The sequence below is a fragment of the Bryocella elongata genome, assembly GCF_900108185.1.
Classification (GTDB): Bacteria; Acidobacteriota; Terriglobia; order Terriglobales; family Acidobacteriaceae; genus Granulicella; species Granulicella elongata.
Genome location: NZ_FNVA01000001.1, coordinates 1,325,259 through 1,382,929, shown reverse-complemented (window position 1 = coordinate 1,382,929; position 57,671 = coordinate 1,325,259). Strand labels below are relative to the sequence as shown.

Here is a 57,671-nt window from a genome sequence, read left to right as displayed (position 1 = left end):
TGCATCTTCCCCGTTCAGCCGGAGACTCTCACAGGCCCACAGGCCGGTGAAGGCGCCCAACAAGACAACTGTCTTGGAAAGGTCGATCAGCTTCTCCACGAACAGCTTGATCTGCTCCGGCGAGAGTATGGTAGGGATTCGGGAACGCTTTGCGCTCTCGCGGACATAGCGCATCGGTTTGGAGCTTACCCACTCCCGACGCTGTCCGTGGCTGTATCTGATCTAATCGCTTCTGTCGTTGATCTGCGTGCGGATAGGTGGGCGCGATTTCCCCTCGGATCAGGAGCACTATATGGGACGATCGCAGCACCTGTGGTTCACGACCTTTCTGGTTGGCTTTTTCTTGTGTCTTGGACCCGCGAATGTGGCTTCGGCGCAGCAGGTAGTACTTACCCGCGCGAATGCGACAGTTGTGCTCGAGGGTTTCGCTCCAAATATCGTCCGTGTGACGATGGGCCTTGATCGCAACTTCGCCCTTCGTAGTCCGGGGGGCGTTACTGCGCTGCCCAACGCTGCAGGTTGGACTCACTCCCGAAGTGACAACGGAGACGATCTCTATCGCTCGAGCAGCATGGCGCTTCGCGTGTCGCCCGAGTCTCACTGGACCCCCAGCGGAACGCAGGCCGACATCGCACGATACTTCAACGGTTCGACAGCCGGGGTAGGCATCGCGGTGGACACGCCGGACGGAAGGCAGATCTTCCACTTGAATGGTTGGGAGATGTCCGTGCCGGATCGGAAAGATGGCGACGCGGATGTGCTGCGGGATCGACGCGACGGGTACGATCCCTTCTTTCGTGTGGGCGCGACCTTTGCGGCTCCCGACGACGAGCATTACTACGGCCTGGGCCAGAATCAGCAGGGGTTTCTCGATCTCCGTGGCCATTCCCTCGAATGCGAGCACGACTACATTGCGGCTGCGGGGCCAAGCGTTTGCGTGCCCTTCGTGGTGACAAACAAGGGCTACGCCATCGTTTGGGACAATCCTTCGAAGACCCGTGTGGACTTTGCATTTGATGGACAGACACGCTGGACCTCGCAGGTAGGCCAGCGTGTCTCCTTTTTCGTGATTGTGGGCAAGACGTACGACGAGCTGTACGAGGACATCGTCTGCTGACCGGTGACGTTCCCATGCTGCCGAAGGCTGCGTACGGCTACATCCAATCGAAGCAGCGCTATGCTTCGCAGCAGGAGATCCTCGACGTGGCGCGGGGCTATCGCGCGCGTCACTTGCCCGCGGACGTGATGGTGGTGAACTGGTTTTACTTCACGAAGATGGGGCAGATGGATATGGACCCATTGCGTTGGCCGGACCCGAAGGCGATGAACGCGGAGCTGCACAAGATGGGCTTCGAGAGCATGATCAGCGTCTGGCCACGCTTCGTCCCGGAAGACCGCTATTACCAGACGTTGCTCGAGCGCGGATGGTTCGAACATCTGGCAGATGGGACGCCCACCATGGGACTGCCCTATGACCGTGCGGGCTCGGAGATCGACACCACCAATCCCAACGCAGCGCGCTGGTACTGGGATCGCATCCGTGAGAACTTCATCGCGAAGGGATTTGACTCCATTTGGGCCGACGAGACCGAGCCTGATCTTCCTCCTAATGGAAGCTATCTCACTGTCGGACCAGGCACGGAGTACTTCAACGTCTATCCATACTTCCATACCAAAGCCATCTACGATGGCTTCCGCCTCCGCGCCGACTCGACCTTGGCGGGCTTTGCGGATTCTAAGGCTTCTTGGGGTGTCTTGCTCTATTGCTCACCTTCTTCGTTCCAGGCGGTGGGTGACTGTGTCCGATCCCTACCAGGGCATCGAAGATGTTTTCGAATACCTGCTTAGCAATCGCCGAAGAGATCAACATAGGACTGAATTGCTTTTCGAGGATCAGGGCGCTCGGAATGCCTCGTAGAACAGCCAGGGCCACGAGGTCTCGCTCCCGCGTCTCGTCTGTAGAGAAGCCCTTTCCAGCGAGCATAGCCCGGCTGGTGTCCTCATAAGCAAGTTGATAAAGATCCCGCATCCGTTGCAGGGAGTCTTTGTTGCGTAGCGCGAGGAGCTTGAACTCCAGCATAAGAATGGGCCAGCTTTCATCTTGTAGCGCGCCAAGAAAGAGCTGCTTGACTGCGGCCCGCCGCGGGTCGATGTTCATCCCTTCTGAAGCACGAAGAAATTCATCCCGCCTGCCCTTGACCTTCTTCTCAATCAGAGCAAAGAAGATATCTTCTTTGCTCCGAAAATGTGCATACACGGCGCCTTTTGTGCGGCCAGCTTCCGCTGCGATGGTCTCTATCTGGGCGCGCTCATAGCCGTCACGAACGAAGACTCTCTCGGCTGCCTCCAACAGGCCGCGCAGTGTGGCCGCAGTTCTTGCCTGATGCTTGTTGATTTCAGCTGCAGGGATTGCGGTCTTCATCATTACCTCGGTCAGCGATCTGTTTGGCTGCGAGAGCGACAAACCAGGCAATCTCTCGTGTGGACAGAAGCGGCAGTGACGAGGCGAGTTGCAAGTGAGTGCCGCTATAAATCCGCTGTTTTCGACTCTCGCGAGAAAATTGCATCCGTACGCGTATCCATCTATTCTAATCGACAGTCGGGTTCAGGGAGGACGTCTGATGGCGTGTTTTTCGAAGTCTCTCGTAGTAGCCGTTCCTTCCGCATGCTCGGTTTCGATCGCCCCGCAGGGCCTTCAGGAGACTCGATGCGAGGCGAAGTTTTCTGGTCGACGCGGACGATGTCACGTTTCGAACGAGCGGAGGCGCGCCATCACAAATCCACAAGGAACTGCTGAAGCACGAACCGAAACGGGCTGCATGAGCTGAGCAGCGTGGAGTCACGGGAAGGGAGCGATCCGCCCGAAGATTGATGAAGAGGACAAGCCTTGGAACAGAACGAAAACACCACCAGTACTCCCGAGCTATCGACGACGCCTTCAGCGGGAGGCCATCCGCTGCCGCAGGACGCTCAGGGGCCGGCAACTTCGAAGCGACGCATTTGGCCGTGGATCCTTGCGTTGTTGGTTGGGGCGGTTGTCATCGTCGCTGTCATCAGCGGCGTAAGGAAAGGGAGGGCTGACGCTGCCAATAATGTCGAACCACCGCGCATTGCGACGATCAAGACCGCAACGGCCCGCGTCGGATCGATCGGATACTACGTTCAGGCAATCGGCACCGTAACTCCTCTCGCGACGGTCAACCTGTACAGCCAGGTCAGCGGTCGCGTGATGGCCGTGCACTATGTCGAAGGGCAGATGGTGCATCGGGGTGAACCACTCATCGACGTCGATCCACGTCCGTATGAAGCTCAGCTGAAAGAGGCGCAAGGTACGCTCCAGCGCGACCGCGGCGTGCTGGCACAGGCAGAGATGGACCTCACGCGCTACAAGGATGCGTCTGCACAACAGGCCATATCCCGACAGACCTACGAAGACCAGGTCCAAACCGTCGAGCAGGACCGGGGAACTGTCCAGAACGATATTGGGCAGGTCGAGTATGCGCAGGTTCAACTCAGCTACTGTCACCTGTCGTCTCCCATCGATGGCCGTGTCGGACTTCGCCTTGTCGACCCGGGTAACGTCATCTTCTCCGGAGGCTCGAATCCGCTGGTTGTCGTTACGCAACTGGAGCCGATCACCGTCGTCTTCAACGTGGCGGAGGATGATCTGAATCAGGTGCGAAACGAGATTCTGCATCGGGGTTCGCTGGTCGTTGATGCGTTCGATCGGTCTCAACAGGTGAAGCTGGCGACGGGCAAGTTACTTACCCTCGATAACCAGATAGACACGACCACCGGCACCGTTCGATTCCGAGGGCAGTTTGCCAACACTGACCTGCGGCTTTATCCCAATCAATTCGTAAACGCCAGGCTACTGGTGAAGACGCTGCAAAACGCGATACTCCTGCCAACCGCAGCGGTGCAACACAACGGCACGCAAGCCTTTGTCTACATTGTGTCTGGAAACACGGTCAAGTTGCGCAACGTCGATGAGTTGACCAACGAAGACCAGGTCGCGGCCGTGACAGGTGTGAACCCGGGAGAGGTCGTTCCGATCACTGGCTTCGATAAGTTGCAGGATGGTGCCAAGGTCATCGTCGAGGGAGCTGCTCCCGTCCAGCCAACAGGAGGAAATGCCGACGGCGGTCCGTCCGGGGGGAGCCGGTGAAACCTTCCCGGATCTTCATTCTGCGGCCGATCGCCACCATCCTCTTGATGGCGGCCATTCTCATCATCGGCGTGGTGGCATACACAACGCTTCCGATTTCAGCGCTTCCGGAGGCTGACTACCCGACGATCCAGGTCCTGACGTTTTATCCCGGCGCAAGTCCGCAGGTGATGAGCTCTGCCGTCACCGCGCCGCTCGAACGCCAGTTCGGCCAGGTCGCCGGTCTTACGCAGATGACTTCGACCAGCTCCGACAGCAGCTCGGTCATTGTGCTGCAGTTCTCGCTCGACCTCAACATCGATGTGGCGGAGCAGGAGGTGCAAGCTGCGATTAACTCCGCACAGGGATATCTGCCCACTGATCTTCCTGTGCCACCGGTGTATAGCAAGTCGAATCCAGCCGATGCACCTATCCTTACGCTTGCGCTTACCTCGAACACCCTTCCACTCTCGAAGGTCGAAGATCTGGTCGATTCGCGCCTCGCGCCCAAGATTTCCCAACTGAATGGTGTTGGGCTAGTCACGATCAGCGGCGGCCAGAAACCGGCCGTTCGCATCCAGACGAACCCGGTCGCATTGGCGTCCTACGGCGTCAATCTCGAGGATCTGCGGACCGCGCTTGCAAGTACATCCGTCAACACCGCCAAGGGCAGCTTCGATGGCCCGACGCAGAACTTTCAGATCAATGCGAATGACCAGCTGATTACAAGTGCTGGCTACAAAGATGTAGTAGTGGCGTATAAGAACGGCGCGCCTGTGATGTTGACTGACGTGGCCAAGATCCAGGACGGCATCGAGAACTCGAAGCTTGCGGCCTGGATGAACCAGACGCCAGCCGTTATCCTCAACATCCAGCGCCAGCCAGGTGCCAACACCATCGCTGTCGTCGAAGCTGTGGAGAAGCTCCTTCCGAAACTTCAGGAAGGGCTGCCGGCCTCGATCAAGCTGCAGGTGCTGACCGACCGTAGCAACACGATTCGCGCGTCGGTCTCGGACGTGGAGTTCGAGCTGATCCTGACCATCGGGTTGGTCATCCTGGTGATCTTCGTCTTTTTGCGCAGTGTGAAGGCGACGCTTATCCCGGCCGTGGCCGTGCCGCTCTCGCTGATCGGAAGCTTCTCCGTGATGCATCTGCTCGGCTACAGCCTGAACAACCTGACCCTGATGGCGTTTACCATCTCGACCGGCTTCGTCGTCGACGACGCGATCGTCATGATCGAAAATATCTCGCGCTATCTCGAAGAAGGGATGGGGCCAATTGAAGCGGCACTCCAGGGGGCGGATCAGATTGGTTTCACCATCATCTCGCTCACCGTTTCGTTGATCGCTGTGCTGATCCCGCTCCTCTTCATGGGGGACGTTGTAGGGCGGTTGTTCCGCGAGTTTGCTGTCACGCTCAGTGTGACGATCCTGATATCGGCGGCTGTCTCGCTGACGCTCACCCCGATGATGAGTTCGCGTCTGCTGCGGCATACTCCGGAAGACCAGCAGGGGCGCTTTTATCGCTGGACCGAAGACCTCTTCAAGCGCATCATCGCAGCCTACGGGCGCAGCCTCAAATGGGTGCTGCAGTATGAGGCCGCTACGTTACTCGTTGCTGCCGCGTTGCTCGCGTTGACCATCTTCCAGTATGTCGAAATCCCGAAGGGGTTCTTTCCCACCCAGGATACCGGCATCATTCAGGGCATCACGCAGGCGCCTGAGTCCATTTCGTTTCCGGCCATGTCGCACAAGCAGCAGCAGCTCGCCGAGGTCATCCTCAAGGACCCCGCCGTCGCAAGCCTCTCCTCGTTCATCGGGGCTGATGGTGTGAATACCACGCTGAACAGCGGGCGCATTCAGATCAATCTCAAGCCTGTCGCCGAACGTCATCTCACGGCTACCGAGGTCATTGACCGGCTGCAAAAGCGCGCCGACCAAATCCCAGGAGTCCACCTTTATCTACAGCCTATCCAGGATCTCACTGTGGACGATCGCGTGAGCCGGACGCAGTACCAGTACACCCTGGAGGACGCAGACGCGACCGAGCTCGACGCATGGACCGCGAAGATGCTGACCGAACTACGGAAGCTTCCGCAGATTACCGAGGTCGCCACAGACCAGCAGAACAACGGCGTCAGCATTCAGCTGAACTATGACCGCCCTACCGCTTCGCGTCTCAAGATCACGCCCGATCAGATCGACTCGACTCTGTATGACGCCTTCGGTCAACGGCAGATCAGCACCCTCTACACGCAGTCCAACCAGTACCACGTGATTCTCGAGACGTTGCCGGAGTTTCAGGGGAGCCCGCAGAAGCTCAAGGACATCTACATCCAGGGTGCAAGCAGCTCTGGTTCCAGCTCGAGCGCTCAGAGCACATCCGGCCGGACCTCCTCTGCCTCCAACGGCACCGTGGCCACACTGACTCCCTCGTCGAGTAGCGGGCTCAGTTCGTCTACACCAGCCAATGCCCTTACCACCACCACAGGCACGACCAGCAGCGTCTCCTCGAACAGCGCGAGCCTGGGCACAGCGAGTTCGAGCTCCAGCTCGCTTTCCTCTTCCACGCCAACTACCTCGCTCGCGTCTTCGAATTCGACTCAGAGCTCGTCGAGCGGACAGAGCAGCAATGGTTCTTCCGGATCAGGATCGTCGGGCTCAACGCCTTCGCTCGCAACCCCCGTTCCGCTCTCCGCGATCAGCAGCTTTACCACCACTCCTTCGCCCCTGACCATCAGCCATCAGGGCCAGTTTCCTGTCGTGACGATCTCGTTCAATGTGGCACCAGGCTACTCCCTTAGCCAGGCAGTGGATGCGGTCGAGAAGACCAAAGACCGGCTGAAGATGCCTGCAAGTGTCGACGGTAGCTTGCAGGGAACTGCTGCAGCCTATAAGACGATCGGCGGCAACGAAGCCTGGTTGATCCTTGCCGCGTTGGTCGCTGTCTATATCGTGTTGGGAGTTCTCTACGAAAGCTTTATTCACCCCATTACGATTCTCTCCACGCTCCCTTCCGCCGGGGTCGGTGCACTGCTCGCGCTTCGGCTCTTCCATCAGGACCTTGACGTGATTGCCATCATCGGAATCATCCTGCTGATCGGAATCGTCAAGAAGAACGGCATCATGATCGTGGACTTCGCTCTCGATGCGGAACGTCATCGTGGCATGAACGCTGAAGATGCCATCTTCGAGGCGTCACTGCTGCGCTTCCGTCCCATCCTGATGACCACGCTTTGCGCGCTTTTTGCAGGCATCCCGTTGGCCTTCGGCTCAGGGATAGGTTCGGAGCTGCGGCGGCCTCTTGGAATTGCGATGGTTGGCGGTCTGCTGGTTAGCCAGATCCTTACGCTCTACACCACACCGGTTATCTATGTCTTCTTCGATGGCCTTGCACGACGTTTCTTCCCCACACCAAAGCACACGTTCACGCAGGTCCGCCCGGTGGAGCTGCCATGAACTTCTCGGCCATCTTCATCAAGCGACCCGTCGCTACCATCCTGATGGTTGTCGCAATATTGATAGCCGGAGCCATCGGCTTCCGGGGCTTGCCGGTTGCATCGCTTCCGCAGGTTGACTTCGCGACCATCACCGTTGCAGCGGCCCTTCCAGGCGCTAGTCCCGAGGTCATGGCCTCCTCGGTCGCGACACCGTTGGAGCGGCAGTTCGGCCACATTGCGGGGGTCACACAGATGACCTCCGCAAGTACCCTCGGCACGACCAGCATCACGCTGCAGTTCGATTACAGCCGGGATGTTGATGGCGCAGCACGCGACGTACAAGCGGCCATCAATGCCGCACGCACATACCTGCCTGCAAACCTGCCCTCCAACCCAACCTACAGGAAAGTAAACTCTGCTGCCTTTCCGGCCGCGGTGCTTTACATGACATCGCCCATCCATACCAAGGGCGAGCTGTTCGATACAGCTGCATCGATCGTCCAGCAGAAGCTTTCGCAGCTTCCGGGCGTAGGTCAGGTACAGGTAGTCGGCGGATCTCTGCCCGCCGTGCGGATCGATCTCAATCCGCAGCAGCTCAACAGCTATGGCATTGGCACCACCGACGTCGCGCAGGTCCTCTCTCAGCAGAACTCGAACCGCCCCAAAGGGCAGATCAGCGACGACTACACCACCGCCGATATCAACGCCAACGATCAGATCCGCCTGGCGAAGGACTACGCTCCTCTGGTGATCGGGACGAACCAGGACACAGGCGCCATCGTCCGCCTGCAGGATGTAGCGGAAGTGTCCGACTCTGTGCAGACGACTCGCTCGGCTGGATACGCGAATGGTCAACCCTGCGTGGTTCTGGTGGTCTACCGCCTTCCGAACGCCAACGTCATCAACGTCGTCAACAGCATCAGGAAGGCGCTTCCTGGAATCAGCGCATCGATACCTGTCGCCGACAAAATAGACGTCGCCATCGACACCACGACCACCATCCGGGCTTCGGTCTTCGATGTCGAGCGCACGATGATTTTGTCGATCCTCCTCGTCGTCGCTGTCGTCTTCATCTTCCTTCGCAGCCCCCAGGCAACGTTGATTCCAGCCGTTGCCGTAACCGCATCTCTGGTCGGCACCTTTGCCGGCATGTACCTGCTCGGATATAGCGTCAACAATCTCTCGCTGATGGCCCTTACGGTCTCGACCGGCTTTGTGGTCGATGACGCCATCGTTGTCATGGAGAACATCACCCGCTTCATCGAAGAAGGTTTGCCACCGTGGGAGGCTTCTCTCAAGGGGGCACAGGAAGTCAGCTTTACGGTGCTCTCGATGAGCCTATCGCTGATCGCTGTCTTCGTTCCACTCCTCTTCATGGGGGGCTTGATCGGCCGTCTCTTCCACGAGTTTGCGATGACGCTCTGCATCTCCATCGCAATCTCGATGGTCGTGTCGCTTAGCGTGACTCCGATGATGTGCGTCTACTTGTTGAAGCCTGCGGGACGCGAAGAGCACGGGCGCTTCTATCGCCTCAGCGAGGGCGCATTTGAAGCGCTTCTCCGTGGATACCGACAGTCGCTCACATGGACGCTCAAACATCCAATTCTCGTGGTGCTGAGCTTCGTCGCGACGCTTGTCCTCAACGTCGTCCTTCTGATCTTTGTCCCGAAGGGTCTGTTCCCCATGCAGGATACGGGCCTCGTCTTCGGTGGCCTTCAGGGGTCGCAGGATGCCTCGTTTCACTCAATGCGAGACTCGCTCCTCGACGTGCAGCGAACCATCAAAGCTGATCCTGCGGTGCAGACGGTGGTGGGCTTCACTGGAGGCGGCGGTGGTGCCAGCAACACTGCGTTTGTCTTTCTCTCCCTCAAGCCGCGCAATCAGCGCGATGTGACTGCAAGCCAGGTCGTAGATCGCGTGCGGCCCAAACTCGCCGCTTTGACCGGAGCGTCGACCTATCTCCAGGCAGCTCAGGATCTCGGGGTAGGAGGACGGCAAAGCAATGCACAGTACCAATACCAGTTGTCGGGGGACACCGTCGACGACCTCGCAACCTGGGGGCCGGCACTCTACAAGCAGATGCTGCAGATGCCGCAGCTGAAGGATGTCACTACCGATCAGCAAAACGGTGGCCTTCAGATGTTGTTGAACTATGACCGGGCCACCGCTGCGCGGTTCGGGGTCACGCCGCAGCTCATCAATCAGTCTCTGTACAACGAGTTCGGTGAGGCCCAGGTATCGACCATCTACACGTCGCTCAATCAGTACTACGTTGTGCTGGAGGCCGCACCGCAGTTCTATCGCGATCCGGCAACGCTGAGCTCCACGTATGTCCATGTGTCGGGCAAGAAGGTCGTGCCCCTGCAGGCCTTTGCGACCGCACATGCGGCGACTTCGCCGCTCGCGGTGAATCACTCCTCGTTCTTTCCTTCGGTAACGATCTCCTTCAATCTTGCCCCCGGCACTTCGCTCGGTCAGGCAACTACGGCGATCAACCAGATGCAGCAGCGTATTGGGACGCCTGCTTCTGTGCGTGGGCAATTCGCTGGAACCGCGCAGGCATTCCTCGCGTCCTTGTCGACGGAGCCGATGCTCATCATCGCCGCTCTCCTCTCGATCTACATCGTCCTGGGCGTGCTGTACGAGAGCTTCGTTCATCCCATCACGATCCTCACAACGCTACCGTCTGCGGGCGTCGGCGCCATCTTTGCTCTGCTGGTCTTTCATAGTGAATTCGATGTGATCTCAGTGATTGGAATCTTCCTGCTGATCGGAATCGTCAAGAAGAACGCAATCCTGATGATCGACTTTGCCCTGCTCGCCGAGCGCGAACAAGGCATGAGCACCGAAGACTCGATCTTTGAGGCCGCCATGCTGCGTTTTCGGCCCATTATCATGACCACGTTCGCAGCTTTTTTCGGTGCGTTGCCACTTGCGGTGGGCACGGGCACTGGCTCCGAACTGCGTCGCCCGCTCGGCATTGCAATCTGCGGTGGGCTTCTCTTCAGCCAGATTCTGACTCTCTACACAACCCCGGTTATCTATCTCTACTTCGATCACTTCAGCCAATGGATCAAGCGTCGGCGTGGCCTTCCCAATGCCACGAAATCCCTCGCAGGGAGCCGTCCCGCCAGTCAGGAAACAGCATGAACGTCTTCCCCATAACATCCCGGCTTGTCACGCGCGTCTTGCTCAGCACTCTCACGGTCTTGGCGTCCTCGCTGCTCCTCGAAGGGTGTGTCGTCGGCCCACGTTACGTTGCACCTGTAACCCAGGCACCCCCTGCCTTCAAAGAGGCTGCCCCGCAACAGTCTTCCGACGGCACCACGTGGATCCCGGCTACACCGCAGGACGCGACTCTGCGGGGCAACTGGTGGGAACTCTACCAGGAGCCCGAACTTAACGCGCTTGAGGAAAAGCTCAACACATCGAACCAGAGCATCGCGCAGTCGTTCCAGAACTTCATGGCGGCGCGGGCACAGGTGAAGCAGGCGCGCGCTGCATACTATCCAACCGTCACGGTCGGGCCTTCGTATACACGAGGCCGTACCTCAGGTAATGAGACCTCGCAAGCGACTGGCGTCAACGCAAACAGCAATGAATTCGATCTGCCCTTCAATGTCTCCTGGGAGCCTGATGTCTGGGGACGCATTCGCAACAGCGTCCGGGAGTACGCGAATGCTGCCCAGGTAAGTGCCGCCGACCTCGCTAACGTCCGTCTCAGTCAACAGGCAAACCTTGCGCAGTATTACTTCGAACTGCGCGGACAGGATGGCCTGATCGGCCTCTACGACAAGACCGTCGTGGCGTATCAGGAGAATCTCAGGCTCACGCAGGTACGCAGCAGGACAGGCGTCGATACGGAGCAATCGGTTGCCCAGGCGCAGCTCAACCTGAAGAATGCCATCGCTGCCCGGACCAACCTCCGTATCGCTCGCGCGCAATATGAGCACGCGATCGCTCTGCTCACGGGGCAGGCTGCCTCCTCGTTTTCCATGCCAGTCCGCCCGCTGACAACGAGCGTTCCGGTCATCCCGATCGGCGTGCCCTCGCAGCTTCTCCAACGCCGGCCTGACATTGCGGCGGCAGAACGAACGATGGCCCAGGCTAACGCCCTCATTGGCGTCCAGACCGCAGCCTACTATCCAACGTTCAACATCGGTGGCGATCTAGGCCTCGAAAGTTCGAGGATCGGGCACCTATTCACTTGGCCGAGCCGCTTTTTCTCACTAGGTCCATCTGCGTCCGAGACGCTCTTCGATGGAGGCCTTCGCAGAGGGCTCGTGGACCAATACAAAGCTCAGTACGAAGCCGATGCTGCTGCTTATCGCCAGACTGTATTGACAGCGTTCCAGCAGACTGAAGATGAGCTAGCGGCAGAACGGCTGCTTGGCCAGCAGCGGCGAGAGCAGCAGGAGGCCATCGACGCCGCTCAGCGCTACTACGACCTTTCCAAGATCCGCTACACGACCGGTGTCGATACCTACCTCAATGTCTTTACCGCGGAGGCGAGCCTGCTAAGCGACCAAGAGACCGGCATCACGCTGTACGTCCAGCAGATGACAAGCAGCGTTCAGCTCATCGAAGCCCTGGGCGGCGGGTGGGACACTTCACAACTTCCCACTGAAAAATCCGTATCAGGGAAGTAGGATCTTTATCATCGCGCTAGGCTAACAATCCGACTGTTATAAGACATCGTCCAGGTCATGCCCGACGCATTCCATAAGCCAGCTGATCTAGCGCACGCGATGAAGATACTTAGTAACACCGCCTGACCACCAGTCCGGCGCGAAGGCGCACCGGAACCCCGCGCGTGGTTCCGAAACCAACGAATCCATTTCCCCCTGACGGCGGATCGTGGATTGAATGGGGCCAATAACTGCTTCAGGGGATCCAAGACGACCTGGACAAGCTTGATGCCTCATCGTTCGTCTGAAGCAGAATGGCTAGGTCCGAATTCGAGAGTCTTCATCCTGAAGCGATTGATCTTTGCGATATCGGTCTTGACTTTCATGACATGTCGAACTTACTTGGACTCCGTCCCTACCAAGGTGAGATCGATTGCAACGTCATTGTCGGCCTTCCAGATGAGGAAGCTCGGATTCTTGAGACCCCACTGGACGTATGGAACATTGAATTGAGCCTTTGCCACGATGGCTGATCCTGCAATATGTATCTGCGTCGGAATCGTGATGTCGTGTTCCATGCCCAGCAAGGTGAACGTACCGCTTACCTGGATTGTGGAGTCACCTGAGGCGGGGATCATGCCGCGATATGTCTTTGGCGCGAAAGACACCGTGGCGAATTGATCAACCTTGAGGATGTCCTTATTCATCTTCTTGTCGCGGCTCGCGTTTCCCGTGTTACCACTGCCAGCTACGACAGTAACCAGTCCCGAAATTTGGGAAGCAGCGCGATCAAAATTGATCGATCCGGATTGGACATGAAACGTTCCGTTCACGACCTCGTGGGTCGTGTTCAATCTCATTTTGACCTCACTCGCATCCGGATTGACGGTGAAGGTCTGATGTTGAGCGAATGCTGCAGGGGAAAGAATGCACACGAGAGGCGCAAGAGCGAAGAACTTCATTTGATTTCTCCTTCGGACGATCGTTGCTCCCGAGCCTGACTTCTGCCGACGCTCGTCTTCTAGTTTGCGAATGCCTGAGGAACAGGAGCTGCCGGCTGCGTTACGCGCGTCAGCCTGGCCGTTACACGCATCGCTCCAGGCCAAACTCTCAAGCAAAATGGCAGGATGGCGCGCGCGAGGGGGTTGTTCAATCCGTTCGCCGCCGCCTCGGCGAGCCGCATTTGCGGAAGCATCGCGGACCGAAGTTTCGCTTGAAAGGCCGGGGCCGATTCCGACGCGATGAAAGATGCGACAGCGCGGCGCGCAGTATGCAGTGCGATGGATATGCCATCCCCGGTGAAAGAGGGAATCACGGCGGCTTGATCTCCAATACAGTAAAGCCCTTCATCGGTTGTGCGGCGCAGGAATCCGTACGGGATGTGGGTGATGGCGATAGGCTTATCGAGCTGGGGTTCTGCTCCGGCTAGCCGCATCGCAAGGTGAGGACAGTCCTGTTGCATCCTTGCGATGAGCCCCTCCCAGCGCAGCCCCGCCCGAGCGAAATAAGGCTGTTTGACGACGCAGCAAAAGTTCGCGAGGCCTTCTTCTACGGGCTGGATACCGCCGTAGCCCCCGGAGTAAAGGGTCAACTCCGAAGCTCCCTTCAGTTCAGCGGTTTGCGCCGGAGACAGCTGGTAATACATCTTAAAGGCTACCCATTGGTGAGGGTCCTTGGGCCGCCCGTGTCCACGCAGGTCGTGTTTGCCGGTCGCGAGGAAGGCCGTTGGAGCTTCGAAGCTCGTCCCGTCTTCAAGCGTCGCCTGCCAAAGACCAGTAGTCTTGCGGTCGAGCGATTTAACACTCTGACCGCGTACAACCCGGACGCCAGCAGTGATAGTCCCGGCGATAAGCGCAGTGTCGAGCGATTTGCGTGTGAGTGAGGCGGCCTTAAACGGTAAGGGAGCCTCAGCGGCTCGTCTTGCTGCCGCTAATCGAACATATTCCAGCGGAACCGCCCCTAGCGTGGACACGTCTATCCCGAGGGCGTGGAGATCCTCTAAGGCTTCTCCGCTCAGGAACTCTCCACACACCTTATGGCGCGGGGTGGTCTCGCGTTCAAACAACGTGACGGCCCGTCCATTGCGGGCGAGTGCGATAGCGGCTGCACACCCTGCTACTCCCCCGCCAACAATCAGCACTTCGTTCTTCAACTCGATCTCTCCTGGCCCTGAGGACACGCTCACCCTTAAGCTATCCCGTTTGTCTTGTAGCCGACTGTATCTAGTAGACGGCTTCAAGATGGTTGGGCATGACATTCTGGCCGAAACGTCATTTTGCTCCAGATCAGCCCGGTTCATGGAAACCGTCTAATGTTCAAGGGGCGGTGTGTTTCGATGAGATGGAGTCGCGCTTCGGTCGTTGTGATGGCGGTGTTCCTGCGGGCCACATCGGCGTTCGCGGAGCCCATCCCTGTCAGACACATTCAACGGCCGCTTCACCGATTTATGGTGGCGCGCTCTGAAGATGGAAAAACGATTGCAAGCGGTGAGTTCACGCAGGTTGTGGAAGGCTCTCAAGTCTCGATGCGTCTGACCTATCGCTTTGTCGATGGCTCGGTTGATGATGAGGAGACAACGTACAACCAGAGCGGCACGTTTCGGTTAGTGCGGAACCATCACATACAGAAGGGCCCCTTCTTTGCGAAGCCTGTCGATTTTACGGTGGAGGTCCCGACGGGCACAGTCACCTTCCGAACTACTGACAAGCATGGCAGAAATCACGACTACACCAGACACATGACTTTGCCGGCTGATTTGGCCGACGGAATGGTCGGAACGTTGTTGCTGAATGTGCCTCGCAACACAGCACCCTTTCGGGTGGGAATGCTCGCTCCAGTTGGAGGAGGACGTTTGGTTGAACTCGAAATCTCGCCCCAGAGCGACCAAACGGTTCAGCTGGCAGGACAAACCTTTCCTGCGACTGTGTTTCGCGTTCATCCGGTGTTGGGCAGCTTTGTGAGTCTGTTTGCCCGGATGATCGGCCTCCAGCCGAAGGATGTGACGGTCTGGATCTTGGAGGGAGAAGACCCTGCGGTGGCGGTAGTCGTTGGACAGCTCGGCGGTTACGGGCCTGTCGTCAGCTCTGACCTGGTAGGAACCGACTTCGCGAGATAGGGGATTCCGCTTCTCCCAGGGGAGATGGACGTTGCTCCGGTCAGTCACGACGAGTGGTGAGTTCGTGCCAGTTGAGGCCAAGATCGACGATGAGTAGCGAAGCAAGCGTGAAGGCAATCACCCCAACAGCGGAGAGAACATCTCCGAGGTGGCTCCAATAGCGTGGCCAGAGATTCAGAACCCGGCTGGAAACGAAGGTGAAAGTGACCGCGTAGGACCGCGCCATCCACTGACGGTGCTGCGTGATCTGCCGATTGCGGGCGGTGACGAAGGCAGCGGTGGTGCAGACCATCCACGCAGCCGCCTGCATGGACGTTCCAGGCAGACCTGGACGGCCTGCCGCGAGCGCTATCCCCGTAAAAGATCCTACAAAAACCGATACGACGTATATGCGACCAAGTATGCGGTGCAGGCCGAGTCGGCGTTGCCGGAGCCGTGAGGAAAAATTGAGAGGGCCGATCACCAGCGCGAGTGTTCCTGCAAGGGTGTGCGGAATGAGCAGGTGACGATCTGCGATCACCTGCAACCGGTAGGCGTGGTACATCGGATAGTCGGTAATAAGAAGCAGCTCTGATGTGATGAACACAAAGAGCACGGTGACACCCAGGGAGATCCACAGAATCGTCTTGAATCGTGATGCGCTCGGATTCACGCTGATGAGATCGCTCACGATAACGGACCTCCCTTCCAGCGCCCCACGCACAACCGTCCCGGTCGCCAATGCTCCACCGTAACCACCTCTTGAGGAATGTCAGCCTCAGCCAATAGCCGCACCCAATCGTCACTCCGAAAGGCCCTTCGGAAAGACACGGGCCCATCATGTCGCACGATGGGGTGCCATCGCACCAGGGGAAACATCCGAAGGCTCAACTCGCTTCGCTCGAGATCATTGATGAACCAACCCATCTGCGCCGTCGCTTCCATCCAGCGAAGCAACGCAGTAATCTCTTCATCTTCCAGATGGTGGGTCATCAGCGAACTGACGACGATATGTACCTTGGTCTCCGACCGATACAGCATAGCGTCGCCGGTCACCCACGAGATTCCGAGAGCCTCGGGGACTAACTCCATCGCTGCGCGCGAGGCATAGGGATTCAGGTCGATTCCTGTAAGCTTCACGGCAATGCCGCGCTTCTTGCACCAGGTTGCGATTTCATACAGAAGATCGCCGCCGCCGCTACCCACGTCAACGATGTGGATGGGCTCTCGCGAGTTGCGTGGTATTCGCTCCAGCCATGCCAATGTGGGCCGATAGCCTAGCAGCCACCGATTGACACGCCTCAGACTCCGCAGGCAATCGCGGAATTCCTCATACGTACAAGAGCCATCCATCAGCTCGGGCAGTTCACGTGGCGAAACCCGCTGACTCAGATCAACCTTTGACTTAGACCACATGAAAGCGCATCGTCTCCGCTGTGAGCCCCGGGCCAAACGCCATTGCACAACCACGCTCACCGCTGCGTGCTTCCTGCATCAATCGCTCCAGGACGAACATCACCGTCGCTGAAGACATATTGCCATAGCGAGACAGCACCTCACGCGACGCGGCGAGCGCGTTGCCTGGCAGTTCCAGCCCCTTCTCCACAGCATCCAGAATCGACCGGCCGCCAGGATGCACAGCCCAGAGGTCAATGTCGTTGCGCTCACCCATCAGTTCACCTTCATGGAGAGCGCGACCAAGCTCTCCCGGTACCTTGCCGGAAAGCAACATGTCGAAGCCCAGGCCGCGGATCTTCCAGGTGATCAGTTCACGAGTGTCTGGCACCATCATCGCCTTGAAGCTATCCACCGCGAAGCCCTTTTCGCGCCCCGTAATCAAGCTGGCTGCTGCTCCATCAGCAAATACCAGGAAGGAAAGCACCTGTTCCAAATCCTGGGTCTCTTGAAAGTGCAGTGTGCAGAGCTCGAGATTCAACATCAGGACACCCGCACTGGGATCGGAGCGCACAATGTGCCGAGCCAGCTTGAGCGCGTTAATCGCTGCATAGCACCCCATAAAGCCAACGACGGTGCGCTCCACCGAGGCCGGTAGACCGAGATGTTCGACGATTTCGAAGTCCAAGCCGGGTGCATATAGTCCCGTACAGCAAGTCACCAGCACATGCGTGATACCTGCACGTTCTTCCTCACTCAGCGCCAACCGGTCAACGGCGCTTCGCATCAGTATCGGAGCGCTTTGCTCAAATAATTCCATTCGCTTGGCGGTTGTCGGAAAGCTACCCAAGCGATAGAACTGGTTCGCGTCGTGAGGCGAAAAATCTCCCGATCCATGGTGAGGATTGAGAAACGAATAGCGATGCGAGATGTCGGATCGGCTCGCCATCCGTCGAAAGACTGCTCGAAGTCTCGGGTCATTGAGCATTTTTTCTGCAAAGACGACGAACGAATCATGGACATCGTGCTCAGGCACGGCGGTCGCGATGCGGTTTATGTAAGCCGTCGTCATCAGGAATGGGCCCTCAGCCGGAACGCTTTGGATGCATCGCGTTCTCTCTTGTGGAATTCTATGTTGTACTCCTCTTCGGTCGTCTCGGGCCTCGACTCATAGTCCTGCCCAGGCTGCGCGATAGTTCGCTTATAGAAGATGCTTGTGAGCTTGGCGATGACGTCCTGTTCAGCTTGGCCAAGCGCTCTGTGCAAAGCACCTTGAGAGAACTCGGGCAACTTCCGTCCTCGGCAGACAGAGATCAAGGATCAACCGTTCCGATGTTTCCGTCTGTTAGACGGGAGAAGAGAAGGGTGATTGCGGCCGAATCGCCCGCGCTTGATTACGATTTGGTCAGATTGAGAAGTGTCTCACCGATAAGCCATCTGCGCAGAGCGACATGAACAGTCAACAGCCGAGCGACAAGCCCCCGGTTGGCTTACGATTTCCCTATGCAACTCTTGCTGGTTGAGGACGAACTGGAGATTCAGGGCTTCGTTAAGCAATCGTTGATCGACGCCGGGTGGGATGTGCGAACAGCTGACGATGCCAAGTCGGCACTTGAAGCAGTGGCCATGCATGTATTCGATGGCTTGATCATCGATCTTGGTCTGCCGGACCTCGACGGAATTGATCTTATTCTCCGACTACGCAGATCAGGAATCAAGGCCCCTGTACTTATCCTTTCCGCGCGCCGATCCGTCGATGAACGTGTGAAAGGACTCGAACTCGGAGGGGATGACTACCTCACCAAACCCTTTGCGGCCGCGGAACTTGTGGCTCGCATCCGCAACCTGGTTCGCTTGGCATCCCAAAAGGAAGACGTCAGTCACATTCGGATCGACGATCTCGAACTCGATGCCGTGAGACGCAGGGCGACGAGGAATGGGCAACTGTTGAACCTCACTCCCCAGGAGTTCTTGCTGTTGGAATATCTTTGCCGCAATGCCGGTCGAGTCGTCACACGTTCGATGCTGCTTGCAGAGGTGTGGGGGATGCAGTTTCAACCGGACACCAACATCGTCGATGTCCACATCTATCGACTCCGCGGAAAAATTGATCCTGAAGGCTCTGAGTCGCGAATCAAGACCCTACGAGGTGTCGGGTATGTCTACCAGACGAACTAGATCTCTGATTCATAGTGAAGCTTGGGGTATATCCCTGTGGGCTACGCTTGCGTTTGCCATAGGGTCTCTCCTCGTGTTCTGGGGTCTGCAAAGTTTCGTGGCCAAAGACATTCAACGGAGAAGTGATACATGGCTATCGGGAGAAGTCGAAGTCCTCGGGGATGTCGCTGGTATAACCCCCAAGGATCGGCTCTACGACAAGGTGGTCAGGGAAGTTGCTGAACTGGCCAGCCGAGAAGTGCCGAATCGAGACCATTCTGCGGGTAACGGAAGTGACTCTGTATTTTTCCTGCAGGTGGGGACGGATGGTCGTGATGCTCTCTGGGTGGGTTCCGAAGATCGAGCCTCCGCTTTCGCAGCAATTCAGTCCGTTCCCACGAGAGGCGACTCTCCCTACGACGTTCGGATCAAAGGTTTTGGAACTCCTTTTCGAGTCGCGACCATCCAAGTCGCGGATGGCAGTCACATCTATCTGGGCCTCTCCGAGAGAGATGAACTCCGCGTGCTCAGAAATCTGAGATTGCGCTTTCTCGCGCTGTGGCTCGTCATCGTATTGCTCGGTTTTCTCGTTGTGTTTTATGCCACGTGGAGGATGCTCCGGAAGGTAGATAACATCGCGGTGGTTGCAGCCCATATCGGACGAGCCGATTTGAGCAGCCGCGTCCCCGCTCCAGGGGGAAACGGGGAAATCGGACGTCTCGCGCGCACCTTGAATCAGATGCTCGACCACATCGAAGCAACGGTGGGCCAACTGCATACCATCACAGATGCTCTCGCTCATGATTTGCGAAGTCCGCTTACTGCCATACGTGGCAAGCTGGAAGCTGCATTGCTACCAGGTGCATCCACCGATCCGACGGAACGGATCGTCTCCGCCATCGAAGAACTGGACCGCTTGAGCGACTTCCTGAATACAAGCCTCGATGTTTCAGAAGCTAAGGCCGATGCGCTCAGGGTTTCGCGTGCGGAGATCGATCTTGCAAGCCTTGTGCGCGCCATCGCAGACTTCTTCGAGCCGAGCTTCAGCGAACGCGGGTGTTCGCTACAGATACGCATCATGGAGCCCATTCTCATATCAGCGGACGCTGCCCTTCTTCATAGGGTGATTGCGAACCTCCTGGACAATGAGCTCAAGCACCTGCCTCCGTCCAGGACTGTTTGGGTTTCAGTTCAAGCTGCACAGGACGTGGCGCTCTTCATTGTTGAAGATGATGGTCCCGGATTTGATCCGGACGTCCTTCCTCACCTTTTTGAGCGCCGGGTGAAGGGTAAGAGTTCGCGCGGCCATGGTTTAGGTCTCGCGTTTGTCCAGGCCGTAGTGCGCGTTCATGGCGGATCGGTGGAAGCTATCAATCGTGCAGGTGGAGGAATCCGTATTTCGGTATCCCTGCCATCAGCAGATGCCAGTGGCGCTATCAAACACCCAGTCGATGCGTTGGTTAGCCAATAGGTTCTGACGTCTGCGCTACAACTTCCAGGCCAGTACAGAGCAGCCCACGGCGAAGCTGCCGCAGATCGTGCCGTCTGCACTCGTAAACGTGATCGTATTGCTTGCGTGCCGACGTCGGTAAGGAGGCGCCGATCCGGATGCTACTATCAGGTTGTCCATCCCATGCGAAAGCTTCTCGCCATTGCGCTGCTGTTTGTGTTCAGCTTTCCGCTGATCGCACCGGCGTTCGGGCTGGGAGCGGACTCTGACTCACGGCTTCCGGTCTGCTGCCGTCGGCACGGAGCGCATCATTGCACGATGTCCGCGGAGGAAGAGCAGGCGCTCTCACATGGACAGCACTTCAGCGCCTATCGCGGCAGGTGCTCGCAGTATCCCCAGGTAATCGCTCAGGTCCACCTGGGTTCCTTTCTGCCAGGTCGAACGCCATCCCACGTGGCTCTGGCCTCAATACGCGTGGAACCGATCCGGCAGGTGGAAGCTTGGGCTCGTGCGGCGCTCGAAGGAGCGCGGCACAAGCGTGGCCCCCCGGACCGCTTGGCCTAGCTTTTCCCGAAGTTCTCCAGTATCGCTCCATTCCATCAATCCGTGTCTTGGCCTGGACTAGCTCCGGCTGGCTACGTTTGGCTTACGGCCATTTAGCGGCGCCATCGGGCATCGGTTGTCGTGGGCTGAGATTCAAGCATGCAGGGCAAACATCTGCGCTCCTCTGAGCCGCACCGAGGTCTCGTCTCCTGAAACGCATCCTCGCATCCGCGTTGTTGCTGCTGCTCAGCCTTCCGCTGATCATGCAGGCGATCGCATTGGGAAGCGATCCTGCGTCGAGGCTGCCCGCATGCTGCCGCAGGAACGGTGCGCATCATTGCGCCATGTCGGCAGAGGAAATAGCGTCTCTGTTGCGTGGGGAGCAGTTCGCTGCCTTTCGCAGCAAGTGTCCTTTCTATCCTCAGGCGACGGCAGCAACCCATCATGAGCCATTCTCTGTTGTAGATACCTCTCCGTATCTTGGCGAATCGGTCTACGTCGAGCTCGCATTCATCGCATTCGCTGCGTATCCACTCAGAAACTTCAGAGGCTTATGCCCAACGCGAGGGCCTCCCATCGTTGTCTACTCCTGACTCTTTCATCAGCTTCATTTCCACAAGAGTTCTCGCCATCGCACGGCATCGCCAGCGATGCGCTGTCCGCAAGGAGGACAACATGTACCGAAGTTTCTGCTCGGCTCTCTTTCTCACCTTCGTCCTGGCTGCTGCCGCACAGGAGACTGTCAATAATGCGTCGCTCACGGGTCGAGTGACCGATGCTACAGGCGCCGTAATCAAGAGCGCGACGGTGACCGTTCGAGCGTCTACCACCAACTCCGTCTCGGCGACCACCACAGACGCCGCCGGTCGCTTCCGCTTCCCGTATCTCGCAGTCGGACAGTACGAGGTTGTCGTCCACGACGATGGTTTTACGGACGCCAGGCGATCATTGACCCTGACGATTGGTGCTGCGTTCGACCTCCCGATCTTCCTTTCCGTTGGGACGTCGACACAATCTGTGTCGGTGAACGCGGAAGCGCCTGTCCTGGAGACGGACCGCAGCCAGGTTGCAGGGACCATATCTCAGAACGAGGTCGCGAACCTGCCGTATAACGGGCGGAACTTTCTCGATCTCGCACTCCTCGTGCCCGGCGTCTCGCCGACGAACACAGCAGCAAACCAGCTCTTTGCGGAAACGTCTGCCGTGGCGGGACAGGGAATTTCAGTCAGCAGCCAGCGGAACTTTTCCAACAGCTTCATTGTGGACGGGCTTTCGGCCAACGACGACGCCGCCGGTCTGGTGCAGACGTCCTTTGGTCTGGATGCCATCCAGGAGATGCAGGTCGTTACGAGTGGTGGGCAGGCCGAGTTTGGCCGCGCACTCGGTGGTTACATCAATTTCGTCTCCCGGAGCGGAGGGAATCAACTGCACGGCAGCGCCTATGCTTACCTCCGCGACAAGCACCTTAACGCCAAGAACGCACTATCACAGACGCTGCTGCCTTATACCCAGGTTCAGTCGGGCGCGTCCCTCAGTGGTCCGATCGTCAAGGACCGGACCTTTTACTTTGGCAACTTTGAGCAGCACCAGCTGAACCAGACGGGTATCATCACGATCACTCCGGCACAGGCTGCGGCCATCAACACAGTGCTTACGGCGACCAGCTATCCTGGGCAACTGCTGAACATCAGCACCTCTACGCCGACGACCATCTACGCGAACCCTGTTCGATCCAGCAACTTCTTCGGCAAGATCGACCACCGCGTGAACAGCCGAGATCAGTTGAGCGCCCGGTACAGCCTGTATCACGTCTCCAGCGTAAACTCTCGTGGAGTGGGTGGAACTGCATATACGAGTGCGGGAGCCAGCCTCACCGATCTTGATCAGACCATCGCGGTAAGCAATATCTTCACGATCACGCCACGCACGGTCAACGAGACCCGCGGGCAGTTCACCAACAGCGATCTGAAGGCTCCGGTGAACGATCCTGTGGGGCCCGCGGTCAGCATCTCCGGCATCGCGTCGTTTGGAACCCTTTCGGCTTCCCCTACCGGCCGTCATGACCGGCTCTATGAAGTTGTCGACAACTTTTCACATCAGGCAGGTCCGCACGCGCTGCGTGCCGGAGCGGATTTTCTCTACAACGATCTCGTGATCACCTTTCCACAGACGATCCGAGGCAGCTACGCGTTTTCGTCGCTGGCCAACTTCCAGGCAGGCAAGTACAGCACCTTCACGCAGTCCTTCGGCAACTACGTGGTCCCTGAGACCAATCCGAACATCGGCTTCTACGGGCAGGATGAGTGGCAGGTCTCTCCGAAGCTCACGGTCAACGTTGGCGTCCGTTATGACCTTCAATTCCTGAAGAGCCTGTACACGGACACCAACAATATCTCGCCCAGGTTCGGCTTTGCGTACTCCCCGTTCGCGCGTCATACAACGGTTGTCCGCGGCAGCTTCGGTCTGTTCTATGACCGAATCCCTTTGCGTGCTCTTTCGAATGCGCTGGAGTCGGATGGGAACACGACGGCGCTCAACAGCGCCACCTTCGTGAACTTCTCGCCGTCGTATGGACAGCCAGGAGCCCCGGTGTTTCCGGCCATCGACCCCAACTACACAGCGACCAGCGTGCCTTCGAATATACGTTTGAACCTGAGCACGATGGACCCGCATATGAAGAATGCCTACTCCGAGCAGGCCAGCGTCGAAGTGGACCAGCAACTGACAAAGACCAGTAACCTCGCGATCAGCTATCAACATCTGCGCGGTCTGGATCTGCTGATATCGGTCAATCTAAATACGCCGGGCTGCTATGCTTCCCAGCCCAATAGTGGAGCTCAGTACGCACAGGTAGACCCCATCAACCTCTGCCGTCCGAATTCGGCATACGCCAATAACAAGCAGTACTACCCGGGAGCGGACTCCTATTACGACGGGCTGAGCGTGTCGTACGTGCAGCGGCCGGTTCGTTGGGGTAGCTATCGCATCTCCTACACATGGTCGAAGGCGATCGACGATGTGAGCGAGTTCTTCTTTTCGGCACCGGTGAATAACTACAATCTCCGCGAGGATCGCAGCGTCTCCGATGACGATCAACGTAATCGCGTCGTCTTCGACTCCACGGTGCATTCGTCGATGGAGTCTGCGAGAACCTGGCGCGAGAAGCTTACCCATGGCTTCCTGCTGAGTGGTGTGCTGCAGTATTACTCCCCGCTGCCGTTCAACATCACGACGGGCCAGAACAGCGTGCAGACGACATCGCTTCGTCCTTGCGCTCCCGGATATGTTCTTACACCGAACGCGGGCAACACGTGCGCGAATGCTCTGCCCGGAACGCTCATCGGCCGCAACGCAGGAGTGGGCTTCAGCACCTTTACGCTGAATGCGCGCCTCAGCCGCACGTTTCCGATTGGGGAGCGCTTCCGTCTGCAGGGCATTGCGGAAGCCTTCAACGCCCTAAACCACCGCAACGATCAGATTCCCAACGGAACCTTTGGAACAGGAACGTATCCCACTGCGCCATCCTCGACCTTCGGTCAGGCGACGGCCGTCGGCGACCCGCGTGGAATCCAGTTGGCAGCGAAGCTGACGTTCTAGCGGACTGCGGGACGGCGGTCGTACATCGCCCTCCCGCAGCGGGTTCAGGTGCTTCCCAGTCACTTGGGATGTGGCCGTCGTGTAGGGATGATCGGCACAAGGTCACACACAATAGCAAGAGGCCTCAGACTCGTCTGAGTCTGAGGCCTCTCGCGTTGGTGGCAGCTTACAACAGCTTCCAGCGGTCGGATCTGGTCACCTTGCCTGTGGTGGATCGGCGAAGCTGTGGCGACCTAGAGGAACAACGGTGCGAGCACCAGGGTGATCGTCGCCAGCAGCTTGATGAGCACATGCAGCGATGGCCCGGCGGTGTCCTTGAAGGGATCGCCGACGGTGTCGCCCACCACGGCGGCTTTGTGGGCTTCGGATTTCTTGCCGCCGTACTGGCCGGATTCGATCCACTTCTTGGCGTTGTCCCAGGCGCCGCCACCGTTGTTCATCAGCATAGCCATCAGGATGCCCGCGATGGTGCCGACCATGAGCAGGCCAGCGACCGCAGACGCGCCGCCGAGATTGACGGGGATGCCGTTGATCGTGGGGACAGGACCGCCGGTGCCGGCGCTGTAGACCGAGCTGAAGTTGCGGAAGATGAGTCCGACGGCTACCGGCAGACCTACTGCCAGAACGCCAGGGAGCACCATCTCCTTGAGGGCGGCTCCGGTCACGATCGAAACGCAGCGAGCGTAGTCGGGCTTGCTGGTTCCCGCCATGATGCCGGGGTTTTCCTTGAACTGATCGCGAACGTCCTTGACGACCATCTGCGCGGTGCGGCCGACGGCCTTGATCGCGAGTGAGCTGAAGAGGAAGACCAGCATCGCGCCGAGCAGGGCGCCGGCGAAGACCGGGATCTCGGCAAGGTTGATGTTGGTGAACGACCAGCCTGCGGGCATCACCCCGGCAGCGCCAGCGTGGGCGACCTTGTCGGCGACGATGCTGCGGACTTCTTCGAGGTACGCGGAGAAGAGCAGGAAGGCCGCGAGCGAAGCCGAGCCGATGGCGTAGCCCTTGGTGAGCGCCTTGGTGGTGTTGCCGGCCGAGTCCAGCTTGTCGGTGCGGTCGCGGACGGAGTCGGGCTGCTCAGACATCTCGACGATGCCACCGGCGTTGTCGGTGATCGGGCCGAAGGTGTCCATGGCGAGGATGTAGGCCGCGCAGGAAAGCATGCCCATAGTCGCGATAGCGGTGCCATAGATGCCCTTGGCGTAGTCGCTGACGCCGGGGAAGCCTGCCAGCGCCTGGGTGCCGAAGTAGTAGCTCAGCAGGAGAGCTGCCGCGATGACGATGACCGGCATCGCGGGGGTTTCCATGCCGACGGCGAGGCCGGAGATGATGTTGGTTGCCGGGCCCGTGAGTGAAGCTTCCGCGATGGATTTCACGGGGCGGTACTTGCTCTCGGTGTAGTACTGCGTGATCCAGACGAAGAGGAAGGCGGTGGCAAGGCCAACGACGCCGCAGCCGACGAGCCAGCCCCATGCGACCTCGGGACCGCTCAGCATCATCTTGACTGCACCGGCGAAGCCGAGGAGGGCGATGCCCGCGGTGACGTAGAAGCCGCGGTTCAGTGCGGCCATCGGGTCTTCGGTGTCGTTGGTCTTCACGACGGCGACGCCAACGATGGACGCGATGAGGTTGATGGCATGCACGATGAGCGGGAAGAGGATGCCCTTGATGCCGAAGACGGGATAGAGCGCCGCGCCGAGGATCATGGCGCCGACGTTCTCGGCGGCGGTGGACTCGAAGATGTCCGCGCCGCGGCCCGCGCAGTCCCCCACGTTGTCGCCGACGAGATCAGCGATGACGGCGGGGTTGCGGGGATCGTCTTCGGGGATGCCGGCTTCAACCTTGCCGACGAGGTCGGCGCCTACGTCGGCGGCCTTGGTGTAGATGCCTCCACCGAGCTGCGCGAAGAGCGCGACGAGCGAAGCTCCAAAACCGAAGCCGACAAGCTGGTACGGCACGCCGACGGGATCAGTGAGTCCACCGAAGCCGAGGAAGAGCACGCCGACGCCGATGAGCGACAGGGCTACGACAACGAGGCCGGTGACGGCGCCGCCGCGGAGGGCCATCTGCAGCGCACCGTTGAGCGAGCTGCGCGCGGCGGACGCAGTCCGGATGTTTGCCCGGATCGAAACGTACATGCCGGTGAAGCCGGCGAGTCCGGAGCAAACCGCGCCGACGAGGAAGGCGATCACGGTCTTGAGGGCGTAGGGCTGGGTCCGTGGCGAGATGTAGTAGCCGAAGAAGACCACGACCGCGAGCACCACGGCGAGGACGCCGATGGTCTTGTACTGGCGAGCCAGGAAGGCTTCCGCGCCTTCGCGGATGGCGTTCGAGATGACGCGCATCTCCGGGGTGCCGGTGTCGCCGGCGAGTACGACCTTGGCGAGCAGCAGGGCCGCGACCAGGGCGAGGACGCCTACGCCGAGCGCGATCCAGAGCCAGATGCTGTCGGAAGAAGAGACGGTAGCGGGCGCGGGAGAGACGGGCGCGTCCTGAAGGGCCATTAGAAGGGCAGAGAGTGCTCCAACATGCATGTACGAAGTTCCTCCGAACGTCAGGGAGAGGATGGTCAGGCTAAGGCGGCTGCGGGGGAGTGTCTCCGGCGCAGACGATCGAAAAAGGTGCTTGAAATCGACCGGGCGCATTAGAGCACACGCGCATACGGTGGTCAATCAAGAGCAAAGTACCAGCCCAGTGGAGACCGCTCGTGGCGTAAAGCCCGGTGAGATTCGTCACACTGTGGCGTGATGCGCCCGTCAGAGACTGCAGGGGGCGAAGAAACGGCTAGGAGCGGCTCTGGTAGATGCCCAACACATTTCCGGCAGGATCCCGAAACCAGGCCAGCGTCTCTGTCGGGTGGACGCCGATCTCCTGAACGATCTCGCCGCCGTGTGCCCGGATCGCTGCAACCGTTGCGGCTGCATCATCGACCATGACGTACACGAGCATCCCGGAGCTGTTGGGCTCGCGGCCAAGCACCCAGGTTCCGCTGACCTGGCCAACGCCGTCGTCGAAGGCAACCGAGCCGTCGTCGCGCGTCCGCAGTTGCCAGCCGAAGACGTTACGGTAGAACGCGGAGGAGATCTCGATGCTCGAGGCGGGGAGTTCGATGTAGCAGATCTTTCCGTTGGCGAAGTCCGGCACGATACTCTCCAGAAAGAAACGAGGCTTTCCATGCTGGCACGCACCGCTCCACGATGCAACGGGAGATTGGATTTCCCGGAGGAGTTCGCGCAGTGAACACCGGACACCCCGGCCGCAACCTCACATTGACCCTGATGGCCCTGGTCGTGGGGGCGGCGATGATGACCGCACTGCTGGCGCTGGTCCCAGCGGCCGGCCATGACCAGCTGTGGTTCCTGCTGATGGCGAAGCGGTGGCTGGGTGGGGCTAGGCTCTATGGGCCAGAGGTCTTCGACTCGAACCCGCCCATGGTGGTCTGGTTGTCGGCGATCCCGGTGCAGTTGTCGGAGTTATTACCGGTGGCGACGACGCTTGTTGCGAAGCTGCTGGTTATTCTGCTGGATCTCGTCGTGGCCATCCTGGCGCTGAGGGCGCTCGAGGTCTCGGTGAAGAAGACCAGCTGGAACGCCCGGCTGTGGCTGGCGTTCGGTTTCATCGTGATCTTTGGAGCCGCGGAGGCGCGAGACTTTGGCCAGCGCGACGCTTTGACGGCTCTGCTCTTGTTGCCGTACGTGCTCATGGCTGCCGCGTGGCTGCCAGGCAAGTCTGCCGGGAAGAAGTTCTGGGCGCTGCGAGTTTGTGCGGTGCTGCTGGCGACTCTCGGTGTGTGTCTCAAGGTGCAACTGGCGGTTGTGCCGCTGGTCGTGGAGGCGGTACTGCTGCTGCGGTCGCTGCGCAGGGCCGGGGCACGGGCGGCGTGGTTGCTTCGTCCGGAGCCGTGGCTGCTGGTTGCTAGCGGAGCCGGATACGTCTATGCGATTCGATCGCTTACGCCCTTGTACTTCACGCATTCTCTGCCGCTGAACCTGCTTACCTACTGGGCGATCGGCCATCTTACGCCGGTGGAGCTGTTCGTCGAAGCCGTTGAGATGCACGTGCTGCTGGCGATGGCTCTGGGCTCCGTGCGACTGGAGCACAAGCGGCAAGCTCGCTTCGCTCCGGCGATCACGATGCTGACGGTCGCTGGTCTCGCTGCGACGGTTGCTTACTATGTGCAGGGAACGGGGTGGTATTACCAGCAGCTTCCAGCCATCTCGTTCTTCGCAGGCGCGGTGGTCCTGCAGCTTCTCGGCCTGGCGGAGCGTCTGCAGGCTGCCCGGCACGGGCGAGTCGCTGCTCGGGGGGCGATCGAGGTTCGTGCAGACGTCCCTGCTGCGTTTCCTGTTGGGGCTGCGGCTCTCGTGCTGCTGGCTGGCGTGCTGACGATCCATTTTGCCGGCTTTGGCTTCACGAGGAGCGGCTTCAACGCCGGCCATACCTTCCAGATCACGCAGCCTGACCCGAGCTTCTTCGCGAAGCTCGCGCCGGGGACGCCCGTCGCCATCCTCACCACGTCCGTGGATGATGCCATGATGCCCGTGGAGCGCTATCAGTTGGAGTGGGCGCAGCATATGAACAACCTGTGGCTGCTGCCGGCGTTGTTGCGGGTGTCCTACCCGCAGCCTGGCGACTGGCCTGTGCCAAAGCGGCACCAGATGAACGACGCGCAACGCGAACAGCTATACCTCGAGATCACGAGCAGTGAGGCATTCGACCTCAATCGCTGGAAGCCCCAGGTGGTGCTGGTCGCGCGCTGCCACGACTCGGAGCTTCATTGCCAGGTGCTGGAGGACCGTCACGACAGCCTCATCTCGTTCCTGTTGACGAGCGAGCAGTTCGCCGATGAGTGGCGGCACTACCACTACACACGCAGCATCGGCCTGTATGACGAGTACGTGCGGCAGTTCTAGTGAGCGACCGGAGCGTTCGGAAGCGTGACCTCGTAGAGCTCGGTGGTACGCCAGTAGTCATCGCGCATCTGGCCGAGGAGCTTTAGGGTGGCGCCATCTTCTTTCAGCTTCGGCAGTAGCCAGTCCTCGGGATAATCCATCTTGCCCAACACGAAGAAGTGGCGATGCTGTGCGGTGAAGGCAGCGTATGCTTCGCTGTGGCTGTGCAGATGGAAGGCATCCACGACGGCGGGCATGCGCTCGAAGATGTTGGCATGCGCGATGCGGGCGCTCGCGTCGGAGTCGGTGAGGTAATAGAGCCGCGACAGCGTAGCGTCGTTCTCCCGATAACTCATCTCGACGAAGACCAGACCGCTCGCCTCGACCAGCGGCAACGAGGGATCGAGTGCAGCGGTCTTTGCGCAGGCATCGCAGGGCAGCAGCCTGGGTTCGCCGTGCAGGGGCGTGGGCAGGATGCCACCATCGGCGATGCCGCGCGGGATCAGCATGGGAGCATCGGAGGCGCAGATGGCGACGATGCAGCCCAGCAAGGCAACGCGGGGATCGAGCTTCCTCCCTCCGTTGATAGAACGCAGCGTGATTCCACCGAGCAGTGCTGCGACGATCGGTGCGAAGGCGAAGTTGGCGATGCTTCCGTAGCGGACGTAGAACGCTCCGTGAGAATGCATGAGCAGCAGCATGAGCGCGAGCGGAAGCGCGAGGACGCCTGCAAGCAGGAAGCACTCGGCAGGAGTGAACGACCAGCGTGGCCCTGCGGATGGGCGCGCGAGGCTGATCTGATGGCGGCTCAGGCTGAGGATCACAGCCATGAGGGTGAGCACCGCGATGAGGAACTCCTGCCGCATGGAGTAGGCATAGAACTGCAGGAGCATCGCCGGTCCAGGCACGAAGGACGCGGGATAGATCGCCGTGTGGTGGTTCTGGAAGAGCGGAGCGTAGAGGGCAGTGACGCCGAAGGGGATTGCGAGAGCCGCGAGCATGGGCCAGTCCACACGGCGGCGCGAGATGGCTCGCACGAACTCCGCGCCCACGAGGGTGGCGGCTGCGACGGCTCCAAAGACGTGGCTGAGGAAGAGGCAGGCCAGTGCGAGGCTGAGCGCGATGAGCCAGCGCCAGCGGTGCATGACGGAGAGCTCTGCGGAGCGCTGCCAGCAGAGTACCGCGGCGAGAAAGAAGCCGTACATCAGCCCATAGGGCCGCGCTTCCGCTGCGAGCTGGAACATCACGCTGGCCATCAGCAGGTACGCAGCGAAGAGACCGTAGAGCACGCCCATGCGGCGTCGCACGATGGCGAAGAGGCACAGCAGCGCGGCGAGGAAACCGATCATCTCCGGCAGGCGCGTGGCCAGCGTGTTGACTCCGAGAAGCCGATAGCTGGCCCGCGTCAGCAGGAACGGCAATGGTGGATTGAGATCGTAGATACGGGCGAGGTCCCACATCTCGCGCACGCTCGAAGCTCGCGCGATGAAGAGCGTGTACAGCTCGTCATGCCAGAGCGGCTTGAGGTGCGAGATCTCGAGGACCAGCGGGACATATATCGCGACCAGCAGGGCGATCATCCACCCGGGATGCTCCTCGCACCACGAAGCCCGCGCGTCGAGCCACGCAGCGCGGCGCGTCTCGCTGCTCGCTGTTGCCTCGGAGGCATCCTGAACAACCGGCGGGGCTGGGGTAGAGGTGTGCATGGGGCAGGATAAAGTCGGCCGGCGCGCAGGTTTTCGCGCCGGGGAACGACCTCTTGAGTCTAGCCAGATTGCCGTGCACCGGCGGTAGGAGAGCGCTACGGCTTCCGTGGGAGCGGGGTCGTCGCAACCGGTTGCGACGGGAGCCAGACCTCGTAGAGCTCGGTGTCGTGCCAGTAGCCGTCATGCGTGGTGCGAAGGAACTGCAGACGCGCTCCGTCTTCGATCAGCTTCGGGATGATCCAGTCTTCGGGATAGTCGTGCTGGCCAAAGAGGAAGAAGTGCCGATGCCGAGTCATGAACGCGGCGTAGGGCTCGCTGTGTCCGTGGAGGGCGAATGCCTGGACGACCTCGGGCATACGCTCGAAGATGTTGGCGTGCGCGATGCGGGCGCTCGCCTCGGCGTCGGTGAGGTAATAGAGCCTCGACAGGACGGCGTCATTCTCGCGATGGTTCATCTCGACGAAGGCGAGCCCGGAGGCATCGACGAGTGGCAAGGTCGGGTCGAGCTGCGCCGTAATGGCGCAGGCCTGGCAGGGCTCGGGCTTCGGCTCGGAGTTGGCGTGGGTGGGGATGAGCTCGTGGGCGGTCATCTGTTGGGGGAGGACGAAGGGCAGGCCCGACATGAGCAGCACGATGATGGAGCCCAGCAGAGCGGCGCGGGGATCGGGAACCGCGGCTGCGCCTTCGCGATTCATCGTCCAGCGGGCGAGAAGAGCGGCTGTCAGGACTGCGACTGCCCACACCATGATGCCGGCGTAGCGCACGAAGAACGCTCCCTGCCGGATAGCAAGGTAGACCATCAGCAGCAACGGCAGCGCCAGCACGCTGCCCAGCGCGAACCACTCCGCCTGGGTGAAGAACCAGCGATGACCATGACTGGGTGGGCCGCCGCGCAGGTGGTCGACACCCAGCAGGCCGAGTACAGCGGCGGCAGTAAGCAGCAGGGCGATGATCTCGCGGTCGATGGCATGGATGTACGTCGCGAAGATGACGTCGCCGGAGGGTTGGAAGGCCGCCGGATACAGCGCAGCGCCGTGGTTGCTCAGCAGCGGACCGTAGAGCACCGTGAGCGCCAGTGGCAGCAGCAGGCCCAGGAGAACCGGCCAGTCGAAGCGGCGCAACCGCAGCGAGCGGAAGAGCTCTGCGGCGATGAGCGCAGCCAGCGGCGCAAGGGAAAACACGTGGCTCAGGAGCATCGCCGCCACAGCGAGAGGGAGTACCGCCAGCGCCCAGCGGCGCGAGTTGTGTTCCGCGGGGCCGTCGGTCGCCTTCTGCCAGGCCAGCAGGGCTACGAGGAAGCCGGCGTACATCAGCGCATAGGGGCGGGCTTCGGTCGCTAGCTGGAAGATATCGCTCTGCATCACCACACAGACCGCGAAGAAGGCGAAGAGCGCACCCATACGGCGGCGCACAAAGCCGAAGAGCGCCAGCAGGGCCACGAGGAAGGCGAGCATCTCGGGCAGCCGTGTGGCGAAGGCGCCCTGGCCGAACAGGTGCAGGGAACCCCGCGTCGCGAGGTAGATCAGGGGCGGGTTGAGATCGAAGCTGCGCGACTGCGCCAGCATGGCCTTCACGGTGGGGGCGTTGGCCAGAAAGTAGGTGTAGAGCTCGTCGTGCCAGAGGGGTTTGTGGCGAGAGGCGTCCAACACTGCGGGAACGTAGAGCAGGAAGATCACCGCGATCAACCAGCCGGGGTGCCGCTCGCACCAGTGAGCGGCGCGGCCGAGCGCTCTCCCGGCACGAGCCCGGATGGCTTGCAGCGGGCCGGCGGGGGTGGTGACGGGTTGGCTTTCGGAGGTGGGCACAAGAATTGGCATGGTGCGAAGCGGATGAGGACCTTCGCCCCCTTTGGCTGTGCACATCGTACGACGGCGTTGCCGTGGCGGATGTTCCAACCGGGGAAGGGAATCCGCATGGCTGTGTTGGGTCGCGTCGCGATCGGGACCGGAGGGGCACTCATCGCGATACGGGGGGGACGTGCCTGTGGCATCGACCGGCAATTGTGGTACGTTGAGGCTCACCCGCGCGCTCCTTTGGGGTCGACTGCGACCGAAGGGAGCCTCGATTCTTCAACGGGAGCGGCGGACGCAGTTGGGGAGCCACTATGTTGCAGCTCGGGTCAGCCTGGCAGGTGTTTGCTCGTCTCGTTTGTCTCCGGTCAAGTTGGGTTTCGTTTTCCTGGATCGCATTTCTACTGATCAGCTGTGCGATGGGCCCGTTCCTGCGGGCACAGGAGAATCCCCTGGGAGACGCGCACACCAGTTCGCCGCCCCCGCCCCCGCCGCCAAAAGATGCACCTCCGGCTGTCGTGGATGGAAACGTGGCGGCGCGAGGGACTGCCAACCCGGGAGCCCCACTACGGGTCAACGTGAACCTGGTGCTGGTGCCATTGACGGTGACGGACCCGATGAACCGGCTGGTGACCGGTCTCGAGCGCGAAAACTTCCAGGTCTTCGACAACAACGTTCCGCAGACCATCAAGTCCTTCGGCACGGAGGACGCGCCGATCTCCATCGGGATCGTCTTCGACCTTTCCGGGTCGATGGAGTCAAAGTTCCTGCGGGCCCGCAAAGCGCTCACCGAATTTCTGCGTACATGCAACCCCAAGGACGAGTTCTTCGTCGTTGGATTCAACGATCGTCCAGCAATCATCGTGGACTACACCTCGGATGTTGAGGACGTCGATGCTCGTATGGTGATGCTGCATCCGGAGAAGCGCACCGCACTCATCGATGCCATGTATCTCGGCATCAATAAACTGAAGAGCGCGAAGTACGACCGCAAAGCGCTGCTGGTCATCTCCGACGGCGGTGACAACCGCAGCCGCTACACCGAAGGGGAGCTTCAACGCGTGATCCGGGAAAGCGAGGTGCAGATCTACTCCATCGGAATCTTCGACTCCTATGCGCCCACCGAGGAAGAACAACTCGGCCCGGTATTGCTGAAGGAAATCTGCGAAGGTACAGGAGGACGCCTGTTCACCGTCTACGATATGCAGGACCTTGGAGATATCGCGCAGCGCATCAGTGAAGAGCTTCGCAACGAGTACGTGATTGGGTACTCGCCCACGGACCGCCGCCGCGATGCTTCGTGGCGTAAATTGAAGGTGCGATTGCTGCCTCCGCCGGGGCTCCCGGCGCTCATGGTGCACAGTCGCGAGGGGTACTATGCACCGTCGCAGTAAAAATTCGAAGCCAGCCCGCACCTTGCGGCCTGGGCTTCATCCGGTGGGAGCCCTGCTCGCCACCGCTGTGCTTTTTTCAGTTCCGGCGGCCGTGCTGGCGGCAGGAGTTCAGGTTCCCGCGTCCCAGGCTGCGCAAAATCGTCGGCCACTGACCGTGGACGCAGACCCTGTGCCGCTGCCTGAGGGGGACGCTGCGCCGGCGGCGGCCCCGGCTGGAGCACCGCAGTCGTCCATCGGGGAGGTGACGCGCGAGAACGGCAAGTTCACCCTGCGCACCAATGCCTATGAGGTGCGGCTGAACGCCAGCGTCATCGACTCCAGCGGGCAGCCGGTGGACTCACTGCCGCAGGACGCGTTTCACGTCTACGAGGACGGTGTTCCGCAGACGATTGTTGGCTTCCGGCACGAGGATCTTCCCGTCTCGCTCGGCCTGCTCATCGACAGCTCGGGCTCCATGTACGACAAGCGGACCTCGGTGGATGCGGCGTCGCTCGACCTGGTGAAGCTCTCCAACCACCAGGATGAAGCGTTCCTGGTCGACTTCAGCTCCGAGCCTTACCTCGACACCGACTTCACCAATGATGTCGGCAAGCTGCAGCAGGGGCTCAGCTACATCAAGAGCACGGGCGGCACGGCGCTCTACGACGCCGTGATCGCCTCTGCGGACTATTTGGCCAAGAACGCCAAGCGGCCCAAGCAGGTTCTGTTGATCGTGACCGACGGCGAGGACAACGCTTCCAGCGCCTCGCTGGAGACGACGATCCGCCGGGTGCAGGATCTCGACGGCCCCGCGATCTACTGCATCGGCCTGCTCTTCGGCGAGGATGTGAGCCGCAGCGAGGCCCGGCACGCCCGCGAGGTGCTCACAGAGCTCGCGCTGCAGACCGGCGGCCAGGCCTACTTCCCGAAGTCCCTCAAGGAAGTCGACGGCATCACTCACGAGGTGGCGCAGGACATCCGGTCGCAGTACACAATCTCCTACCACTCGACCAAGGCGCCGGAGCTCGGCGGCTATCGCACCATCCACGTCGAGGCCAAGGAAAAGGGCTTCCGCAACCTTCAGGTACGCACCCGCACCGGGTACTTTCCGAAGATGGCGAAGACGGACATCACGGGAGCCACTACGCCGCCTGCTTCGAACTGAGCAGGATCCACACACCTGCGCTCGTGCGTTCGAGCCTTCGAGATTCGAGAGCTGCGGCTTGATCGCGCGCAGCTTCCCTCATTCCGCTGCGACCATATGGTGCACTTCAGGAACTGTGTGGTGTGCCCTCCTGCAGAGCGACGCAGACCGATACCTTCAATCCAGCGTGGTGCTGTTCCAGGCTGATCCATGGGGCGCGGGGGAGGTTTCATGCGGCCAAATGTCTTTTGGACGTCGTAGCGGCATCCTCCCCCGGCCGATGGCATCGAACTTGGAACATCTCTGCGAGTAGCATGAGACGGTCACAGATCGGGCGGTTCGTAACTGCCTGCGGCTTCAACCGGAAAGGAAGTTTGTCGTGCTTGAGCTAAACACCATCAATGACGTCTTTGCACTTATCGCTGCCCGGGGTGAGGGAACCGCTGCCAAGGTTCAGGATGGGAGCGGTTGGAAGGACATCTCTGCGAAGACGATGTACGGGCGGGTTCGTGCGCTCGCGCAGGTGCTGCAAGGCTGGGGAATCCAGCATGGGGACCGCGTCGCGCTGATCAGCGAGAACCGCTGGGAGTGGGCGGTTGTGGACTTTGCGGTCCTCTCCATGGGCGCGGTCGATGTGCCGCTCTACCAGACGCTGACGCCCGATCAGATCGCTTTCATGCTGAAGAACTCCGGCGCCAGGGCTATCTTCGTTTCGTCGAAGGACCAGTACGAAAAGATCGTGGCGGCAGGCGAGATTCCTTCGCTTGAGCGCGTCGTCGTCTTCGATCCGGGTGAGTTTGCGGGAGCCGAAAGCCTCACGAAGCTGCTGGAGGGCGCTCCGGGCCTCGAAGAGCGCGACGCGGCCTTTGATGCGATGCTGGCCTCGGTCAAGCCCGAGGATCTGGCCTCGATCATCTACACCTCCGGCACGACGGGCGAACCCAAGGGCGTGATGCTGACCCATGGCAACATGGCAGCCAACATGCGCCACTCGACCGACAACCTCGATATCCGCAAGGGCGACCTTTCAATCTCGTTCCTTCCCTTGAGCCACGTCACGGCGCGCCACCTCGACTACGCCCTCTACGGCCTGGGCGGCGTGCTGGCGTATCTGCCCAGCTTCAACGGCCTGCCCGCGGCGATGCAGTCGATCAAACCCGAGGTCTTCCTGGCTGTGCCGCGTGTCTATGAGAAACTGCGCGCTGCGATCGAGCACAAATCCCATGGCTTCAAGAAGACGATCCTGAACTGGGCGCTGGGGCAGGGCAAGGCACATCGTGCCGAGGTCATGAAGGGCATCATGCCGACCGCTCTGGGCTACCGGCTGGCGGACAAACTCGTGTTCTCGAAGGTGCGCGCGGCGTTCGGCGATCGGGCACGGCTGTACGTGGCCGGCGGAGCTCCGCTGGGCATCGATACCACCGAGTGGTTCCTCGACATGGGTATTCGCATCTTCGAGGGGTACGGCATGACCGAGACCTCTCCGGTGATCTCCCGCAACACCTTCGCGGCGTACCGGCCGGGCACGGTCGGCCAGGTGATCCCCAACATGGAAGCCCGCATCGCCTCCGATGGTGAGCTGGAGGTAAAGGGGCCCTCGGTCTTCATCGGCTACTGGAACAACGAGGAAGCGACGAAGAAGGAGTTCACCGAAGATGGCTGGTTCAAGACCGGCGACATCGGCAAGATCGAGGACGGCTTCCTTTCGATCACGGATCGCAAGAAGGAGCTGCTGAAGACCTCGGGCGGCAAGTTCATCGCGCCGCAGCCCATCGAAAACAAGCTGAAGGCCAACAGCATCATCGGTCAGGCCGCGCTGATCGGCGACATGAAGAAGTTCGTCAGCGTGCTGATCTCGCCCAACTTCGAGATGCTGGAGAAGTGGGCGAAGGAGAATGGCGTCGCTGCCACAGACCGAGCTGCCCTGGCCAGGGACGTGAAGGTGCAGAAGATGTACAAGGAGCTGGTCGGCAAGGTGAACGGCAGCCTCGCGCACTTCGAGTCGATCAAGATGGTGACGGTCGTGCCCGACGAGTGGAGCATCGAGGAGGGTGAACTGACCCCCAGCATGAAGCTGAAGCGCCGTGTGATCTACGAGAAGTACAAGGCGCAGATCGATGGGATGTACAAGGAGTAAGCGAATTGGGAGTCGTTAAAGACCAGTAGAAAAGGGGAACAGCCACGAGCTGTTCCCCTTTCTACTTCGGCTTCCTGTCTCGTAAGCGCTGGAGTCGCCTCCGGTGATTCGCTATTCGCTACTACGCCCTGAGGGGGCCGACCTGCACGGACCGGAGATGGGACTCTCGGACCGGAGCGGCGTGCAGACCGTGGAAGGCTCTCAGGCTCTTCAGGATTCGTTTTGCGCTGCGGAGATCGATGGTGCTCAGGTCCTTTGAGGCCCACGACGGTGCAGGACAGAGCGTCTGCACCTCGATGAGGCTGAGGGCCACCTCGGAGTATTCGCGGCACAGAATCGGCTTGTCGGCGAGTACATGGAGCTCATTCAGCAGGCCATCTTTGGCGAGTGCGGCCATCACGCGGTCGACGTAGGCTAGTCCGCCCTCAAGCACCCCGAGCAGGTGATCGCCCTGGCGCACCATGACGCTGGAGACGCCGCAGGCCGAGTGCCGGCTGCGGGCAGCCTGGAACTTCAACAGCAACTCAGAGGGTTCCTGGGTGCCGGAAACCTGAACTCCGGGAGTCTGGAGTGTCGATTCAGCGGCGATTCGCGAAAGAAAGAGGACCTGCTTCATGGGTGAGGACTATCGGCAGGCTATCGTCTTCCGTTGTCTGGCGGAGGACGACTTTTGCACAGCTGGGCGCATCCTGCTGTCCCACAATGAACTTACTGCTACGACGAGCGTTGTCGAGCATCCAATTTCCATCCATGACGATGCTTGCGCGAGCCAGGAAAGAAAAAGGCCTCTTCCAGAACCCCGTACCCACCGCGATTGGCGGCTTCAGCACCATGTGGAAGGTGCTGCCGGAGTTCCTGTTCAACCGCGGCAAGGCCTATCGCGAGCCGAAAGGGCCTCTCGGGCCGTTCCCCACACCGGCTGAGGTCTATGCGACGGCTCCCGCGAGCGGTCTTCGGGTGACGTGGTTTGGGCACTCCTGCCAGCTGATCGAAATCGACGGCTTCCGCGTGCTGATCGATCCCGTTTGGGAGGATCGGGCGGCGCCGACGCAGTCCTTCGGCCCCAAGCGTTTCTTTGCCCCGACGATTGCGCTGGAGGACCTGCCGCCGCTGGACGTCGTGCTTGTCTCGCACGATCACTACGACCACCTGGGCAGCCACACGCACGCGAAGCTGGCCAAACTGCCCAACACGGCCCGGGCGCGGTGGGTGACGTCGCTGGGCGTGGGGGAGCGTCTGCGCCGCTTCGGCGTCGATTCCTCGCGGATCACCGAACTGGATTGGACCCAGAGCACCGAGATCCCCGCAGCCGGCGGCGGCACGGCTCTCCGCATCACCGCGTGGCCCTCACGCCACTTCTCCGGCCGCGGGCTAAGCGACCGCTTCACGACGCTGTGGAGCTCGTTTGTGCTCGAAGGCCCGGAGCATCGCGTGTACTTTGGCGCGGACTCGGGCTACTGGCCCGGGTTTGCGGAGATTGCGGCGCAATACGACCGGCTGGACCTGGTGATGCTGGAGATCGGGGCCTCCAACCCGCTCTGGGAGAACATCCACCTCGGCCCCGACAACGCTACGCGCGCCTACACGGAGATGGCCGCTGCGCTCGCGGCTAAGGGCGGCGGTGGAGGGGGCGCGGGGCTGTTCATGCCGATCCACTGGGGCTTGTTCAACCTGGCGCTGCACGCCTGGAAACAGCCTGTGGAGCGCATGCTGGAGATCGCAGGGGAGCGGGACCTGCCGCTGTGGCTGCCGGAGCCTGGCCAGCCGACGGAGATCGTGGCAGGCCAGCCGCTGATTACCCGCTGGTGGGAGCGTTGGGAGTAGGGCCGCGGGGGTGCCTTCGCGGGCTTGGGTCAAATAGCTGGGGCTGAAGGGTTTACCAATTCGGCAATAGAGGCCGAGGTGCGATGGAAAGTTGGGTGAGGAATCCACTTGCCCGCCTGTGGAAAAGCCGGTACAACAGGAAACGCACCGGGGAATCCCGGAAGATTCCCCCGAACTGGAGACGACCCCATGCCGAATGCCGCTTCGAACCCCACTGCTGTCCGCGAGGTCATGGATATCCGCCAGGCTGCCGACTACCTCGGCATCAGCGGCGACACCTTGTACCGCTATGCTTCAGAGAACTTCGTGCCGGCCTTCAAGCTCGGCAATCGCTGGCGCTTCCGCAAGAGCCTGCTGGACGACTGGATGGATCGCCAGAGCGGAGTGACCTCGGCTGCACCGATCGAGATGGTCGATCCGGCGAAGAAGAAGCCGGTGCGCGCGGTTCGCTAAGTCTTCTCGGTCAAATCTTCGCCAGAAGCTCCCGGCGTGCCGCGCGTCAGCGTGATGTGGGTGATCTCCGGCGGGCAGTTGAGGCGCATCGGCAGGCCCACGGTTCCGAGACCCCGGTTGACGTACAACTGCATGTGCCCGAACTGGAAGGCTCCTTCGACATACTTCCGGCCCATGGGGGGTAACACCATCGGCCCTGCAAAGGGGAGCCGAACCTGGCCCCCGTGGGTGTGGCCGGAGAGCATCAGGTCGATCATCGGGAAGCGGGGATGCTGCACGACTGTGTCCACGTAGTCCGGCTCGTGGACCATCAGGATTACCGGGACATCGGGCAGCTTGGGGACAGCCAGGTTCAGGTCCGGGGTGCGCATTCCGGCATCGTCCGTGCCACAGAGCCAGATGCGATCGTGCCCGCGCTCCAGGGCGACGTAGCTGTCGACCAGCATGGGAGTCCCGTGGGCTTCCAGGGGCGCGATGACATGCTGCGAGCCCACGCCGACGTCGTGATTGCCCAGGACGCCGAAGCGTTGCGGCGCTTTTAGGGTGCTGAGGATCTCGGCAGCCACACCGGCGGCATGCCACGCGGTAGGGTCCGAGAGGGGGCCGCGGCTGACGAAGTCTCCGGTGAGGAGCACGAGGTCCGGATTCAGCTCGTTGATCCGCTTCACGGCGTCGACCAGGAACCATGGTTCGGTGTACTCGACGAGGTGGATATCGGAGAGCTGGACCAGCCGGAAGCCCACAAAAGCATCCGGGAGGTCCTGGATCGCGACCTGCCGGTGCGTGACCTGGAGATCGTGGCGCGCCCAGGTTCCGCCGTACAGGGCCAGCGATGCACCGAGGGCCGAACCTCCGATCAGGAAGGCGCGGCGGGTCATTGGAGAGAAACGCAACTGCGCCCCCGGGTCAAAACGATCGGGCATAAGACATCATACCGGGACGGCCCCTTGCGGCGCAGTGGCGGCCATGTGCCACAGCCGTACAAGAGGCTCTCGAAAGAGCCTGAACGAAGGTAAAATGAAGGGATGCACGAGGTTGACAGACGACGTCAGGCGCTTGAGTCCGCACTCGCTGCGGGCGCGGGCGGAGTTCTCGCCAGCCACGCCCCGGACGTTCGCTGGCTGACGGGATTTACGGGCTCCAGCGGAGCCGTGGCCATCGCTCCAGCACCGTTGAAGCGGGGCAGCCGTTCCGCACCCCGTGCCGTGCTGCTTACCGACGGCCGGTACACGGAGCAGGCCAAGGTTGAAGCTCCGGGGCTGAAGATCGTCATCGAGCGTAAGGCTCCCGCCACGCTGGCCGCGGCGTGGCTCAGCCTGCAGGGCGTCACCAAGGCGGCATACGACTCTGCGCAGACCACGGTCGCGCAGCTGGAAGCGATGAAGCTGGCTGTTCCCGGAAACATACGGCGCAGCTTCTTCGCAGCCCAGCCGGGGCTGGTCGCCAGGCTGCGCGAGGTGAAGGACGCACCGGAGATCGTCCGCATGCGCAAGGCTGCCGCTCTGGGCTGCAGGCTCTTTGACTCGATCCTGCCGCAGATCGTTCCGGGCGTGCCCGAGGCCGAGATCGCGCTGGCTCTCGAGGTGGAGGCGCGCCGCAGCGGCGCGGAGGCGATGAGCTTTGAGACGATCGTGGCGTCAGGGCCGCGTTCGTCGCGTCCGCACCATCGTGCCGGGGTCGACAAGCTGCCGAAGCGCGGCTTCGTGACACTCGACTTTGGGGTCATCCTGGGCGGGTATTGCTCTGACATGACGCGCACCGTGCACCTCGGCAAGGCGAGTCAGCGGGAGCGGGACGTGTATCATTCGGTGCTGGAAGCTCAACAGGCTGCGGTCCGGGCGGTGAGGCCCGGCGTCACCTGTGGTGAGGTCGATGAGGCTGCCCGGGAGGTACTGCGCCGGGCGAAACTGGCGAAGGCCTTCAGCCACTCCACCGGTCACGGTGTGGGGCTGGAGATCCACGAAGGACCACGCATCGCAACGGGGCAGAAGCAGGAGCTCCAGCCGGGGATGGTCATCACCATCGAGCCCGGAGCGTACCTGGCGGGGGAGTTCGGCGTCCGCATCGAAGATATGGTGCTGGTGACAGAGTCCGGCCACGAGGTGCTCACGGAAGCGAGCCCGAAGGCGTGGATCGAGCTGTAGAGCAGGAATTGGGATTGAGTGCGGTGAGAGTGATCAGGAGACCGCAGGATCCCGGAAAGTGTGAAGAGGAACTACATGGCGTCTGGTGAAGATTTGAAGGAATTGCGCGAGCTGGTCGAGTTCTTGAAGGCCAACGACATCGCTGAGTTTGAGATGGAGCGGGACGATCTGAAGGTCTCGCTGAAGTTCGCAAATGCGATTGTGCATCCATCCGCGGGCATCGATCCGTCGGCGCTGGCCGGCCTGTTCGCATCGCACGCGGCCCCGGCCCATGTGCCCATGGCGTCGACCGGCGGGGCCACGATGGCGGCGAACATCACGCACGCTCCGGCAGCGGCGCATCATGCTCCGGCGGCTGCAGCCGCGGCTCCGGAGGATGGAGCACACATCGTGAAGTCCCCGATCGTGGGCACCTTCTACTCGGCAGCTTCGCCGGGAGCCGATCCCTTCACCAAGGTGGGAGACCAGGTGTCGGTGGGCAAGGTCCTCTGCATCGTCGAGGCCATGAAGCTGATGAACGAGATCGAGAGCGACGCGGCAGGTGAGGTCGTGAAGATCTTCGTCAAGGACGGCCAGCCGGTGGAGTATGGGCAGCCGCTGTTCGCGGTGAAGTAGTAAGCGGGCCAAGGGTTTAGGGCCCAGGGCTCAGAGTTCTTCTGGTGACTCGATGGCGCAAGACGTTACTCGTAGCGCGGACAGCGAATCGATGGAGGCGTGGGCGAAGCGCCTTCGCGAGGCTCCTTATCCCGGCGGAACACTCGGGGTTATGGCGTTGGAGTCGTTCGCTACATTGTCATGGGTTACCGCATTGATAGCCGTGCCGTTCATGCTTTGGTTCGAGCGGCGGCCAAAGGTAAAGGTAGGAAATGTTTCGTAAGGTATTGATCGCAAATCGCGGAGAGATTGCACTCCGCGTCATCAATGCGTGCAAGGAGATGGGCATCCGCACGGTCGCCGTGTATTCGGAGGCCGACCGCAACAGCCTGCACGTCAAGTTCGCGGACGAGGCCATCTGCATCGGGCCGCCGAAGTCGTCGGACTCGTACCTCAACATCCCCGCCGTGATCTCGGCGGCGGAGATTGCAGGAGCCGATGCCGTGCATCCGGGCTATGGGCTGCTCTCGGAGAATGCCAACTTCGCCGAGGTGTGTCGGGCGTCGAACATCAAGTTCATCGGGCCGCGCCCTGAGGTCACGCGCATGATGGGCGAGAAGTCCACCGCGCGCCAGACCATGAAGGACGCGGGCGTGCCCATCCTGCCGGGCTCCGACGGCGTCCTCAAGGATACGGATGAAGCGCTCGAGACCGCGAAGAAGATCAAGTACCCGGTGATCCTGAAGGCAGTCGCGGGCGGCGGTGGTCGCGGCATGCGCATCGTGCGGACGGCCGAGGAGCTGCCCGCGATGTTTGCGCAGGCCTCGACCGAAGCACTCAACGCCTTCTCCAACGGCGAGCTCTACATGGAGAAGTTCATCGAGCGGCCCCGCCACATCGAGTTCCAGGTGCTGGCCGATGAGCACGGCAACGTGATGTCGCTGGGTGAGCGCGAGTGCTCCATCCAGCGCCGTCATCAGAAGCTCATCGAAGAAGCTCCGTCGCTGCAGGTGAACCCGAAGCTGCGCGAGAAGCTCGGCAAGACCATCGAGAAGTCGCTCAAGGACATCGGCTACTGGAACGCCGGCACCATCGAGTTCCTGATGGACGAGGACGGCGAGATCTACTTCATCGAGATGAACACGCGCATCCAGGTGGAGCACTGCGTCACCGAGATGATTACCGGCGTCGACCTGGTGAAGGCGCAGCTGCGCATCGCCGCGGGTGAGAAGCTCTCGGACATCCTTCCCGAAAAGCCTGCCATTGTGGGCCATGCGATCGAGTGCCGCATCAACGCCGAGCATCCGGAGAAGTTCACGCCGAGCCCGGGCAAGATCACTGCGTTCAATGTGCCCGGTGGCTTTGGCGTGCGCGTGGATACCGCGCAGTACCAGGAAGGCGTGGTGCCGCAGTACTACGACTCGATGATCGCGAAGCTCATCTGCCACGGCAAGAATCGCGAAGAGGCGATGAACAAGATGCAGCGCGCGCTGAGCCAGTTCGTGGTCGAGGGCATCTTCACGACGATCCCTCTGCACCAACGCATCTTCGCCGATGAAGGCTTCCGCGCCGGGGACTTCGATACGAAGTTCATGGAGCGGTTCCTGGAGAAGGAAAAGGAATGCAAGGCTGCGGCGAAGTAGCCGCAGCTCTAGCGGAAGCGCTTCTGCAGGAAGTACCGGGAGTGGCCGCGAGGGTAGTCCTCGAGCTCGCCAAAGACCTGGTAGCCGAGCCGTTCGTAGAACGGGCGGGCCTGGAACGAGAAGGTATCCAGCCACAGGCCGACGCAGTGGCGCTCGATGGCGAGCTGCTCGGCCTGTTGCAGGAGCTTCGTACCGATGCCCGTACCGCGCAGCTCCATGGGGACGGCAAGGTAATCGACAAAGAGCCAGTCGTACCCGAAGCGTCCCCAGAGTCCACCGATAGTCTTGCCTTCGGCGTCACGAATCAGCAGCGCGAGGTTCTCTGAGTTGAGTGGAGGCGCACTTTGCTCGTTGTGCGCGATGAGCGGTACAACGATGGCGCGCATGTCGTCTTCGGTGGCCGCTTCCGACCGTACGATCTCGTAGTCCAACGAACGCACACTCCTGTATCGAGCTAAGGATAAGGCATTGAAGAACGGTCTTCCACTTTCGAGGCTCTATGCAATTGTCGACCGCGAGACGCTGGACCGCCGCGGCCTTGCGGTTGGCGCGTTTGCTTGTGAACTCCGTGCTGCGGGTGTGGTGCTGTTGCAGTATCGCGACAAACAGGGGAGTCCGCAGCAGGTGCTGGATGCCGCTGCGGAGATCAAGGCGATCTTCGCAGGCAGTGGCGCGACGCTGATCCTCAATGACCGCGCGGATCTTACCGTGCTGGCGGAGTGGGACGGGGTGCACGTGGGCCATACCGACATGTCGCCGGAGGCCGTGCGGCGGGTGATCGGTCCCGACCGCATTTTGGGCGTCTCCACGCACAACGAGGAGCAGATTCGCGAAGCAGACGCGAGCGTCGCCGACTACATTGCGGTGGGGCCGGTGTATGCCACCACCTCGAAGACGGACACCGAGCCGGTCACCGGGCTCGAAGGCGTGCGTGCGGTGCGCGCGCTGACGGCGAAGCCGCTGGTGGCGATTGGTGGCATCACGCAGGAGCGTGCGCCTGAAGTTCTGGCTGCGGGCGCGGACTCGGTCGCTGTGATTGGAGCTTTGCTGCCTGCCGGAGGGCGGGAGATTGGCTCGCACGTTGCGATGCTGCTAGCGGCTACACTGAACGGGCTTCCTGCCACGAAGTCCTTTTGAGGTTTAGCTCCTGATGTCGGTCACTGCTGCGATTGCCGTTGTCATTCCGGTCTACAACGGGGAGAACTTCATCGGCCGTGCGCTGGACAGTGTCTTTGCACAGACGCTGCAGCCTGTCGAGATCTTCGTGATCGATGATGGCTCGACCGACGGAACGCTGGCCCTGCTGACCGAACGGTATGCCGGCCGCGTAACCTTGATCCGCCAGGCCAACCGGGGCCCATCGGTTGCGCGCAATGCGGGGATTCGAGCGGCCACGGCGGAGTTTATCGCGTGGCTCGATGCGGATGACTGGTGGCAGCCCGAAAAGCTCGAGCGACAGGCCGCGGCTCTGCATGCCAACCCGACGGCCTCGGCCAGCTATACCGGCCTCAGGATGTACGACGAGGACTCGGGCAAGGTCTGGAACCAGGCGGCGATGGGGCAATCCCGCGTCGCCGAGCGGCTGCGTACGTGTAATCCGAGCCTCACGCCCTCGTGCCTGATGGCACGGCGCCGTGCGCTCGTCATCATCGGTGGCTTCAACGAAACGCGGCATGGGTGCGAGGACTGGGTGCTGGCCAAGGACCTGGCCGACGTCGGTCCGCTGCTGCCCGTCGACGAACCTCTGACCAACTATCGCGTGAATTCGACAGGGCTTTCGAGCAAGGTGGAGATCGTCTATCGCGACTTCGAGCAGATCCTCGAAGGCACGCTGCTGCGTGGCACGATGGGGCTCTCGCGCTGGCTGTGGCGGCGGCGTGCCATCGCGCACCAGGCCTTCAGTGCGTCAATGACGGCGCGCTCGGTGAAGGATCACGTCACGGAGCGGCGCTACATGTTGCTCTCGCTCCGCACGTGGCCCTCGCCATGGTTCGAGTCGCGTCGCTTCAAGGCTGCGGCAATTACGTTCCTGCGCAGTCGCTAGCGCCGTCTACTTCGCTTCGGGCTTCTTGGTCTCGGGCGCGTCCTTGTCGATGGTGGCGAGCCGGTCCTTACGCAGCTCGATCACGATGCCTGCGTTGCGATCCGCGACCTCGCTGATGTGGTACTCCGCTGCAGTGCCGAGCACCTGTGCGATCTCGCTCGGCTTCAGGTGATAATCCTCCGCGAGCCAGCGGGACATGTTGTCGGTCGCGGCCTTCAGCGCGTCCTCCAGCGAGCCGCCAAGGCCCATCGCCATGATCTTCTCCGGCGAGACCACGCGCGGCGAGTTAGGGCCGTGGCCGTGGATGAGATCAACAGTGATCTCGACGTCCATGGAGGTCTCGAGGGCGTTGCCGTTGAGCTCGCCATCGCCCTGTGCGGCGTGGCCGTCCCCAATGTAAAGCAGCGCGCCGGGGTTGATGACCGGCAGGTACACAGTATTGCCTTCAACGACCTCGTTGAAGTCCATGTTGCCGCCCCACGGACCGGAGTCGCCGGTGGGGATCGCCTGCCATGCGGGCGGAGCCGTTGCGATGCAGCCCAGCATGGGCTTCATGGGCACGGTGTAGGGCTTCAGGTGGTCTCCGGGCTTGGTGGAGGTCGCAACGCCCTTCTCGCGGTCGAGCTTCCAGGTCACCTGGTCGCCAAGGTCCTTGCCTTCGATCACCATGTGGTTGCTGGTGGCGCGTGGCACCACGCCATCGTCGGAGATGGCGGTGTCACGGTTGAGCTTGAGATGAACGAGGTGCACGACCAGCGTGTCGCCGGGCAGCGCGCCTTCGACGTAGAAGGGGCCTGTCTCAGGATTGCCGCCGGTGCTGCGGTGCTTGCCGTGCTCGTCAAAGCCGCCGGCGTCGACGGTGGTGGTGTGGAGGGTGTCGCCGGGGAAGATGTGCATCACGGGCGGCGTCTGCGCGCTGAACTGGCGATGGAACTCGGTGGGCACGAACTCATGCCGCTGCGGCGGGCCCGTGTGGGGCTGAGGCAGGACGGCGGTGAAGTCGTAGGTACCGATCTCGTCGCTGCCGACCTCCTTCCAGGTCACCTTGCCGGTCATCTTGCCTGCGGACACGGTGGCGTCAACGTCCTCATAGCCGCCGCGGGGATCGATGGCGTGGAAGGTGACGTGGCCGCGATCGAGCTTGCCCTCCAGCTTGTCGCCGTCGAGGTCGCCGGTGAGCTTGCCGCCGGTGTCCGTCAGGTGGAGCGCCCAGTACGACGGCGTGCCGTGGTAGTCGAAGGCGATGGACCAGGTACCGGTGAGGGACGCGGGCTGCTGGGCTGCAGCTGAAAGCGTGAGTGCGGCGAGGGGGAACAGGGCGGAGAGGACCAGACGCGGCATGAGGCTCCTTCAGGCGGACGGGTGTGATGGTTTGTACGCGGAGGATGCAGGGGCGGTTCCAGCCATTCTGGGTTCCCCCAGGGCGCTTCCCGGCGCGCTCCAAATACAGGGGGTTGTCGCCCGGCCTGAAGCACGGGGGCGGGGTTGCTGGCGTTCCGCCGGGCCCGGCTGTTACAACAGAGTCAACGTGTCCACGATTTCCATGCAAGAGCCCGGCCAGCCCTCCGGCGAACAGCCGCACCTGGTCCAGGGGATGGGTCTGTTCTCCGCGACGACCATCGTCATGGGGTCGATGATCGGGTCGGGCATCTTCATCGTCTCGGCGGACATGAGCCGGACGCTGAGGTCGCCGGCGCTGCTGATCGCCGCGTGGCTGGTGACGGCGGCGATGACGCTGATCGGCGCACTGAGCTACGGCGAGCTGGCGGCGATGATGCCGACGGCGGGCGGCCAGTATGTCTACCTGCGCGAAGCGCTGGGGCCGCTGTGGGGGTTCCTCTACGGCTGGACTTTGTTCCTCGTCATCCAGACAGGGACGGTCGCTGCGGTCGGCGTGGCCTTCGGCAAGTTTCTTGGCGTGTTCTTTCCGTCGGTGAGCCAGACGAACTGGATCTGGCACGTAGGCTCGGGGAACGTGGGGCTGAGCACAGCGAACCTGACGGCCATCGTCATCGTCATCCTACTGACCTGGACGAACACGCGCGGCGTGAAGGCGGGCGCGGCGGTGCAGAACGTCTTTACCAGCGCGAAGGTGCTGGCGCTGCTGGCGGTGATCGCGGTAGGTCTGTTCTTTTGGGATTTTCAAGCGATTGAGGCGAACTTTCGCGGCAACTTCTGGAGCCTGGGATCTTTCGGGTTTCACAATGCCATCAGGGGCACATATATGGGTGAAGGACCCTGGCCCCGCGCGCACCTTGGTGAGATCGTCTTCAATGTCGCTATCGGCCTCGCTGTCGTGCAGGTCGGCTCGCTGTTCAGCTCCGATGCCTGGAACAACGTCACCTTCACCGCCGGAGAGATCAAGAACCCCAAGCGCAACCTGCCGCTATCGCTGATTCTTGGTGCGGGCACGGTGCTGGTGCTCTACATCGCCTGCAACTTCGTCTACCTCAGCGTGCTTCCGCTCGAGGCGATCGCACATGCACCGCAGGACCGTGTAGCTACCGCCGTGATGCAGGCGGCGTTTGGTAGTGTGGGAGCTAAGCTGATGGCGGGCGCGATCCTGGTTTCTACCTTCGGCTGCTGCAACGGGATGCTCCTCGCCGGCGCTCGGGTGTACTACGCGATGAGCCAGGACGGGCTGTTCTTCAAATCCGTTGGGAAGCTGGACCCCAAGACCGGCGTGCCGGTGAACTCGCTGTGGATGCAGTGCGCGTGGACGTGCCTGCTGTGCCTAAGCGGGCAGTACGGCAACCTGCTGGATTATGTGATCTTCGCGGTGCTGGTGTTCTATATCCTCACGATTACGGGGCTTTTCGTCCTGCGCCGTACGCGGCCGGACGCTCCGCGGCCGTACAAGGCGATCGGGTACCCCGTGCTGCCGGCGCTCTATATCGTGATGGCGGCGTGGATTTGTGTTGTACTGTTGCGATATAAGCCGCAATACACGTGGCCCGGCCTGATCCTCGTACTTCTGGGGCTGCCGGTTTACGCCATCTGGCGCAGGAAGTCCTTTCCAGAGCAGGATCCGGAGCCTATGCTCGGAGCCTGAAGCTATCTCGAAGGACCGGAGGCTTGACCCCGGTCGAGTACGTCCCTTTGGCCCCGAAGTCCAAAGGCATCAGCATCAACCGATTAGGAGACACAAGACACGCATGGCGAATCTAATGGCGACCAAAGCCTTGTCCACCATTCTGGGCGAGGCATCCGAGACCGGCGAACACACGCTCAGTCGTTCGCTGGGAGCGGGGAATCTCATCACTCTCGGCATTGGCGCCATCATCGGTACGGGCATCTTTGTGCTCACCGGGGTGGTGGCCAGCGGATACGCCGGCCCGGGCGTGGTGTACACGTTCATCGTCGCTGCGGTAGCCTGCGTCTTCTCCGGCCTCTGCTACGCCGAGTTTGCGGCGATGATTCCCGTTGCGGGTTCGGCCTATACGTATGGCTATGCGACGCTGGGCGAGATCTTCGCCTGGATCATCGGCTGGGATCTGGTGTTGGAGTATGCCTTCGGAGCGGCGACAGTGTGCTCCGGCTGGTCGGGCTATGTGCTTTCGCTGGGGCAGGACATGGGGCTCCGGCTTCCGCCTGCATTAGCCGGTGAGCCGGGCTCGAAGTTCGTCTACTACCACGGGCATTGGGAGCTGCTGAACGCGCACTTCGCCGACAAGCTGAAGGAGCTGAACATCGATCCCAGCACGCTGCCGATGCAGCACGGCGTGTTCAACCTGGTCGCCTTCCTCGGCATCATGTTCGCGACGGCGATCCTGGTGATCGGAATCAAGGAGTCGGCGAACTTCAACAGCTTCATCGTGGTGGTCAAGGTTGCTGTTCTGCTGGTCTTCCTCGGCGTCGGCACCTTCACCCTGATGCATCATCACGAGCTGTGGGCCAACTGGCACCCGTTTGTGCCGCCCAACGAGGGCACCCTGGGCAAGTTCGGCTGGACCGGCGTGATGCGTGGCGCGGGCGTGATCTTCTTCGCGTACATCGGGTTCGACGCGGTCTCGACGGCCGCGCAGGAGGCAAAGAATCCGAAGAAGGACATGCCGCTGGGCATCCTGGGTTCGCTGGCCATCTGCACCGTTCTGTACATCCTTGTGGGCATCGTGCTCACGGGCCTGGTGAACTACAAGTACCTCGGCGTGCCGGACTCGCTCGCGGTCGGCATGGAAGCGACGGGCTTCAAGTGGGGCTCGCTGATGGTGAAGATCGGCGCGCTTGGCGGCCTTACCAGCACGATGATCGTGATGCTCCTCGGCCAGAGCCGCGTGTTCTTCTCGATGTCGCGCGACGGCCTGCTGCCGGAGATGTTCTCCAAGGTGCACCCGAAGTTCCGCACGCCGTATGTCTCGTCGATCACGGTCGGGCTAGTGGTGGCGACGTTCTCCTCGCTGCTGCCGCTGCAGAGCCTGGGCGAGATGTGCTCGATCGGCACGCTGCTGGCGTTCATCATCGTGTGCGCGGGAGTGTGGCTGCTGCGCAAGCGCAGCCCGAACCTGGAGCGTCCGTTCCGCGCACCGTGGATGCCGGTGACACCGATCCTCGGCATTCTGGTTGCGCTGGCGATGATGGCTTTCCTGCCGGGCATCACGTGGATCCGGCTGATCGTGTGGCTCGCTGTTGGCATGCTGATCTACTTCTTCTACAGCCGCCATCACAGCCGGGTGCAGCAGGGACTTCCGCCCATTCCGCCGGAATAACAGGATCGGCCAACGCCGAATTCAGCTCACACAACGCCCTGCTTCGGCAGGGCGTTGTCGCGTCTGGGGTTGCGAAATAAGAAAAAGGTTGCCTCAAAAGGAACGCATTTCCTTGACCAGGCCTGTGGAAATCTGGTAACCACAAGTTATCGCCTTCCTGGTGGGTGCAACAAAACCGAAATGGGCCCCAATTTTCCTCGGGAAGAATGTGCGATCAGCTCCAAGTAAGAGAGACCGGTACTCCCATGACCTGTGTGAAGTGTGACTCACAGGCGCTGTCGAGCTTCCCAGCCGATGCGCGTCTCTACCTCAATGGATCGCGCACGATCAGCGCGCCGCCCATGAACCCCAGCCCCAAGATCACGGTCTGCCTCAATTGCGGGCACGCAGAGTTCACTGTTCCTGCCTCCTGGCTCGCCTCTGGTTGGCTTCGGCCGCTGCCGGCTCCTGTGTATCACTCGCTCGATGCCAACAGCCGCGAAGACGTTCACGCAGCCTGAGCTTTCGTTTGCAGAAGAAAGCGCCCCGCAAGAGAGATCTGGCGGGGCGCTTCTCTTTGGCGCCGGATGCCCTGGGCTCAGTTGGGATGCTCGGTGCCGGTACCTGCATGTTGCACCGCGGCGTGCGCCGCGCTGCGTCCCCGGGGCGGTGGCGGAGAGGGGAGCGCCAGCGGCAGCAACGCGGAGTCGACGGCGGTGGGATCGTCGCGCAGGCGCAGGAAGAGCGTTCCGGAGGAAGCCGGGTGCGGCACGGTCAACGTGTTGGCGGTGTATCCGTCGGGCACGCTCACAGGGTTTGCTAATGCGGGGTCTGTCGAGATCGCGGAGACGAGGAACAGGTTGGTGCCGCTGAGCGTGCAGGGCTGGGTCACATCGATTGCGCACTGCAACTGCCCCAGCGCAGGGAGCCTTACGAGGGTGACAAGCTGTTGCCAGTCGCTCGCGGGAGACACAGCCTCGCCCGTGCCCGCACTCGCGAGCGAGGGGGCGGCTTCCGGGTGACCGGCTTCGGCAGCGGTGGGCTTTTCCGAGGGGCTGGAGCCCGGGGCAACCGGGAAGACCTCCCGGACACGCAGTGCACCGAAGGCGCTCGGCCCGAACGATCGCAGCGGGTCGAGCGAAGCCACCACGGTATGCGGATCCTGCAGAAGAAGGCCACCGGCGGGTGCGAGCGTGAGTACCGTGCGGAGAGTGCCGTCGGTCGTCTCCACCTCCACCTGGCCGTTGCGAGGGAAGGCTGTTGTGCTCTTCAGGGTGAAGGTCAGCATCGAGGAGAGCGGAAGGTCGTCCGGATTGCCGAGCTTGATGGTTGGCTCCGGGCCCGCCTCGGCCGTCTTGCTCAGAAGCGTCACGCTGGGACGGGGAGCAGCCACGACGATCGGGGAAGACAGCTCACGACCGTCGCGCAGCTGGATGCGGGCCATGAGGTGATCGCTGGCGTGGGTTGGCGGACGGGGAGCGTTGTCGGGCAGAGTCAGACGAAGAGTCCCAGAGAGGGGGGCGGCAGTTGCACCCGGATCGACGGGCACGGGCGCAAAGATCAGGTCGCCCACGCGGACCTTCTCCACCTGCTCAAGCCGCGCGCCAGCCACCGTGATGCTGCGATCGCCGGCGTAGAGCTGCACCCCTGCGATGTGAGCGGGTTCGGCGAAGGCCCTGGCTGCCACGCTGTCGGTGCGCGGCTGGCCGTATTGCTGGATCTCAAGATGGAGATCGCCGGGAAGCATCGCTCGCCCGCTGGGCAGCTTCACTGCGAGCAGATTCGGCTGGTCGAGATGCGGCTCGAGCTGGAAGGTCAGCGCCATCTCCGCCGTGGAGCCCGCAGGCTGGGCGGTCACGGCGTGAACGCAGGCTGAACCGGTCGATGTGAGCATCAGCTCTGCCGCGTGCCCGGCGATCAGGTCGTCGGCGCGTGGAGCGTCGGGCGAAAGAGGGTCGGAGGGCGGGGTCGTCAGCGCCCAACCTGTTCCGGGAAGCTGCTGCAGTTCGACCGTCGGCCCCGTGAAGCTGTCGAAGCCCCAGCGGCCTTGGATGGTGCCGGTTAGGTGGATTGGCGGCGGGATCGGCTTCGGCTGTGGTGGGACCGGAGCCGCCCCGGGAACAACGCTGGCGGTTGCGGCAGCCTTCTCGGCCTCGGTCAGGGGCCGCTGGTCGCGCAAGGGAACATGATGCTGCGCTCCTAGCTGGAGGACGAGGCCTCCCTGGTAAGCGTCGGGCAGGAGGCGAATGTCGGGTTCGGCGGGCGCTCCGGGTGGTGTGTTCAGGTGCAGCACGATGTCGTGCCCAAAGGCAGTGGAGAAGACCAGGGGCGCGCCTTCGATGGGCAATACAACCGTAGGGGCCAGCAGGCAGGCCACGTGTCTCGCGTCGGCAGTGCGCAGCGGAGGCGCCTGAGCCTTCTGCACGGATGGGAGCGCGATGATGAGAACCGACTTGGGGTTATGGAACGAGGGCGGGGTGTTCAGCCGCAGGTTCATCGAAGCTTCCTGAGGGAAGGCGATGGCAGGGATGTACTGGTATTGCGCGGTATGCAGGTTGCTCAGGATGCGGACCATGTCCACAATTGCGCCGACATAGGCCGAGTAGAGCCCGCCACCAGCCGCTTGCGTATAGCTCGCCTGGTTGATGAGATCCGATCCGGCGCCATTGGAAAGCGCATTGATCACCGTCTGCCCATGGCCGTCATCCAGCACGATCTGCGAGCCGGTCTGCGTGAGACAGGTAAACTGCATGTCCACGGGCTGCTTGAAACAGGATTCATTGGGCTTCAGGGCCAGCGTCCGGGCCAGTAGATCTGAGTGCTTCTGCAGATCCATGGGGTCGGATGGCGGTACCAGCCGGATCGACGCCATGTACTTCTCGATGCGGGCCTGCTCGAAGCCGGCCTCGGTCAGATCCTGGGAGGCGCGGACGAAGGCTCCCGGACGGCCCTGCACGGCGGACTTAAGGGTCGAGAAGTCGCCGCCGGTCTCAGGCGCCATGAAGAGGACGACCTGTTGCGCGTCCTCAGGGACGGTGACCATGACGCCTTCCTGGCGAACGTGCTTGTCCCAGGTCTCGATGCGGGTGAACCAGGTATCCGGTGGGGGATTGGTGGTGCCGCGGAGGAAGACGCAGATCAGCAGGTACTTTACCGACTGCGTGGGAGGAAAATCGGGATGGAGCCAGATCCGATCGCCCGGCTGGAGGTTGGGGACTGCGGCGATGGGCAGCGTCTGCGCTCCGCGCGACACGCGGACGTCGATCTTGGGACCGACCAGGTCAAAGCGTCCCTGCGACTGCGCGGCACACGAGATCGCGAGCCCCAGGCCCACGATCGCTACGGCCAATTTCGTCAGGAACTTCCGCCCGCCAAACCCCATGCTTCAAGTTTAGACGCCGGATATCGGTCCATGACGTTGTGGATGAAGTCATGGGATGAAAGTCCAACGAACACGTTGCCAGGGAAGGCCGCCAGAGTAGCTGACTGGCCGCCCCGCAGGGCTGTGCTAGCATTCGCGCATACCCAGTCGTGCAACGAAGTTCGGGCCCGTTTCAGCCCCTGTCCAGGGGAGCCATTGCCCAGTATCAGTTTCCGGAGAGATGTCATGCGCTTGACTTCCGCCGCCGCGGTCGTGTCTTTGTTCGTCCTTACGTCCAGCATCACCTATGGTCAGCAGAAGCTCTTCACTGCGGACGACCTTCCACGGCTCGTCCGCGTGAGCGATCCGCAGATCTCGCCTGATGGTAAGTCCATTGCCTTTGTGACTTCGCGCGCGGACCTCAAGGAGGATCGCTGGGAGAGCGAGATCGACCTCGTCGATGTGGCGTCGAAGAAGGTGATGGCGCTGACGCATGATCGCCAGGGCGTGGGCTCGCCGCGTTGGTCGCCAACCGGAGATCGTCTTGCCTTCACGGCGCAGGACGGTGACAAGAAGGGGCAGATCTTTATCCTGCCCATGAGTGGCGGCGAGGCCGCGCAGCTCACTCATGTGAAGACCTCGATCTCCTCCTATGCGTGGCGGCCGGATGGGCAGGGCTTTGCCTTTGCCTCTCCCGATGAGGCTCCGGAGAAGAAGGGTGAGGCGAAGTTCGACGATGCCTTTGAGGTCGGCAATAACGACTTCCAGCAGAAGTCGCGCATGATGCCGGTGCACATCTGGACGATCGGACTGACGGGCGATGCCAAGCGGCTGACCAGCGGGACGTGGTCGCTGCCGAATCACCTCCCGGGCGGAGCGCCGAAGCTCTCCTGGACGCTGGACGGAAAGTCGCTGCTCTTCACCCGCGCGGAGAGCCCGCTCACAGGAGATGGTTCGCTCGGCCGGCTGCAGAAGGTCGATGTCGCGAGCGGCGAGATCAAGCCGCTGGCCTCGGGGTCGTTTCCGGAGGACGACGCGATGGTGTCGCCGGATGGAAAGCTGGTGGCCTTTATGGGACCGCGGGATGGCAAGCGCGGCAGTGGCACGACCGTCTACGTGATGCCGCTGGCCGGCGGCACGGTCACGGATATCGCGCATGTGATGGACCACTCGATCAACGGCGCCGAGTGGATGCCGGATGGTTCCATGCTGATCGCAGCGACCTTCCGCACACGGCCGGCACTGCTGGTGCAGCCGGTGGAAGGCAAGTCGATGAGGATCGACCTGGGAGCGCTGACTCCCGGGGGTGGGATGAACGCGGGCGAGGATGGCTCGATCGCGTTCGTTGCGACGACGCCCGATCATCCGGCGGAGCTGTACTACGTGGCCAAGGGCAGCGAAGCCCCGATGCAGATGACGCACCTGCAGACGGTGACCGAAGGCATGACGCTGGCAAAGCAGGAGACGGTGCGCTGGAAGTCGGACCAGTTCGATGTGAACGGCGTGCTGACCTACCCGGTGGGCTATGTGGCAGGGAAGAAGTATCCGCTGGTGCTGTACATCCATGGCGGGCCAAACTCGGCTTCGGTGCAGAGCTTCACGCCGTCGTCGCAGATTCTCGCGGCGAAGGGATGGCTGGTGCTGGAGCCGAACTATCGCGGCAGCACGAGCGATGGCAGCACGTTTGAGTTGGCGGGGATGGGCAAGGCTGGGGCGGGATCGGGGCCCGGAAGAGACATCGTCGCGGGTGTGAAGATGCTCGAAGCCAAAGGAATCGTGGACGAGAAGAAGATCGCGACCACGGGCTGGAGTGAGGGTGGGTATCTCACGTCATGGCTGATAGGGAACTATCCGGATATGTGGGCCGCAGCGATCGCGGGAGCGCCGGTGACGGACCTCGTCGATGAGTATGCGCTGAGCGACATCATGTTTGGGGAGTCGGACATCTTTGGGCCGTCGCCGTTCGTGGGCGATGGGATGAAGCTGTACCTCGCGGAGTCGCCGATTACATACGCGGCGAAGGTGAAGGCTCCGACGCTGATACTGAACGATGTTGGCGACTACCGTGTGCCGACGCCACAGGTGTACAAGTTCTACCATGCGCTGAAGGACAACGGAGTCATGGTGAAGTACGTCATCTACCCGGTGGTCGGGCACTCGCCGACGGACCCGATTCGAGCGCGAGATGTGTGGCGGCGATGGACGGCTTGGCTGGAGCCTTACTTGGGGAGCGCTCCAGCGCAGGCGGGGACGAAGTAGGTTCGTTGGGCTGTGGCGCTCAGTCCAGCGAGGGCTTGGGCGTCAGGGCTTCGAGACGATCGAGTTCGGCGAAGACCTCGTCGACGGCGATGGCGATGCGGGTGTCCGGAACCATAAGCGTGGTGCGCTCTTCACGAAGCTCGCCGGTGCCTCCGGCGATGTACGCGAGGCGACGCCAGGGGTCGATGACCCACGAGGTGCGGACGCCGACGGAGGCATAGTCGAGGATCCGTTCCTCGACCTTGCGCCAGCGGTCTTCGCTGGAGAGGATCTCGACGCAGAGCAGGGGCGCGGTCTGGACGATGAGAGGCTCGTCGGGATTCAGACGACGGAGCATCACGTCAGGGATGCGGAAGCGCGAGGAGTTGATCTGGAGGCGCTGTTCGGGGAGCGCCTCTCCGGAGTACTCGGTTTCAAACTGTGCAAAGAAACGAATGAAAAAGGTCTGCAAACGCGCGTGGGGAATTTCGCCCATGTTTCTCTCCAGGACCTCGCCGTCGACATAGTCGCGGTCGGGCCTGTAGACGGTCCGCAGATACTCTTGAACGGTGATGAGAACCGGGGTGGTGGCCATCGCGCCTCCGCTGCGAAGAGCATAGCGCATGCCGAGCGATCGGGGCTGGCGATCGACATGCCGCAAACGAAACCCGGGTCCGGAATGGTCCGGACCCGGGGCATCCGGTGAGCACTCGCCCTGAGATTAGTGCGAGGTCTTGGCGCCGCCGGTGCCGCCACCGGTGATGCGGCGGCTGGGGCCGTCGGACTCCACGGAACCGTCGCGGATCGAGATCACGCGGTGCGCGAAGTCGGCGATGTCGGGCTCGTGCGTGACGAGCACGATGGTGTTGCCCTTGGCGTGCAGGTCGTCGAAGAGGGCCATGATCTCGACCGAGGTCTTGGAGTCGAGGTTGCCGGTGGGTTCGTCGGCGAGGATGATCGAGGGATTGTTCACCAGCGCGCGGGCGATGGCCACGCGCTGGCGCTGACCGCCAGAGAGCTCGTTGGGCTTGTGATGCATGCGCGCGCCCAGGTTCACGCTCTCCAGCACGCTCTTGGCGCGCTCGATGCGGGCGGCGGCCGGGGTGCCGTTGTAGATCAGCGGCAGCTCCACGTTGTGCAGCGCGGTGGCGCGGGCCAGCAGGTTGAAGGTCTGGAAGACGAAGCCGATCTCC

43 protein-coding genes (2 of these 43 cut by a window edge) are annotated in these 57,671 nt (G+C 61.4%); 25 read left to right on the top strand and 18 right to left on the bottom strand.

The features are described from left to right. On the bottom strand, nt 1–174 hold the 5' portion of the coding sequence (locus C4S68_RS05490; RefSeq protein WP_103931929.1) for a hypothetical protein. Its footprint begins 48 nt before the window's first position; the window shows 174 of its 222 coding nt (coding positions 1–174); it begins with the start codon at nt 172–174; the stop codon falls past the left edge of the window. Nucleotides 175–292: 118 nt separating this feature from the next. On the opposite strand from C4S68_RS05490, the gene C4S68_RS23530 reads away from it, so the two are divergent. After that, nucleotides 293–1,117 (top strand): hypothetical protein, encoded by an 825-nt coding sequence (locus C4S68_RS23530; protein WP_235011373.1) that lies wholly within the window; start codon nt 293–295, stop codon nt 1,115–1,117. A gap of 14 nt (nt 1,118–1,131) precedes the next feature. Next, nucleotides 1,132–1,848, top strand: a complete 717-nt coding sequence (locus C4S68_RS23525) for a TIM-barrel domain-containing protein (RefSeq protein WP_235011372.1) — start codon at nt 1,132–1,134, stop codon at nt 1,846–1,848. Here the strand turns inward: C4S68_RS23525 and C4S68_RS05480 are convergent. Then, entirely contained in the window at nt 1,736–2,425 is a 690-nt protein-coding gene (locus C4S68_RS05480; RefSeq protein WP_160115005.1) for a TetR/AcrR family transcriptional regulator, read from the bottom strand. The genes C4S68_RS23525 and C4S68_RS05480 overlap by 113 nt on opposite strands. A 462-nt stretch (nt 2,426–2,887) precedes the next feature. On the opposite strand from C4S68_RS05480, the gene C4S68_RS05475 reads away from it, so the two are divergent. Genes C4S68_RS05475 through C4S68_RS05460 form a run of 4 tightly spaced genes read left to right on the top strand, consistent with a single transcriptional unit; the run spans nt 2,888 to nt 12,235 of the window. Next, a complete protein-coding gene (locus C4S68_RS05475) occupies nt 2,888–4,168 on the top strand; it encodes an efflux RND transporter periplasmic adaptor subunit (RefSeq protein WP_235011371.1) in 1,281 nt (426 codons plus the stop codon). Then, the gene (locus C4S68_RS05470; protein WP_103931927.1) at nt 4,165–7,605 is read left to right on the top strand and encodes an efflux RND transporter permease subunit; all 3,441 of its coding nucleotides are present in this window, start codon (nt 4,165–4,167) and stop codon (nt 7,603–7,605) included. The genes C4S68_RS05475 and C4S68_RS05470 overlap by 4 nt, the downstream gene beginning before the upstream one ends. Continuing rightward, nucleotides 7,602–10,736 carry an efflux RND transporter permease subunit gene (locus C4S68_RS05465; RefSeq protein WP_103931926.1) on the top strand — a complete coding sequence of 1,045 codons (3,135 nt, stop codon included), beginning with the start codon at nt 7,602–7,604 and terminating at the stop codon, nt 10,734–10,736. Before C4S68_RS05470 ends, C4S68_RS05465 begins: the two co-directional genes overlap by 4 nt. Then, nucleotides 10,733–12,235 carry an efflux transporter outer membrane subunit gene (locus C4S68_RS05460; RefSeq protein WP_103931925.1) on the top strand — a complete coding sequence of 501 codons (1,503 nt, stop codon included), beginning with the start codon at nt 10,733–10,735 and terminating at the stop codon, nt 12,233–12,235. Before C4S68_RS05465 ends, C4S68_RS05460 begins: the two co-directional genes overlap by 4 nt. Before the next feature lie 377 nt (nt 12,236–12,612). Here C4S68_RS05460 and C4S68_RS05455 read toward each other — a convergent pair whose 3' ends face one another. Beyond that, nucleotides 12,613–13,176, bottom strand: a complete 564-nt coding sequence (locus C4S68_RS05455; protein ID WP_103931924.1) for a YceI family protein — start codon at nt 13,174–13,176, stop codon at nt 12,613–12,615. Nucleotides 13,177–13,235: 59 nt separating this feature from the next. Then, nucleotides 13,236–14,366: an NAD(P)/FAD-dependent oxidoreductase gene (locus tag C4S68_RS05450; RefSeq protein WP_103931923.1), complete on the bottom strand. Its 1,131-nt coding sequence runs from the start codon at nt 14,364–14,366 to the stop codon at nt 13,236–13,238. 213 nt (nt 14,367–14,579) lie between these two features. Here C4S68_RS05450 and C4S68_RS05445 point away from each other — a divergent pair, with 213 nt between their 5' ends. Further along, complete coding sequence (locus tag C4S68_RS05445; protein WP_146072024.1) at nt 14,580–15,329, top strand: hypothetical protein; 750 nt, start codon at nt 14,580–14,582, stop codon at nt 15,327–15,329. Between the two features lie 40 nt (nt 15,330–15,369). Here C4S68_RS05445 and C4S68_RS05440 read toward each other — a convergent pair whose 3' ends face one another. From C4S68_RS05440 to C4S68_RS05430, 3 genes are read right to left on the bottom strand one after another with little or no spacing between them, the layout of a single operon-like run. Next, nucleotides 15,370–15,999 carry a DUF2306 domain-containing protein gene (locus C4S68_RS05440; RefSeq protein WP_103931921.1) on the bottom strand — a complete coding sequence of 210 codons (630 nt, stop codon included), beginning with the start codon at nt 15,997–15,999 and terminating at the stop codon, nt 15,370–15,372. Beyond that, complete coding sequence (locus C4S68_RS05435; RefSeq protein ID WP_103931920.1) at nt 15,996–16,724, bottom strand: methyltransferase domain-containing protein; 729 nt, start codon at nt 16,722–16,724, stop codon at nt 15,996–15,998. The genes C4S68_RS05440 and C4S68_RS05435 overlap by 4 nt, the downstream gene beginning before the upstream one ends. Beyond that, on the bottom strand, nt 16,714–17,775 hold the full coding sequence (locus C4S68_RS05430; RefSeq protein WP_103931919.1) for a type III polyketide synthase: 1,062 nt from the start codon (nt 17,773–17,775) through the stop codon (nt 16,714–16,716). Before C4S68_RS05430 ends, C4S68_RS05435 begins: the two co-directional genes overlap by 11 nt. 431 nt (nt 17,776–18,206) lie before the next feature. Here C4S68_RS05430 and C4S68_RS05420 point away from each other — a divergent pair, with 431 nt between their 5' ends. The 3 genes from C4S68_RS05420 (at nt 18,207) to C4S68_RS05405 (ending at nt 24,450) form a co-directional block, all read left to right on the top strand. Beyond that, on the top strand, nt 18,207–18,881 hold the full coding sequence (locus tag C4S68_RS05420; protein WP_103932213.1) for a response regulator transcription factor: 675 nt from the start codon (nt 18,207–18,209) through the stop codon (nt 18,879–18,881). Between the two features lie 97 nt (nt 18,882–18,978). Continuing rightward, nucleotides 18,979–20,331, top strand: coding sequence for a HAMP domain-containing sensor histidine kinase (locus C4S68_RS05415; protein ID WP_235011370.1), 1,353 nt, complete (start codon nt 18,979–18,981; stop codon nt 20,329–20,331). Between the two features lie 1,197 nt (nt 20,332–21,528). Then, a complete protein-coding gene (locus tag C4S68_RS05405) occupies nt 21,529–24,450 on the top strand; it encodes a TonB-dependent receptor (protein WP_103931915.1) in 2,922 nt (973 codons plus the stop codon). Between the two features lie 233 nt (nt 24,451–24,683). Here the strand turns inward: C4S68_RS05405 and C4S68_RS05400 are convergent, their stop codons facing one another. After that, nucleotides 24,684–26,984 carry a sodium-translocating pyrophosphatase gene (locus C4S68_RS05400; RefSeq protein ID WP_103931914.1) on the bottom strand — a complete coding sequence of 767 codons (2,301 nt, stop codon included), beginning with the start codon at nt 26,982–26,984 and terminating at the stop codon, nt 24,684–24,686. Between the two features lie 250 nt (nt 26,985–27,234). Further along, entirely contained in the window at nt 27,235–27,594 is a 360-nt protein-coding gene (locus C4S68_RS05395) for a VOC family protein (protein ID WP_235011369.1), read from the bottom strand. 92 nt (nt 27,595–27,686) lie between these two features. Here C4S68_RS05395 and C4S68_RS05390 point away from each other — a divergent pair, with 92 nt between their 5' ends. Continuing rightward, entirely contained in the window at nt 27,687–29,363 is a 1,677-nt protein-coding gene (locus C4S68_RS05390; RefSeq protein ID WP_235011368.1) for a hypothetical protein, read from the top strand. Here the strand turns inward: C4S68_RS05390 and C4S68_RS05385 are convergent. Both C4S68_RS05385 and C4S68_RS05380 read right to left on the bottom strand, forming a co-directional pair. Further along, the gene (locus C4S68_RS05385; RefSeq protein WP_160115004.1) at nt 29,360–30,922 is read right to left on the bottom strand and encodes an ArnT family glycosyltransferase; all 1,563 of its coding nucleotides are present in this window, start codon (nt 30,920–30,922) and stop codon (nt 29,360–29,362) included. The two genes, C4S68_RS05390 and C4S68_RS05385, sit on opposite strands and share 4 nt — an antisense overlap. Before the next feature lie 221 nt (nt 30,923–31,143). Continuing rightward, the gene (locus C4S68_RS05380; protein ID WP_160115003.1) at nt 31,144–32,865 is read right to left on the bottom strand and encodes a glycosyltransferase family 39 protein; all 1,722 of its coding nucleotides are present in this window, start codon (nt 32,863–32,865) and stop codon (nt 31,144–31,146) included. A gap of 503 nt (nt 32,866–33,368) precedes the next feature. On the opposite strand from C4S68_RS05380, the gene C4S68_RS05375 reads away from it, so the two are divergent. The 3 genes from C4S68_RS05375 to C4S68_RS05365 all read left to right on the top strand — a co-directional run bounded on the left by C4S68_RS05375 (nt 33,369) and on the right by C4S68_RS05365 (nt 37,492). Further along, a complete protein-coding gene (locus tag C4S68_RS05375) occupies nt 33,369–34,232 on the top strand; it encodes a VWA domain-containing protein (protein ID WP_235011367.1) in 864 nt (287 codons plus the stop codon). Nucleotides 34,233–34,401: 169 nt separating this feature from the next. Then, nucleotides 34,402–35,376, top strand: a complete 975-nt coding sequence (locus C4S68_RS05370) for a VWA domain-containing protein (protein ID WP_235011366.1) — start codon at nt 34,402–34,404, stop codon at nt 35,374–35,376. A 358-nt stretch (nt 35,377–35,734) separates the two neighbouring features. Continuing rightward, entirely contained in the window at nt 35,735–37,492 is a 1,758-nt protein-coding gene (locus tag C4S68_RS05365) for an AMP-dependent synthetase/ligase (RefSeq protein ID WP_103931908.1), read from the top strand. A gap of 121 nt (nt 37,493–37,613) precedes the next feature. Here C4S68_RS05365 and C4S68_RS05360 read toward each other — a convergent pair whose 3' ends face one another. Next, nucleotides 37,614–38,108, bottom strand: coding sequence for a BLUF domain-containing protein (locus tag C4S68_RS05360; protein ID WP_103931907.1), 495 nt, complete (start codon nt 38,106–38,108; stop codon nt 37,614–37,616). A gap of 134 nt (nt 38,109–38,242) precedes the next feature. Between C4S68_RS05360 and C4S68_RS05355 the strand changes: the two genes are divergently transcribed. Continuing rightward, nucleotides 38,243–39,316 (top strand): MBL fold metallo-hydrolase, encoded by a 1,074-nt coding sequence (locus C4S68_RS05355; RefSeq protein WP_103931906.1) that lies wholly within the window; start codon nt 38,243–38,245, stop codon nt 39,314–39,316. 189 nt (nt 39,317–39,505) lie between these two features. Then, a complete protein-coding gene (locus C4S68_RS05350) occupies nt 39,506–39,769 on the top strand; it encodes a helix-turn-helix domain-containing protein (protein ID WP_235011365.1) in 264 nt (87 codons plus the stop codon). Here C4S68_RS05350 and C4S68_RS05345 read toward each other — a convergent pair. Continuing rightward, complete coding sequence (locus C4S68_RS05345; RefSeq protein ID WP_103931905.1) at nt 39,766–40,692, bottom strand: metallophosphoesterase; 927 nt, start codon at nt 40,690–40,692, stop codon at nt 39,766–39,768. The two genes, C4S68_RS05350 and C4S68_RS05345, sit on opposite strands and share 4 nt — an antisense overlap. A gap of 102 nt (nt 40,693–40,794) precedes the next feature. Between C4S68_RS05345 and C4S68_RS05340 the strand changes: the two genes are divergently transcribed. The 3 genes from C4S68_RS05340 to accC all read left to right on the top strand — a co-directional run bounded on the left by C4S68_RS05340 (nt 40,795) and on the right by accC (nt 44,150). After that, on the top strand, nt 40,795–41,913 hold the full coding sequence (locus C4S68_RS05340; protein WP_103931904.1) for a M24 family metallopeptidase: 1,119 nt from the start codon (nt 40,795–40,797) through the stop codon (nt 41,911–41,913). Between the two features lie 75 nt (nt 41,914–41,988). Further along, a complete protein-coding gene (gene accB, locus C4S68_RS05335) occupies nt 41,989–42,528 on the top strand; it encodes an acetyl-CoA carboxylase biotin carboxyl carrier protein (RefSeq protein ID WP_103931903.1) in 540 nt (179 codons plus the stop codon). A 251-nt stretch (nt 42,529–42,779) separates the two neighbouring features. Next, nucleotides 42,780–44,150 (top strand): acetyl-CoA carboxylase biotin carboxylase subunit, encoded by a 1,371-nt coding sequence (gene accC / locus C4S68_RS05330; RefSeq protein ID WP_103931902.1) that lies wholly within the window; start codon nt 42,780–42,782, stop codon nt 44,148–44,150. An 8-nt stretch (nt 44,151–44,158) separates the two neighbouring features. Here accC and C4S68_RS05325 read toward each other — a convergent pair whose 3' ends face one another. Beyond that, nucleotides 44,159–44,581, bottom strand: a complete 423-nt coding sequence (locus C4S68_RS05325; RefSeq protein ID WP_200821473.1) for a GNAT family N-acetyltransferase — start codon at nt 44,579–44,581, stop codon at nt 44,159–44,161. Between the two features lie 37 nt (nt 44,582–44,618). On the opposite strand from C4S68_RS05325, the gene thiE reads away from it, so the two are divergent. Continuing rightward, a complete protein-coding gene (gene thiE / locus C4S68_RS05320) occupies nt 44,619–45,287 on the top strand; it encodes a thiamine phosphate synthase (RefSeq protein WP_103931901.1) in 669 nt (222 codons plus the stop codon). A 13-nt stretch (nt 45,288–45,300) separates the two neighbouring features. After that, the gene (locus C4S68_RS05315) at nt 45,301–46,194 is read left to right on the top strand and encodes a glycosyltransferase family 2 protein (RefSeq protein ID WP_103931900.1); all 894 of its coding nucleotides are present in this window, start codon (nt 45,301–45,303) and stop codon (nt 46,192–46,194) included. Between the two features lie 6 nt (nt 46,195–46,200). Here the strand turns inward: C4S68_RS05315 and C4S68_RS05310 are convergent, their stop codons facing one another. Further along, the gene (locus tag C4S68_RS05310; RefSeq protein WP_103931899.1) at nt 46,201–47,535 is read right to left on the bottom strand and encodes an acetamidase/formamidase family protein; all 1,335 of its coding nucleotides are present in this window, start codon (nt 47,533–47,535) and stop codon (nt 46,201–46,203) included. A 202-nt stretch (nt 47,536–47,737) separates the two neighbouring features. Here C4S68_RS05310 and C4S68_RS05305 point away from each other — a divergent pair, with 202 nt between their 5' ends. From C4S68_RS05305 to C4S68_RS05295, 3 genes are all read left to right on the top strand, one after another. Continuing rightward, nucleotides 47,738–49,246, top strand: a complete 1,509-nt coding sequence (locus tag C4S68_RS05305; protein ID WP_103931898.1) for an APC family permease — start codon at nt 47,738–47,740, stop codon at nt 49,244–49,246. Between the two features lie 103 nt (nt 49,247–49,349). Next, on the top strand, nt 49,350–50,900 hold the full coding sequence (locus C4S68_RS05300; RefSeq protein WP_103931897.1) for an amino acid permease: 1,551 nt from the start codon (nt 49,350–49,352) through the stop codon (nt 50,898–50,900). Nucleotides 50,901–51,145: 245 nt separating this feature from the next. After that, nucleotides 51,146–51,400, top strand: a complete 255-nt coding sequence (locus C4S68_RS05295; RefSeq protein ID WP_103931896.1) for a hypothetical protein — start codon at nt 51,146–51,148, stop codon at nt 51,398–51,400. 77 nt (nt 51,401–51,477) lie between these two features. Here the strand turns inward: C4S68_RS05295 and C4S68_RS05290 are convergent, their stop codons facing one another. Next, the gene (locus tag C4S68_RS05290; protein WP_160115002.1) at nt 51,478–54,228 is read right to left on the bottom strand and encodes a hypothetical protein; all 2,751 of its coding nucleotides are present in this window, start codon (nt 54,226–54,228) and stop codon (nt 51,478–51,480) included. 258 nt (nt 54,229–54,486) lie between these two features. On the opposite strand from C4S68_RS05290, the gene C4S68_RS05285 reads away from it, so the two are divergent. Next, nucleotides 54,487–56,499, top strand: coding sequence for a S9 family peptidase (locus C4S68_RS05285; protein ID WP_160115001.1), 2,013 nt, complete (start codon nt 54,487–54,489; stop codon nt 56,497–56,499). 19 nt (nt 56,500–56,518) lie between these two features. Here the strand turns inward: C4S68_RS05285 and C4S68_RS05280 are convergent, their stop codons facing one another. Next, nucleotides 56,519–57,073, bottom strand: coding sequence for a Uma2 family endonuclease (locus tag C4S68_RS05280; protein ID WP_160115000.1), 555 nt, complete (start codon nt 57,071–57,073; stop codon nt 56,519–56,521). Nucleotides 57,074–57,199: 126 nt separating this feature from the next. Next, nucleotides 57,200–57,671, bottom strand: partial view of an ABC transporter ATP-binding protein gene (locus C4S68_RS05275; protein WP_103932209.1) — the 3' portion only. It continues 311 nt past the right edge of the window; the window shows 472 of its 783 coding nt (coding positions 312–783); its start codon lies beyond the right edge, outside the window; the stop codon is at nt 57,200–57,202.

Bases quoted from the DNA above. Each gene is read 5' to 3' on its own strand.
- C4S68_RS23530 (WP_235011373.1), top strand. From the start codon at position 293: ATGGGACGATCGCAGCACCTGTGGTTCACGACCTTTCTGGTTGGCTTT.
- C4S68_RS23525 (WP_235011372.1), top strand. From the start codon at position 1,132: ATGCTGCCGAAGGCTGCGTACGGCTACATCCAATCGAAGCAGCGCTAT.
- C4S68_RS05480 (WP_160115005.1), bottom strand. From the start codon at position 2,425: ATGATGAAGACCGCAATCCCTGCAGCTGAAATCAACAAGCATCAGGCA.
- C4S68_RS05465 (WP_103931926.1), top strand. From the start codon at position 7,602: ATGAACTTCTCGGCCATCTTCATCAAGCGACCCGTCGCTACCATCCTG.
- C4S68_RS05460 (WP_103931925.1), top strand. From the start codon at position 10,733: ATGAACGTCTTCCCCATAACATCCCGGCTTGTCACGCGCGTCTTGCTC.
- C4S68_RS05455 (WP_103931924.1), bottom strand. From the start codon at position 13,176: ATGAAGTTCTTCGCTCTTGCGCCTCTCGTGTGCATTCTTTCCCCTGCA.
- C4S68_RS05445 (WP_146072024.1), top strand. From the start codon at position 14,580: ATGGCGGTGTTCCTGCGGGCCACATCGGCGTTCGCGGAGCCCATCCCT.
- C4S68_RS05435 (WP_103931920.1), bottom strand. From the start codon at position 16,724: ATGTGGTCTAAGTCAAAGGTTGATCTGAGTCAGCGGGTTTCGCCACGT.
- C4S68_RS05430 (WP_103931919.1), bottom strand. From the start codon at position 17,775: ATGACGACGGCTTACATAAACCGCATCGCGACCGCCGTGCCTGAGCAC.
- C4S68_RS05420 (WP_103932213.1), top strand. From the start codon at position 18,207: ATGCAACTCTTGCTGGTTGAGGACGAACTGGAGATTCAGGGCTTCGTT.
- C4S68_RS05405 (WP_103931915.1), top strand. From the start codon at position 21,529: ATGTACCGAAGTTTCTGCTCGGCTCTCTTTCTCACCTTCGTCCTGGCT.
- C4S68_RS05400 (WP_103931914.1), bottom strand. From the start codon at position 26,984: ATGCATGTTGGAGCACTCTCTGCCCTTCTAATGGCCCTTCAGGACGCG.
- C4S68_RS05385 (WP_160115004.1), bottom strand. From the start codon at position 30,922: ATGATCGCCCTGCTGGTCGCGATATATGTCCCGCTGGTCCTCGAGATC.
- C4S68_RS05380 (WP_160115003.1), bottom strand. From the start codon at position 32,865: ATGCCAATTCTTGTGCCCACCTCCGAAAGCCAACCCGTCACCACCCCC.
- C4S68_RS05360 (WP_103931907.1), bottom strand. From the start codon at position 38,108: ATGAAGCAGGTCCTCTTTCTTTCGCGAATCGCCGCTGAATCGACACTC.
- C4S68_RS05355 (WP_103931906.1), top strand. From the start codon at position 38,243: ATGACGATGCTTGCGCGAGCCAGGAAAGAAAAAGGCCTCTTCCAGAAC.
- C4S68_RS05350 (WP_235011365.1), top strand. From the start codon at position 39,506: ATGCCGAATGCCGCTTCGAACCCCACTGCTGTCCGCGAGGTCATGGAT.
- C4S68_RS05345 (WP_103931905.1), bottom strand. From the start codon at position 40,692: ATGCCCGATCGTTTTGACCCGGGGGCGCAGTTGCGTTTCTCTCCAATG.
- C4S68_RS05340 (WP_103931904.1), top strand. From the start codon at position 40,795: ATGCACGAGGTTGACAGACGACGTCAGGCGCTTGAGTCCGCACTCGCT.
- accB (WP_103931903.1), top strand. From the start codon at position 41,989: ATGGCGTCTGGTGAAGATTTGAAGGAATTGCGCGAGCTGGTCGAGTTC.
- accC (WP_103931902.1), top strand. From the start codon at position 42,780: ATGTTTCGTAAGGTATTGATCGCAAATCGCGGAGAGATTGCACTCCGC.
- C4S68_RS05315 (WP_103931900.1), top strand. From the start codon at position 45,301: ATGTCGGTCACTGCTGCGATTGCCGTTGTCATTCCGGTCTACAACGGG.
- C4S68_RS05310 (WP_103931899.1), bottom strand. From the start codon at position 47,535: ATGCCGCGTCTGGTCCTCTCCGCCCTGTTCCCCCTCGCCGCACTCACG.
- C4S68_RS05305 (WP_103931898.1), top strand. From the start codon at position 47,738: ATGCAAGAGCCCGGCCAGCCCTCCGGCGAACAGCCGCACCTGGTCCAG.
- C4S68_RS05300 (WP_103931897.1), top strand. From the start codon at position 49,350: ATGGCGAATCTAATGGCGACCAAAGCCTTGTCCACCATTCTGGGCGAG.
- C4S68_RS05295 (WP_103931896.1), top strand. From the start codon at position 51,146: ATGACCTGTGTGAAGTGTGACTCACAGGCGCTGTCGAGCTTCCCAGCC.
- C4S68_RS05285 (WP_160115001.1), top strand. From the start codon at position 54,487: ATGCGCTTGACTTCCGCCGCCGCGGTCGTGTCTTTGTTCGTCCTTACG.
- C4S68_RS05280 (WP_160115000.1), bottom strand. From the start codon at position 57,073: ATGGCCACCACCCCGGTTCTCATCACCGTTCAAGAGTATCTGCGGACC.